This is a genomic window from Streptomyces sp. NBC_01176 (assembly GCF_045039825.1).
Taxonomy (GTDB): domain Bacteria; phylum Actinomycetota; class Actinomycetes; order Streptomycetales; family Streptomycetaceae; genus Streptomyces.
This window is the reverse complement of sequence record NZ_CP108600.1, coordinates 2,751,451-2,807,627: the sequence shown is the minus strand read 5'-3', so window position 1 is coordinate 2,807,627 and position 56,177 is coordinate 2,751,451. Positions and strand designations below refer to the sequence as shown.

The 56,177-nt window shown below is 72.7% G+C and carries 53 protein-coding genes (2 of these 53 only partly in view); 24 read left to right on the top strand and 29 right to left on the bottom strand.

Going from position 1 to position 56,177, the window contains the following annotated elements:
• Together OG199_RS11930 and OG199_RS11925 are read left to right on the top strand one after the other, a co-directional pair.
• Positions 1-756 carry the 3' portion of an SAV2148 family HEPN domain-containing protein gene (locus tag OG199_RS11930; protein WP_266702594.1) on the top strand. 483 nt of this gene lie to the left of the window's left edge, so only the last 756 of its 1,239 coding nucleotides appear in the window; its start codon lies off the left edge, out of view; its stop codon occupies positions 754-756.
• Between the two features lie 105 nt (positions 757-861).
• A complete protein-coding gene (locus OG199_RS11925; RefSeq protein ID WP_356799528.1) occupies positions 862-1,584 on the top strand; it encodes a 3'-5' exonuclease in 723 nt (240 codons plus the stop codon).
• A gap of 245 nt (positions 1,585-1,829) precedes the next feature.
• Here OG199_RS11925 and OG199_RS11920 read toward each other — a convergent pair whose 3' ends face one another.
• Complete coding sequence (locus OG199_RS11920; RefSeq protein WP_405829414.1) at positions 1,830-2,693, bottom strand: phosphotransferase; 864 nt, start codon at positions 2,691-2,693, stop codon at positions 1,830-1,832.
• Positions 2,694-2,925: 232 nt separating this feature from the next.
• Here OG199_RS11920 and OG199_RS11915 point away from each other — a divergent pair, with 232 nt between their 5' ends.
• The 4 genes from OG199_RS11915 to mgt all read left to right on the top strand — a co-directional run bounded on the left by OG199_RS11915 (position 2,926) and on the right by mgt (position 7,250).
• Positions 2,926-3,861: a carbohydrate ABC transporter permease gene (locus OG199_RS11915; RefSeq protein ID WP_405829413.1), complete on the top strand. Its 936-nt coding sequence runs from the start codon at positions 2,926-2,928 to the stop codon at positions 3,859-3,861.
• A complete protein-coding gene (locus OG199_RS11910) occupies positions 3,858-4,691 on the top strand; it encodes a carbohydrate ABC transporter permease (protein WP_401801215.1) in 834 nt (277 codons plus the stop codon). Before OG199_RS11915 ends, OG199_RS11910 begins: the two co-directional genes overlap by 4 nt.
• Positions 4,691-5,971 carry an ABC transporter substrate-binding protein gene (locus tag OG199_RS11905; protein ID WP_405829412.1) on the top strand — a complete coding sequence of 427 codons (1,281 nt, stop codon included), beginning with the start codon at positions 4,691-4,693 and terminating at the stop codon, positions 5,969-5,971. Before OG199_RS11910 ends, OG199_RS11905 begins: the two co-directional genes overlap by 1 nt.
• Positions 5,972-6,050: 79 nt before the next feature.
• Positions 6,051-7,250 (top strand): macrolide-inactivating glycosyltransferase, encoded by a 1,200-nt coding sequence (mgt, locus tag OG199_RS11900; RefSeq protein WP_405829410.1) that lies wholly within the window; start codon positions 6,051-6,053, stop codon positions 7,248-7,250.
• Between the two features lie 111 nt (positions 7,251-7,361).
• Here the strand turns inward: mgt and OG199_RS11895 are convergent, their stop codons facing one another.
• The 3 genes from OG199_RS11895 to OG199_RS11885 form a co-directional block, all read right to left on the bottom strand.
• Positions 7,362-7,772: a VOC family protein gene (locus OG199_RS11895; protein ID WP_401801209.1), complete on the bottom strand. Its 411-nt coding sequence runs from the start codon at positions 7,770-7,772 to the stop codon at positions 7,362-7,364.
• Between the two features lie 47 nt (positions 7,773-7,819).
• Positions 7,820-8,191 (bottom strand): VOC family protein, encoded by a 372-nt coding sequence (locus tag OG199_RS11890; protein ID WP_356799542.1) that lies wholly within the window; start codon positions 8,189-8,191, stop codon positions 7,820-7,822.
• Between the two features lie 185 nt (positions 8,192-8,376).
• Positions 8,377-10,647, bottom strand: coding sequence for an MMPL family transporter (locus tag OG199_RS11885; RefSeq protein ID WP_356799544.1), 2,271 nt, complete (start codon positions 10,645-10,647; stop codon positions 8,377-8,379).
• 252 nt (positions 10,648-10,899) lie between these two features.
• On the opposite strand from OG199_RS11885, the gene OG199_RS11880 reads away from it, so the two are divergent.
• Positions 10,900-11,448, top strand: coding sequence for a DUF1697 domain-containing protein (locus OG199_RS11880; protein WP_356799546.1), 549 nt, complete (start codon positions 10,900-10,902; stop codon positions 11,446-11,448).
• Positions 11,441-11,848: a nuclear transport factor 2 family protein gene (locus OG199_RS11875; RefSeq protein ID WP_356799548.1), complete on the top strand. Its 408-nt coding sequence runs from the start codon at positions 11,441-11,443 to the stop codon at positions 11,846-11,848. The genes OG199_RS11880 and OG199_RS11875 overlap by 8 nt, the downstream gene beginning before the upstream one ends.
• On the opposite strand, the gene OG199_RS11870 is transcribed toward OG199_RS11875, so the two are convergent.
• Together OG199_RS11870 and OG199_RS11865 are read right to left on the bottom strand one after the other, a co-directional pair.
• Positions 11,799-12,683, bottom strand: coding sequence for a transglutaminase domain-containing protein (locus OG199_RS11870; RefSeq protein ID WP_405829408.1), 885 nt, complete (start codon positions 12,681-12,683; stop codon positions 11,799-11,801). The genes OG199_RS11875 and OG199_RS11870 overlap by 50 nt on opposite strands.
• A 33-nt stretch (positions 12,684-12,716) precedes the next feature.
• Positions 12,717-13,547, bottom strand: a complete 831-nt coding sequence (locus tag OG199_RS11865; protein ID WP_405829407.1) for an aldo/keto reductase — start codon at positions 13,545-13,547, stop codon at positions 12,717-12,719.
• A gap of 52 nt (positions 13,548-13,599) precedes the next feature.
• Here OG199_RS11865 and OG199_RS11860 point away from each other — a divergent pair, with 52 nt between their 5' ends.
• Genes OG199_RS11860 through OG199_RS11850 form a run of 3 tightly spaced genes read left to right on the top strand, consistent with a single transcriptional unit; the run spans position 13,600 to position 15,608 of the window.
• Positions 13,600-14,637, top strand: a complete 1,038-nt coding sequence (locus OG199_RS11860) for a ketopantoate reductase family protein (RefSeq protein ID WP_405829406.1) — start codon at positions 13,600-13,602, stop codon at positions 14,635-14,637.
• 10 nt (positions 14,638-14,647) lie between these two features.
• A complete protein-coding gene (locus OG199_RS11855) occupies positions 14,648-14,968 on the top strand; it encodes a hypothetical protein (protein WP_405829404.1) in 321 nt (106 codons plus the stop codon).
• Positions 14,969-14,978: 10 nt separating this feature from the next.
• Positions 14,979-15,608 carry a DsbA family protein gene (locus OG199_RS11850; protein WP_405829402.1) on the top strand — a complete coding sequence of 210 codons (630 nt, stop codon included), beginning with the start codon at positions 14,979-14,981 and terminating at the stop codon, positions 15,606-15,608.
• Between the two features lie 103 nt (positions 15,609-15,711).
• Here the strand turns inward: OG199_RS11850 and OG199_RS11845 are convergent, their stop codons facing one another.
• The 15 genes from OG199_RS11845 to OG199_RS11775 all read right to left on the bottom strand — a co-directional run bounded on the left by OG199_RS11845 (position 15,712) and on the right by OG199_RS11775 (position 30,813).
• Positions 15,712-16,449, bottom strand: coding sequence for a sirohydrochlorin chelatase (locus OG199_RS11845; RefSeq protein ID WP_356799560.1), 738 nt, complete (start codon positions 16,447-16,449; stop codon positions 15,712-15,714).
• A 7-nt stretch (positions 16,450-16,456) separates the two neighbouring features.
• Complete coding sequence (locus OG199_RS11840; protein ID WP_356799562.1) at positions 16,457-17,350, bottom strand: ABC transporter permease; 894 nt, start codon at positions 17,348-17,350, stop codon at positions 16,457-16,459.
• A complete protein-coding gene (locus OG199_RS11835) occupies positions 17,337-18,134 on the bottom strand; it encodes an ABC transporter ATP-binding protein (protein ID WP_356799564.1) in 798 nt (265 codons plus the stop codon). Before OG199_RS11835 ends, OG199_RS11840 begins: the two co-directional genes overlap by 14 nt.
• A 36-nt stretch (positions 18,135-18,170) precedes the next feature.
• The gene (locus tag OG199_RS11830) at positions 18,171-19,283 is read right to left on the bottom strand and encodes an aliphatic sulfonate ABC transporter substrate-binding protein (protein ID WP_401801179.1); all 1,113 of its coding nucleotides are present in this window, start codon (positions 19,281-19,283) and stop codon (positions 18,171-18,173) included.
• Positions 19,284-19,506: 223 nt separating this feature from the next.
• Positions 19,507-20,862 carry a GTP-binding protein gene (locus OG199_RS11825; RefSeq protein WP_356799568.1) on the bottom strand — a complete coding sequence of 452 codons (1,356 nt, stop codon included), beginning with the start codon at positions 20,860-20,862 and terminating at the stop codon, positions 19,507-19,509.
• A 2-nt stretch (positions 20,863-20,864) separates the two neighbouring features.
• Complete coding sequence (gene cysD, locus OG199_RS11820; RefSeq protein WP_356799570.1) at positions 20,865-21,815, bottom strand: sulfate adenylyltransferase subunit CysD; 951 nt, start codon at positions 21,813-21,815, stop codon at positions 20,865-20,867.
• Complete coding sequence (gene cysC / locus OG199_RS11815; protein ID WP_401801175.1) at positions 21,812-22,378, bottom strand: adenylyl-sulfate kinase; 567 nt, start codon at positions 22,376-22,378, stop codon at positions 21,812-21,814. Before cysC ends, cysD begins: the two co-directional genes overlap by 4 nt.
• Before the next feature lie 2 nt (positions 22,379-22,380).
• Positions 22,381-23,100 (bottom strand): phosphoadenylyl-sulfate reductase, encoded by a 720-nt coding sequence (locus OG199_RS11810; protein ID WP_405829397.1) that lies wholly within the window; start codon positions 23,098-23,100, stop codon positions 22,381-22,383.
• Entirely contained in the window at positions 23,097-23,303 is a 207-nt protein-coding gene (locus OG199_RS11805; protein ID WP_356799574.1) for a hypothetical protein, read from the bottom strand. The genes OG199_RS11810 and OG199_RS11805 overlap by 4 nt, the downstream gene beginning before the upstream one ends.
• Entirely contained in the window at positions 23,300-24,994 is a 1,695-nt protein-coding gene (locus OG199_RS11800) for a nitrite/sulfite reductase (RefSeq protein WP_356799576.1), read from the bottom strand. Before OG199_RS11800 ends, OG199_RS11805 begins: the two co-directional genes overlap by 4 nt.
• Before the next feature lie 133 nt (positions 24,995-25,127).
• Entirely contained in the window at positions 25,128-25,211 is an 84-nt protein-coding gene (locus tag OG199_RS11795; protein WP_351952163.1) for a putative leader peptide, read from the bottom strand.
• 160 nt (positions 25,212-25,371) lie between these two features.
• The gene (locus OG199_RS11790; RefSeq protein ID WP_356799578.1) at positions 25,372-25,944 is read right to left on the bottom strand and encodes a GNAT family N-acetyltransferase; all 573 of its coding nucleotides are present in this window, start codon (positions 25,942-25,944) and stop codon (positions 25,372-25,374) included.
• Positions 25,945-26,036: 92 nt separating this feature from the next.
• A complete protein-coding gene (locus OG199_RS11785; RefSeq protein WP_405829395.1) occupies positions 26,037-27,413 on the bottom strand; it encodes a hypothetical protein in 1,377 nt (458 codons plus the stop codon).
• Positions 27,414-27,494: 81 nt separating this feature from the next.
• Positions 27,495-28,880, bottom strand: a complete 1,386-nt coding sequence (locus OG199_RS11780) for a GAF domain-containing protein (protein ID WP_401801166.1) — start codon at positions 28,878-28,880, stop codon at positions 27,495-27,497.
• Between the two features lie 298 nt (positions 28,881-29,178).
• Positions 29,179-30,813 (bottom strand): acyl-CoA dehydrogenase family protein, encoded by a 1,635-nt coding sequence (locus tag OG199_RS11775; RefSeq protein ID WP_356799584.1) that lies wholly within the window; start codon positions 30,811-30,813, stop codon positions 29,179-29,181.
• Positions 30,814-30,830: 17 nt separating this feature from the next.
• On the opposite strand from OG199_RS11775, the gene OG199_RS11770 reads away from it, so the two are divergent.
• Positions 30,831-31,997 carry a YihY/virulence factor BrkB family protein gene (locus OG199_RS11770; RefSeq protein ID WP_356799586.1) on the top strand — a complete coding sequence of 389 codons (1,167 nt, stop codon included), beginning with the start codon at positions 30,831-30,833 and terminating at the stop codon, positions 31,995-31,997.
• Positions 31,998-32,195: 198 nt separating this feature from the next.
• Here OG199_RS11770 and OG199_RS11765 read toward each other — a convergent pair whose 3' ends face one another.
• Entirely contained in the window at positions 32,196-33,056 is an 861-nt protein-coding gene (locus OG199_RS11765; protein ID WP_356799588.1) for an NAD(P)H-binding protein, read from the bottom strand.
• 103 nt (positions 33,057-33,159) lie between these two features.
• On the opposite strand from OG199_RS11765, the gene OG199_RS11760 reads away from it, so the two are divergent.
• Entirely contained in the window at positions 33,160-34,095 is a 936-nt protein-coding gene (locus OG199_RS11760; RefSeq protein WP_401801160.1) for a cupin domain-containing protein, read from the top strand.
• A gap of 10 nt (positions 34,096-34,105) precedes the next feature.
• On the top strand, positions 34,106-34,798 hold the full coding sequence (locus OG199_RS11755; protein WP_405829392.1) for a helix-turn-helix domain-containing protein: 693 nt from the start codon (positions 34,106-34,108) through the stop codon (positions 34,796-34,798).
• Positions 34,799-34,838: 40 nt separating this feature from the next.
• On the opposite strand, the gene OG199_RS11750 is transcribed toward OG199_RS11755, so the two are convergent.
• A complete protein-coding gene (locus tag OG199_RS11750; RefSeq protein ID WP_405829390.1) occupies positions 34,839-35,240 on the bottom strand; it encodes a VOC family protein in 402 nt (133 codons plus the stop codon).
• Positions 35,241-35,329: 89 nt separating this feature from the next.
• On the opposite strand from OG199_RS11750, the gene OG199_RS11745 reads away from it, so the two are divergent.
• A complete protein-coding gene (locus OG199_RS11745; protein WP_356799596.1) occupies positions 35,330-36,034 on the top strand; it encodes a ThuA domain-containing protein in 705 nt (234 codons plus the stop codon).
• 151 nt (positions 36,035-36,185) lie between these two features.
• Positions 36,186-37,808, top strand: coding sequence for a carboxylesterase/lipase family protein (locus tag OG199_RS11740; RefSeq protein WP_405829388.1), 1,623 nt, complete (start codon positions 36,186-36,188; stop codon positions 37,806-37,808).
• 130 nt (positions 37,809-37,938) lie between these two features.
• On the opposite strand, the gene mmuM is transcribed toward OG199_RS11740, so the two are convergent.
• Positions 37,939-38,883, bottom strand: coding sequence for a homocysteine S-methyltransferase (gene mmuM, locus OG199_RS11735; RefSeq protein ID WP_356799600.1), 945 nt, complete (start codon positions 38,881-38,883; stop codon positions 37,939-37,941).
• Positions 38,884-39,005: 122 nt separating this feature from the next.
• On the opposite strand from mmuM, the gene OG199_RS11730 reads away from it, so the two are divergent.
• Together OG199_RS11730 and OG199_RS11725 are read left to right on the top strand one after the other, a co-directional pair.
• The gene (locus OG199_RS11730) at positions 39,006-40,877 is read left to right on the top strand and encodes a DUF2264 domain-containing protein (RefSeq protein ID WP_405829386.1); all 1,872 of its coding nucleotides are present in this window, start codon (positions 39,006-39,008) and stop codon (positions 40,875-40,877) included.
• A gap of 67 nt (positions 40,878-40,944) precedes the next feature.
• Positions 40,945-41,826, top strand: a complete 882-nt coding sequence (locus tag OG199_RS11725) for an isocitrate lyase/phosphoenolpyruvate mutase family protein (RefSeq protein ID WP_405829385.1) — start codon at positions 40,945-40,947, stop codon at positions 41,824-41,826.
• Here OG199_RS11725 and OG199_RS11720 read toward each other — a convergent pair.
• Both OG199_RS11720 and OG199_RS11715 read right to left on the bottom strand, forming a co-directional pair.
• The gene (locus OG199_RS11720; protein WP_405829384.1) at positions 41,823-42,620 is read right to left on the bottom strand and encodes an alpha/beta fold hydrolase; all 798 of its coding nucleotides are present in this window, start codon (positions 42,618-42,620) and stop codon (positions 41,823-41,825) included. The two genes, OG199_RS11725 and OG199_RS11720, sit on opposite strands and share 4 nt — an antisense overlap.
• Before the next feature lie 305 nt (positions 42,621-42,925).
• Positions 42,926-43,636, bottom strand: a complete 711-nt coding sequence (locus tag OG199_RS11715; RefSeq protein ID WP_356799610.1) for a TetR/AcrR family transcriptional regulator — start codon at positions 43,634-43,636, stop codon at positions 42,926-42,928.
• Positions 43,637-43,723: 87 nt separating this feature from the next.
• Between OG199_RS11715 and OG199_RS11710 the strand changes: the two genes are divergently transcribed.
• The gene (locus OG199_RS11710) at positions 43,724-44,587 is read left to right on the top strand and encodes an NAD(P)H-binding protein (RefSeq protein WP_356799612.1); all 864 of its coding nucleotides are present in this window, start codon (positions 43,724-43,726) and stop codon (positions 44,585-44,587) included.
• Positions 44,588-44,650: 63 nt separating this feature from the next.
• Here the strand turns inward: OG199_RS11710 and OG199_RS11705 are convergent, their stop codons facing one another.
• The 3 genes from OG199_RS11705 to OG199_RS11695 all read right to left on the bottom strand — a co-directional run bounded on the left by OG199_RS11705 (position 44,651) and on the right by OG199_RS11695 (position 50,389).
• The gene (locus tag OG199_RS11705; protein ID WP_405829382.1) at positions 44,651-47,563 is read right to left on the bottom strand and encodes a glycoside hydrolase family 2 TIM barrel-domain containing protein; all 2,913 of its coding nucleotides are present in this window, start codon (positions 47,561-47,563) and stop codon (positions 44,651-44,653) included.
• A 183-nt stretch (positions 47,564-47,746) separates the two neighbouring features.
• Complete coding sequence (locus OG199_RS11700) at positions 47,747-48,985, bottom strand: ROK family transcriptional regulator (protein WP_356799616.1); 1,239 nt, start codon at positions 48,983-48,985, stop codon at positions 47,747-47,749.
• Between the two features lie 153 nt (positions 48,986-49,138).
• Positions 49,139-50,389 (bottom strand): FAD-binding protein, encoded by a 1,251-nt coding sequence (locus OG199_RS11695; RefSeq protein WP_405829380.1) that lies wholly within the window; start codon positions 50,387-50,389, stop codon positions 49,139-49,141.
• A gap of 179 nt (positions 50,390-50,568) precedes the next feature.
• Here OG199_RS11695 and OG199_RS11690 point away from each other — a divergent pair, with 179 nt between their 5' ends.
• The 5 genes from OG199_RS11690 to rsgA form a co-directional block, all read left to right on the top strand.
• Positions 50,569-51,576: a hydroxyacid dehydrogenase gene (locus tag OG199_RS11690; RefSeq protein ID WP_405829379.1), complete on the top strand. Its 1,008-nt coding sequence runs from the start codon at positions 50,569-50,571 to the stop codon at positions 51,574-51,576.
• A 145-nt stretch (positions 51,577-51,721) separates the two neighbouring features.
• Positions 51,722-52,384, top strand: a complete 663-nt coding sequence (locus OG199_RS11685; RefSeq protein ID WP_405829377.1) for a pyridoxamine 5'-phosphate oxidase family protein — start codon at positions 51,722-51,724, stop codon at positions 52,382-52,384.
• Between the two features lie 72 nt (positions 52,385-52,456).
• Positions 52,457-53,812 (top strand): radical SAM protein, encoded by a 1,356-nt coding sequence (locus tag OG199_RS11680; protein ID WP_356799624.1) that lies wholly within the window; start codon positions 52,457-52,459, stop codon positions 53,810-53,812.
• Positions 53,813-54,097: 285 nt separating this feature from the next.
• Positions 54,098-55,576 (top strand): cellulose binding domain-containing protein, encoded by a 1,479-nt coding sequence (locus tag OG199_RS11675; RefSeq protein WP_405829375.1) that lies wholly within the window; start codon positions 54,098-54,100, stop codon positions 55,574-55,576.
• Positions 55,577-55,876: 300 nt separating this feature from the next.
• Positions 55,877-56,177, top strand: partial view of a ribosome small subunit-dependent GTPase A gene (gene rsgA, locus OG199_RS11670; RefSeq protein ID WP_401801125.1) — the 5' portion only. 791 nt of this gene lie beyond the right edge of the window; the window shows 301 of its 1,092 coding nt (coding positions 1-301); it begins with the start codon at positions 55,877-55,879; its stop codon lies off the right edge, out of view.

Genomic DNA, 56,177 nt, shown 5'->3' with positions numbered 1-56,177 from the left:
CTGGCCCTGGACGAGCTGGAAGTCACCCGGAACGTGGTCTCGCGCAACCGGGCCCTGTCCGAGGCGGTGCTGGGCCAGGCCGAGCGGGCCGCGGCGAAGCTCCTGGAGATACTCGGCGCCGGCAGCGACACCCCCTCCGCGCGGCGGCTGCCCGTCGACGCCGTCGAGGACCTGGTCGGCGACCGGTACGCGGACGTGGTCGGAGTCCACTCCGACCGGGTGCGGCTGCTGCGGCAGTTCCCCGCGGAGGACCTCTTCGGCGGAGCCCGCCGCCTCGACGCCATCGGGATCGGCCTGAACCTGCTGGTGCAGAACTTCTCCGGGCGGCGACTGGTGCGGCTCGCCGAGTCGGGCTGCCGGGTCAGACTGCTGTTCCTCAACCCGGCCTCCAGCGCGGTCAAACGCCGCGAGCGGGAACTCGGCATCAAGCGCGGCGAGCTGAGCCGGGCCGTCGAGATGAACATCCTGCACATGCGAAGGGTGCGGGCCAGGCTGCGGGACCCGGGCGCGTTCGAGATCCAGGTCTACGACGAGACACCGCGCTTCACGGCCTATCTCGTCGACGGGGACGGCTCCGACGGCATCGCGGTCGTGCAGTCGTATCTGCGTCGCGCGCGCGGCATGGAGGCGCCGGTACTGGTGCTGCGCGGCGGTGGCCGAGTGGTCAAACCGGATGAGATCGGCGAAGAGGGGCTCTTCCCGACATACCGCGAGGAGTTCGAGGTGGCCTGGGCTGATTCGCGGCCGGTGTCCTGAAGTGTCGCTCTCCCCCGGAAGCGGAACGCGGTCCTCGGGTTGTCAGTGGCTCATGCGATCGTGGAGACCACTGGGGGAAAGCACCACGAAGAAGGGGGGCCGCCGATGGGCTGGCACCAGGAGCTGCTGATCGGCTTCGACCTGGAGACGACCGGGACCGATCCGCGCGAGGCGCGCATCGTCACGGGCGCCGTGATCGAGGTCAGAGGCGGGGAACCGCTGGGGCGCCGGGAATGGCTGGCCGATCCGGGCGTACGGATCCCGGCCGACGCGGTGGCGGTGCACGGGATCTCGAACGAGCGGGCGACCGCGGAGGGCCGCCCCGCCGACCAGGTCGCCGACGCGATCGCGAAGGTCCTCGTCGGGTACTGGAAGACGGGCGTCCCGGTCGTCGCGTACAACGCCGCGTTCGACCTGACCCTGCTCTCCGCCGAACTGCGCAGGCACGGACTGCCCTCGCTGCGCGAGCGGCTCGGCGGGAGCGACCCCGCCCCGGTCATCGACCCGTACACCATCGACCGCTCCGTCGACCGCTACCGCCGCGGCAAGCGCAACCTCGAAGCGGTCTGCACGGAGTACGGGGTGGAGCTGCGCGCGGCCCACGACGCCTCGGCCGACGCGCTCGCCGCGGCCCGGCTCGCCGGGGCGATAGCCGGCCGCCACCCGAAGGTCGCGGCTCTCGGCCCGGCGGAGCTGCACCGCCGCCAGATCGAGTGGTACGCCGAGTGGGCGGCGGACTTCCAGAGCTTCCTGCGCCGCAAGGGCGACGCGGACGCGGTGGTCGACGGCACCTGGCCGCTGCGGGACCTGGCCGACGAGCGCGTCTGACACCCCACCCGTACCGACGGGCCCGAGCGAGGACCTGCGGTGCTCAGAACGGGCGTCAGCACAGACACGCCCGACGGCGGGACGGCCGGAGCGGGAACCTGCGGTGCTCGGACGGGTATCAGCTCAGCTCAGGCTGGTAGGCAGGCAGGACGGTCGGAGCGGGAATCCTCGGTGTTCAGCACGGATGCCGGCTCAGCCGGTCGGCACGCCCGAGCACGGACAGGCCCGCGCGTCGGCCCACCGGCTCAGAACGGGTACCAGCGCACCGATTCGTCCCCGTCCCGCAGCGACGCCACCCGCCGCTCGAACTCGGCCAGCGCCTTGGGACTGGACGGCGCGTGCTGGGCCACCCACGCGCAGCTGGCGGTCTCCCGCGCACCCCGCAGCACGGAACAGCCCTCCCACCCGCGCACGTCCCAGCCGTAGACCCGGGTGAAGGAGTCGTACGCGTCGGCGGGCAGCCCGTAGCGGTCCCGGGAGAGTGCCATGACCACCAGATCGTGCTCCCGCAGATCGGCCGAGAAGGTCTCCAGGTCGACCAGGACCGGGCCGTCGGGGCCGACATGGACGTTGCGCGGCAGCGCGTCCCCGTGGATCGGGCCCGGCGGCAGATGCGGGGTGAGTGCGGCAGCGGCGGCCGTGAAGCCGTCGCGCCGGGCGCGCAGAAAGTCCGCGTCCTCCGCCTCGATCGCGTCACCCGCGAGACGCAGCCAGCGCTCCACACCGCCCAGCAGCTCGCGGGGCGGCAGGGCGAAGGAGGGCGACGGCAGCGCGTGGACCACCCGGAGCAGTTCGGCCAGATCGCGCGGCTCGGCCGGGCGCACGGGCGCGGGCAACCGGTGCCACACCGTCACCGGATGACCGTCCACCAACCGCGCCTCGGCCCGCGCCGCCCGCACCGCGGGGACGTCCGCCTCGGCGAGCCAGGCCGCGATGTCCAGCTCCCGCCGGGCACGGTCGAGGAGTTCGGCGTCCCGCCCCACCTTGACCACCAGGTCACCGGCGGCGAACACCGCGTTCTCGCCCAGCGCGAGGAGAGCGGCCTCCCCGGCCGGCCCCGGCAGTACGTCCGCCGCGGCCAGTACGTCCCGCGCCCGTGCCTCGTCCATCCGTCGTCTCCGTCTCCTCGCGCGGTGCCCGCGCGGTCCCCGCGTCCGCGTGGCGCGGTCCGCATCCGGCCCTCGCGCACGGCGTCGCGTTCACGCCATCCGTCGCCAGTCTCGCATTCGCACAGGTCGGGCCGCGTGCACGGTGTCTTGACGGTGCCCGCCGCCTTCACGACCATGACGGGGGCCGCCGGGACGGCCGGATCCGCACGACCCGCCCGAAGGAGCCGTGTCCATGACCTTGGCGAGCGCGACGAGTCGGCCGGCCGGGCACGCGCCCCGCCGGGGCGGGGACGGGCGCCCCCTCGACCACGGGGCCTGGTTCCTGGTACTGCCCGCGCTGATCCCGATCCTGGTGCTCGGCGTCGGGCCGTTGCTGTACGGGATCGCGCTGGCGTTCACCGACTCCCAGTCGGGCCGCACTGCCCCCACCCGGTGGATCGGGGGCCTCAACTTCCAGGACCTGCTGCACGACACCCTGTTCTGGGACTCGTTCAGGATCGGTCTGCTGTGGGCGGTCGGGGTGACCGTGCCGCAGTTCCTCCTCGCGCTCGGACTCGCCCTCCTGCTCCACCAGGAACTCCGCTTCCGGTGGCTCGCCCGCGCCCTGGCGATCGTCCCGTGGGCGATGCCCGAGGTGGTCGTCGGCATCATCTGGCGGCTCGTTTACAACCCGGACGCGGGCGTCCTCAACGAGACGCTGCGCGACGTGGGCCTCGGCGACGGCCGTGACTGGCTCAGCGGCCTCGGCACCGCGCTGCCCGCGGTGATCGTCGTCGGTGTCTGGGCCGGTATGCCTCAGACCACGGTCGCGCTGCTCGCCGGACTGCAGAACACGCCGCGCGAACTCCACGAGGCGGCCGCGATGGACGGCGCGAGTGCCTGGCGCCGCTTCCTGACCGTCACCTGGCCCGCCCTCAGACCGGTCGCGCTCGCCATCACGGCCCTCAACCTGATCTGGAACTTCAACTCCTTCGCCCTGGTCTATGTGCTGACCAACGGCGGCCCCGGCGGCCGTACCCGTCTGCCGATGCTCTTCGCGTACGAAGAGGCCTTCCGCTACGGGCAGTTCGGCTACGCGGCGGCGATGGGCTGTGTGATGGTCGCGGCGGTCTCGGTGGTCCTCGCGATCCGGCTCGCGGTCCGGCTGGGCGGAGGTGAGGACGCGTGAGGACCGGCAAGGGGGCCCGCGCGTTCCAGTACCTCGCCCTGCTGGGCTACCTCGTCTTCCTGGGCTTCCCCTTCCTGTGGCTGATCTCCACCGCGTTCAAACCGGCCCGCGAGCTGGCCGACCTGCACCCCACCTGGATCCCCCGGCACCCCACCCTCGCCAACTTCCGGCAGGCCTTCGACGAGCAGCCCCTGCTGCACGCCGCGCTCAACTCCCTGCTCGCCGCGCTCGGCGCGGCGGTGATCGCCGTCCTGATCGCGACCCCGATGGCCTACGTCATGGCCCGCCGGCGCACCGCGCTCGCGAGGGCCGCCACGGGCTGGGTCGTGGTCAGCCAGGCGTTCCCGTTCGTCCTCGTGATCATTCCGCTGTTCCTGATCCTCAAGGACCTCCACCTGATCGACTCCCGCGCCGGGCTGGTCATGGTGTACGTCGTCTGGGCACTGCCGTTCGCGCTGTGGATGCTGGTGGGCCACGTACGGGCGGTGCCCGCCGAACTGGAGGAGGCCGCGGCGGTCGACGGGGCGGGACGGCTGCGCACGCTGGTCTCCGTCACCGCGCCACTGCTCGCCCCCGGCATCGTGGCGACGGCGCTGTTCGCCTTCGTGAGCGCGTGGAACGAGTTCTTCTTCGCGCTCGTCCTGCTCAAGACACCGCAGAAGCAGACGCTGCCGGTCGTCCTGACGCACTTCATCGGGGCGGAGGGGGTCGCGGACCTCGGCCCGCTCGCTGCGGCGTCCTTCCTCGCGACCCTGCCGTCGCTGGTCGTCTTCGCGGTCATCCAGAAGCGGATCACGGGCGGCATGTTCGCCGGGGCGGTGAAGAGCTGATGCGGACGAGAACGCTCGTGGTCCTGGCCGTCCTCGGCCTGCTGCTCACCTCGTGCACGGACGGCGGGGGCGGACCGAGAGGAGTGATCACCCTCCGTTTCCAGTCCCTCGCCTGGCAGCAGGAGTCCGTCGCCGCCAACAAGGAACTGGTGAAGGAGTGGAACGCGGCCCACCCGGACGTCAAGGTCGAGTACGTGCAGGGGAGTTGGGACAGCGTCCACGATCAGCTGCTCACCTCCTTCGAGGGCGGTGAGGCGCCGGACATCATCCACGACGCCTCTGACGACCTCGCGGACTTCGCCTACGGCGGCTACCTCGCCGATCTGCGCGGTCTGCTGTCCGAGCGGCTCACGTCCGACATCCCGCGGCGGAGCTGGCAGGCGGCGACCTTCGGGAGAGGCGTCTACGGCGTGCCGTTCCTCCAGGAGCCGCGCGTCCTGATCGCCGACGCCGAGCGGCTGAAGAAGTCGGGCGTCCGCATCCCGACCCCCGAAAAGCCGTGGAGTTGGGACGAGTTCCGCACGATCGCGAAGCGGCTGAGCGGCAAGGGCACCTACGGTGTCGCGTGGCCGCTCAAGGAGCCGGTCTCCGCGACGCTCAACCTCTCCCTCTCCGCGGGCGGCCGGCTGTTCCACCGGGACCCGGACGGCAAGGTGACCGTGCGCTTCGGAGCGGCCGACGCCGTGGTGCCGAAGACCGTGCACGACGAGGTGAACGCGGACGGGAGCGCGTCGGGCGCGACGCTCGGCATGGGCGGCTCGGACACGCTGCCCGGGTTCTTCGGCGGCAGGTACGCGATGGTGCCGCTCGGGTTCTCCTACCGCCAGCAGATCGCGCAGCAGGCCCCCAAGGGCTTCCGCTGGCAGGTGCTGCCCGCCCCGGCCGGCGCGGACGGCCTCACCCAGGGGGTGAGTCCGCAGACCCTGTCCGTCGCGGCGGACAGCCCGCACAAGAAGGAGGCCGCCGCGTTCATCGACTTCCTGCTCCGCCCGAAGAACATGGTCCGGCTCGCGCTCGGGGACTGGATGCTGCCCACGGGGACGCAGGCCCTGCGGGACCCCGCCCTGCACACCGCCAAGGACGGCTGGGCGACGGGCACCGCACTCGCCTCGCACCTCCGCCCGGCGCCCGCCCAGTCCGTGCGGGGCTACCCCGAGTGGAAGGACAAGGTCGCGACCCCCGCCTTCCAGGAGTACTACAGCGGGGCGATCGGCCTCGCCGAACTCCGCAGGCGGCTGGTCAGGGACGGCAACCTGGTGCTGGCCCGCTACCAGCGGTGAGCGACCGCCCGGCGCCGGGCGGCAGGGTCGTACGGGATTCAGGTTGCACGAGACGTATCGTCTCGCCTACGGTCGGGGCATGACCGATCGACGCGCCCACATCGCCATGTTCTCCATCGCCGCGCACGGGCACGTGAACCCGAGCATCGAAGTGATCCGGGAGCTCGTGGCCCGCGGGCACCGGGTCACGTACGCCGTGCCGCCCGCCTTCGCCGAACAGGTCGCCGCGACGGGGGCGGAGCCCAGGACGTGGCATTCGACGCTGCCGACCGACGACGACCCGGACGCGTGGGGGACCGAGACGATCGACCACGTCGAACCGTTCCTGACGGACGCCCTGCAGGCCGAGCCGCAGCTCGCGGCGGCCTACGAGGGAGACGAGCCGGACCTCGTGCTGTACGACATCACGGCCTACCCGGCCCGGGTCCTCGCCCACCGCTGGGGTGTCCCGATCGTGCAGCTCTCCCCGAACATGGTCGCCTGGGAGGGGTACGAGGAGGAGGTCGGCAAGGCGGTCTTCGAACCGCTCAAGCGGACACCGCGCGGCCGGGCCTTCTACGAGACCTTCGCCCGCTGGATCGCCGGCCACGGCGTGGACCTGAGCGTCGAGGACTTCATGGGCCGCCCCGACCGCTGCCTCGTCCTCATCCCCCGGGCCCTCCAGCCGAACGCCGACCGTGTCGACGAGGGGCGCTACACCTTCGTCGGCGGCTGCCAGGGCGACCGTGCCGCCCAGGGGGACTGGCAGCGGCCCGCGGGCGCCGAGAAGGTGCTGCTCGTCTCACTGGGCTCCAGCTTCACCAAGCAACCCGGGTTCTACCGCGAGTGCGTGAAGGCCTTCGGGGATCTCCCGGGCTGGCATGTCGTGCTGCAGATCGGCAGGTTCGTCGAGCCCGCCGAACTGGGGGATGTGCCGGGCAACGTGGAAGTGCACCAGTGGGTACCCCAGTTGGCCGTCCTGCGCCAGGCCGACGCCTTCGTCACGCACGCCGGTGCGGGCGGCAGCCAGGAAGGCCTGGCCACCGGCACGCCGATGGTCGCCGTCCCGCAGGCCGTCGACCAGTTCGGTAACGCCGACATGCTCCAGGCGCTCGGAGTCGCCCGCCATGTACCGATGGCGGAGGCGACGGCCGGCACGCTGCGCGAGGCGGTCCTCAGCCTCGTCGCGGACCCCGAGGTGGCGCGCCGGCTGCGGGACATCCGCGAACGGATGGCGAAGGAGGGCGGAACGCCCCGGGCGGCCGACCTCATCGAGGCCGAACTGCCCACGCCCGCCTAGGACGTCGGGGTCCCGCCCGGGTACGCACCGGCATGCGGGGGGACCGGTCCGGGGGCCCCGGCGCCGGGGCCCCCGATCACCCGAGTCGACACCCCCCGCGGGTCGGTGCACCTAGTCGTGCTGGGGCCAGATGGGGCCCTGGTCGGTCCAGACGACGCCCTTGTTGCGGCAGAGGCAGAAGGGGTGGCCGATGGGGTCGGCGTAGACGCGGAAGCCGTAGCCGTCGGGGCCGGCGCAGTCCCGCCGCAGGGTCGCGCCGAGGGCAAGGACGCGGGACTGTTCGGCCTCGATGTCGTCGACTTCGAAGTCGAGGTGGAACTGCTTGGGGTGCTCGCTGTCGGGCCACTGCGGGGCGCGGTAGTCCTCCACCTGGATGAAGGCCAGTTCGATCTCGCCGAACCGGATACCGGCCCAGTTCTCGTCGCTGCTGTCCTTGACCGGGAGCCCCGTCACCTCGGAGTAGAAGCCTGCCAGCTTCATCGTGTCCGGGCAATCGATGATGAAGTCGGTTAGTCGTAGCATCCCGCGATCTTGCCACAGGATCAAAGAGCCGGACTTCGAGACAGGACCTAGCCGATGAGCGTCGTCTTCGGGCGGACCACGCAGAACTCGTTGCCCTCCGGATCGCACAGCACCGTCCACGACTCACCGCCGCTCTGTCCGACCTCCGCCCTGCGTGCGCCGAGCGCGAGGATGCGCTCGATCTCGGCCTCCCGGTCCTCCGCGACGGTCGTCAGATCAAGATGCAGACGGTTCTTGACGACCTTGCGGTCCGTCACCGGCATGAAGCAGATGCCCACCGGCGCGGTCTCGTCCGGTCCGATCACGACCTCCCGCTCCCGTTCGGAAAGGATCCGCCAGCCCAGCACCCCGGCCCAGAACCGGGCCAGGGCGGGCAGGTCATGGGCGTCGATGACGAGGTGATGCAGCGAGACGGGCATGTCGGCCAGTGTGCCCGTCGTCGGCGGGGTCCTGCACGGCGCGGACCGCGCGCCGCCCGACGATCCACCCGGATCACCCGGATCACCCGGATCGCCCTGGCCGCCCGTCCGTTCGGGGCTGCCGCACGCGAAGGGCCCGTCGGTCCCTCCCCGGTGGGGACCGACGGGCCCTGCTCGTGCGGGAGTTACACCCCGGCCCGCTCGTCCTGCCTGGCGGGCGGCGGCGTGGCCTCCGGTGATTCGTCGTGGGTGAGGTCCGGCAGGCGGTTCAGCCACTTGGGCAGGTACCAGTTGCGCTCGCCGAGCAGTGCCATCACGGCCGGCAGCAGCACCCCGCGGATGATCGTCGCGTCGATGAGCACCGCGGCCGCCAGGCCCACGCCCATCTGCTTCATGGACTGCATGGACAGCGTCCCGAAGATCGCGAAGACGGCGACCATGATGACGGCGGCGCTGGTGACGACACCGGCCGTGGTGACCACCCCGTGCCGGATCGCGTCCTTGGTGTCACGCCCCCGCAGCCGCGCCTCACGGATCCGCGAGACCACGAACACGTGGTAGTCCATCGACAGCCCGAAGAGGATCACGAAGAGGAACAGCGGCAGCCAGGTGACGATGGCACCCACACCCTCCGCGCCCACCAGCGAGGCGCCCCAGCCGTGCTGGAAGACCGCGACCAGGATGCCGTAGGCGGCCGCGACCGACAGGAGGTTGAGCACGATCGAGGTGATCGCGATCGTCAGCGAGCGGAACGAGAGGAGCATCAGCAGGAAGGCGAAGACGACCACGAACGCGAAGACCGGGGTCACCGAGCCCACCAACTGGTCGTTGAAGTCGCGTGATCCGGCGACCTGTCCGGTGATCGGCGCCTGCACCCCGTCCACCTTGCCGAGCGTGGCGGGCCGCACCGTGTCGCGCAGCAGCTCCAGGCTCTTCTCCGCCCTGTCCTGGTCGGAGCCGCCCACGAGCGGGACGTAGACGAAGGCGACGTTCCGCGCCGCGTGCACCTTGATGTCGACGGGGCCGCGCGAGGCACCCGAGGCGATCGCCCGGGTACGGAAGTCGGCGAGCGCGGACCGTACGTCGGCGGCGTTGATGTCGTGCGCCTTGACGACCACCTCGGCCGGTTCGGAACCGCCCGGGAAGGCGTCGTTGACCCGGTTGTACGTTCCGACGATGGGCAACGAGTCGCCGAACTCCTTGTCCAGCGTGAGCTGCTGGGTCTTCATGCCGAGGGCGGGGGAGGCGATGGCGAGCAGCACCCCGGCCGCCACGACCAGGGAGAGCCCGGGCCTGGCGAGCACGACCCGCAGCACGGCGCCCCAGAAGCGGCTGCCCTCCTGCCCCGGCCCGCGGTTGCCCCCGCGACCGCCCGTGCCCCGCTTGTCCGGGTGCAGGAACGGGATGCGGCCCTTCTCCACCCGCTCCCCGAGCAGCGACAGCAGCGCGGGCAGCACGGTGACCGAACCGACCATGGCGACGGCCACGACCATCAGCGAGGCCAGCCCCATCGCCTCGAACTCGGCGAGTCCGGTGAAGAGCATGCCGGCCATCGCCACGCAGACCGTGACACCGGAGACGACGATGGCCCGGCCGCTGGTCGCGGCGGCGATCCGCAGCGCGGTCTGGGCGTCCCGGCCGGCCTCGCGCTCCTCACGCTCACGGCGCAGATAGAACAGGCAGTAGTCGACCCCGACGGCCAGACCCACCAGCAGCATCACGGAGTTGGCGGTGTCGCTCATCGGCTGCAGATGGCTGACGATGCCCATCAGGCCCATCGTCGCCATGATCGCGGTGACCGCGAGCGCCACCGGGAGCAGCGCGGCCACCAGCGCGCCGAAGGCGATCAGCAGGATGCCGAGAGCGACGGGCACGGCGGACAGTTCGGCCTTCTGGAAGTCGTCGCCGAACGCGTCGTCGAAGGTCTTCTGCATGCTGGCGCCGCCGATCTCCTCGATCCGCAGCGCCGTGTGCTCCTTCTGCACCCCCTTGACGGCGTCCAGCACCGGCGCGACGCGGTCGCCCGCGGTGTCCGAGTCGCCCCGCATGTCGAACTGCACCAGGGCGCTGCGGCCGTCCTTCGAGATCGTCTTCGTGTCGTACGGCGAGGTCACGTCCGTGACCTCGCCGGTCGCGCCGACGGCCTCGACGACGGCGGAGACGGCGCCGCGGAACTCGGCGTCCGTGGAGGTGACGCTCGCGTCCTTCGCCTGGATCAGGACGCTCTCACTGGAGGGTTCCTTGATCCCGGAGTCCTCGATGATCTTCGCGGCGGTGTGCGTCTCGCCCTTGAGCTGATCGCTCTCGTTGACGTCCACGCGGCCCGCCGCCGAGCCGAGCCCCATCGCCAGTACGACGAACAGCACCCAGATTCCGACGGCGGCCCATCGGTGCCGGGCGCTCCAGCCGCCTGCCCGCGCGGCGATGCCCCGCACCCGTATGTCTCCGTTCGCCATGACGGGCCAGCCCCCCTGTGCGCGGTGACAGCCCCCTGCCGTCACCTTTCGTTATGAAGGTATGGCCCGGACAGAGGCGTCTCCTCGTACTGCCCGGTGAACCGTCCGGTCCCCGGCTCCTCCCCGCGGACCCCGCCGTCTCCGCACTGGGGAGGATATGAGCCCCTTACATACAAGGACGGTTCTCGGGGATCCGGGTCAGGGTGCGGGTGTTGGTGCGGATGCGCCGGACGGCCGTCCTATGGTGAACGGATGACGACGACGTACGCGGCGCTGCTGCGCGGGATCAATGTGGGCGGCAGCAAGAAGGTGCCGATGGCCGAGCTCCGTACCCTCCTGGAGCGGCTCGGCCACGCCGGTGTGGGCACCTATCTCCAGAGCGGCAACGCGGTCTTCTCCACCGACCGGGGCGACGAGGACTCGCTCGCGGCGGAGTTGGCCGACGCCGTCGAGAAGCACTTCGGCTTCACCGTCGACGTGCTGGTCCGCGACCACGCCTACCTGAGGGCCGTCCGGGAGGCGTGTCCGTTCCCGGCCGCCGAACTGGAGGCCAAGCAGGTGCACGTCACCTACTTCTCCGCCCCGGTCGACCCCGGGCGTTTCGCGCCGGTCGACCCGGCGGCCTTCCTGCCGGAGGAGTTCCGGCTCGGCGACCGCGCCCTGTACCTGTACGCCCCCGACGGCCTCGGACGCTCCAAGCTGGGCGAGACCCTGGCCAGGCCCAGGCTCCTCAAGGGCGTCATCGCCACCACCCGTAACTGGAACACCGTCGTCAAACTTGAGGAGCTGACAGGTGCCTGACCACAATCCCGCCGTGGAGGCGGCCATCGAGGGCGAGCTGAGCCTGCTCGACGCGGAGGTCCGCCGCTCGCCGGAGCGGCTGGGAGCACTGCTGCACCCCGGCTTCCGCGAGTTCGGCTCCTCGGGCCGGCTGTGGGACCGCGCCTCGATGCTCGCGCATCTGACCTCGACGACGCGGCCGGGGTCACGGCCCATCACCGCCTCCCGTATGAAGGGCGTCCAGCTGGCACCGGACCTGGTCCACATCACCTTCGACACGGAGGGGGACAACGGGCGTCGGGTGCACCGGAGTTCGCTGTGGTGGCGGACGGCGGACGGTTGGCGGCTGTACTTCCACCAGGGCACCCCGTTCAGCGGGGAGCCCTCGGAGTTCGGCGCGGAGCCCTCGGACGCAGAGTGACCTTCCGTACCCCCTGGTAGGTGGTGTACGAGACGATCTCGTCCGGGACGGTGAGGCGCGGGTCGCGGTATAGGCGCCGCAACTCCCCCTCGGAGCCGGCCGCAGTGACCGCGTCGATCAGGGCGATGTCGTCCTCCGTGAGCGCCGCGTCGTCGAGGATCTCGGGGCCCCAGCCGTCCCAGGGCAGCACTTCGACCCCGTTGCGGGCGGCGACGTCGCGCAGCACGGCCGAGCGCACGAACCACAGGCCGGTGAGCCCGTCGAGATGACTCACCCCGAACCGCCCCGGCGCCGCCCGCCCCGTCCGGCAGGCCCGCCAGGCGTCGCCCGCCACCAGGAACCGGTCCCGCGGTACGTCCAGCGGGTCGAACGGCAGGTCGTACGACGGGTCGAGGACCTGCGCGTCGACGAGCCGGGCGCCACCGTCCGGGTGGCGGTACTCGGTGACCCAGTGGTCGTCGTGGAAGCCCTCCTGGAAGTACGTGGCGAAGCCGCAGCGGACCCGGGCCGGCGTCCCGGTGGCCCGCAGCAGAGATGAGAGCAGCAGGGCGAAGTCCCTGCAGGTCCCGACGAACCGTTCCGCGGGCGCCCGCGGAACGGTCAGCGGGGCGTCCCGGCGTGCCCGCAGCACCCGCAGCAGCTCCGTCACGTACCGTGCCTCGGCGTCCTCGTGCAGCCGCTCCTCGGGGATCACATAACCGAAGCGCTCACCCTCCAGACGGTGAATGATCACATCGCGTACCAGCGACGCCAGCCGGCCGGGGTCTCGCGGAAGCCCGCTGACGTCCAGGCCGCCGGGGTCGCTGTACGCGCTCTGCGTCAGGTCGCAGTCCATGTCCTCAGGCTTCCCCCTGTCCCATGGGCAAGGTCAACCCAGCGCGCGCATGTCCTCGGCGGTCAGTCGCACCGCGGCCGCGTCGAGGTTCTCCTCCAGGTGGACGAGCGACCCCGTGCCCGGCGTCGGGCAGAGCACCGGGGAACGGTGCAGCAGCCAGGCGAGCGCGAGCTGGCCCGGCGTCGCCCCGTGCGCGGCGGCGATCTCCGCGTGGACCCGTCCGACGGTGAGTGAGCCGTTGCCGAGGGGGAACCACGGCAGAAAGGCGATGTCGCGCGCCTCGCACAGTTCCAGCAGCGGCTGCGATCCACGGTCGAGCAGGTTGTAGCGGTTCTGGACCGCGGCGATGTCGGTCAACTCCAGGGCCGCTTCGAGCTGTTGGGCGGTCACGGTGTCGAGTCCGAGGTGTCGGATCTTGCCCTCGGCGCGCAACTCGTCGAGCGCGCCGAGCTGTTCGGCCATCGGCACCTGCGGGTCCAGGCGGTGCAGCTGATACAGGCCGATCGTGTCGAGACGCAGCCGCCGCAGACTCGCCTCGCACATCGCCCGCAGCGTCTCCGGCCGCCCGGACACGTGCCACGCGCTGTCACCGGTACGGACGACGCCGCCCTTGGTGGCGATCAGCAGATCCACGGGGTAGGGCCGGAGGGCCTCGGCGACCAGCTCCTCCGCCACCGACGGGCCGTAGTTGTCGGCGGTGTCGACCAGCGTGACCCCGCGCTCGACGGCCCGCCGCAGGACCGCCACCGCGTCCCGGGCGTCCCCGCGCGGGCCCCAGTAGCCCGGTCCCGTCAGCTGCGCGGTGCCGTAACCGAGCCTTCGTACCGGCAGCTCCCCGCCGAGCGTGAATCGTTGCGCGACCATCCGACGGAGGGTACCCGCGCCGACGCGGGGCGACTGTGCGAGGCTCGTCCCCATGCGTTACGTCATCATCGGAGCGGGAGCCGTCGGCGGGGCCATCGGCGGCCGGCTCGCCGAAGCGGGACACGACGTGGTCCTGGTCGCGCGGGGCGCGCACTACGAGGCGCTGCGCACCGGCGGGCTGCGGCTCATGACCTCGGAGGGCATCCGTACGCACCTGCTGCCCACCGTCGACGGGCCCGCGGCACTCGGCGCCCTGCGTGCCGACGACGTCCTGCTGCTCGCCGTCAAGACGCAGGACAGCGAGGCGGCCCTGGCGGCCTGGGGCCCGGCCCCCGTGGCGGGCGGTGGCACGGCGGCCGAGCGACTGCCCCTGGTCTGCGCGCAGAACGGTGTGGAGAGCCAGCGCCTGGCGCTGCGCAGGTTCCGGCGGGTGTACGGCGTCTGCGTCTGGCTGCCCGCCGGCCTCGTCGAGCCCGGCGCCGTGTCGGCGGCCGGCACCCCCCTCACCGGCATCCTGCACCTCGGCCGGTATCCGCACGGCACGGACGAGACGGCCCGCCGGATCGCCGCCGACCTGGAGAAGTCCCGGTTCGAGGCGCCGGTCGTGCCGGACGTGGGGCGCTGGCAGTACGCCAAGCTGCTCGGCAACCTCGCGAACGCGATCGAGGCGGTCAGCGGCCCGCTCACCAGCGAGGAGGGCCTGGAGCTCGTCGCACGGGTGCGGGCGGAGGGCGAGGCGGCGCTCGCCGCCGCCGGGATCGCGTACGCGAGCGAGGAGGAACAGCAGCGGGTCCGCGGCGACAGGATCCGCCTCCGGCCCTTCGACGGCGCCCCACGGCGCGGGGGTTCCTCCTGGCAGTCCCTCGACCGCGCCACCGGCACCATCGAGGCCGACTACCTCAACGGCGAGATCGCCCTCCTGGGCCGGCTGCACGGCGTGCCGACCCCGCTCAACGACCTGCTCCAGCGACTCGCGAACACCTTCGCGCGCGAACGCAGGGCGGCGGGTTCGATGCCGGTCGCCGAGCTGGTGCGACGGGCCGCGGAGGCTGTCGCGTCCGATCCGGAGGAGCGGCCGCCGCGTCCCTAGCGCGGACGGCGTGGACACGCGTACCGGCCCGACGGCGTCGAGCGTCGTCGAGACGCACGGCGACCTCCGCCGGCAGTACGACGGCGACCTCCGCCGGCAGTACGACGGCGACCTCTGCGGGCAGTACGACGACCTCTGCGGGCAGTACGACGACCTCTGCGGGCAGTACGACGGCGTCGCCGACCCCGTGGCCGTCCTCCCCGCCGACGCGCCCGTCCTCACCCGCGCGCCGGCGGCGAGCGGCCGGGATCCGCGACAGCGGGCCACCGGCGCGGTGGACCACGGAAAGAGCGTCGAATTGGGCCGGGACCGCGCTCCACCGGACGGCTAGCGTTCCCGGCATGACCCATGAACAACCCGTCGGACCACCGGTCCGCGTCGACTTCTACTTCGACCCCGCCTGCCCCTTCGCCTGGATCACCTCCCGCTGGCTGCTGGAGGTCGAGCGCGCCCGCCCGCTCGACCTCCGCTTCCATGTCATGAGCCTTCACCTGCACAACCTCGGCAACGAACTCCCCGACTGGTACCGGAGGTTGGTCGACCGGTCCGTCGGGCCCGTACGGGTCGCGGTGGCCGCCGCCGAGCGGCACGGCGAGAAGGTGCTGCGCGAGCTCTACACGGCACTCGGCACCCGCATCCACGAGCGCGGCGCGGACGACTTCGACACCGTGGTGACCGAGTCCCTCGCCGAGACCGGGCTCCCGGCCGAGCTGGCCGACGCGGCCCACGACCCCTCGTACGACGACGCGGTGCGCCGCAGCCACGACTCGGGCAGGGAACCGGACTCCGACGGATACGTGGGCACACCCACCCTGCACGTCGACGGGACGGTGTGGTTCGGACCGGTGCTGCGCGCCGTTCCGCGGGGACGGCGGGCGGCGGAACTCTTCGACAGTTTCCGCGTCCTGGCCGCCGACCCCGACCTCTTCGAACTCAAGCGGACCAGGACGGGAGGACTGTCGTTCGCCTGAACTCGTAGACGGGGCAGGGCCGTTGTTCTTCCGATGCCACCGCTCCCGCGCCGTCCCCGTATCGCCCACGGGGAGCGGCCACGCGCGCGGCGGTCAGGGACTACTACGCGCCGACCGCGGCCAGCGCCGGCATCCGCGCCTGGTCGTAGCGCTCCAGCAGCACTCGTGCCACCTCCGGCGCCGGGCCCAGCACGTCCGCCAGTACGTCGGCCCCGGCCGCGCCCCGGGCGATCCGGTCCGGCAGGAAGCCCGGAGCCAGGACGTAGGGCGCGACGGCCACCCGGGCACAGCCGAGAGCTCGCAGCTCGCGTACCGCGTCCTCCGTGCGCGGCAGGGAGGCGGAGGCGAACGCGGGCCGCACGGCACACCAGCCGGTGCGCCGCCACTCCCGCGCGATGTCCGCGATCACCGCGATCGCCTCCGGGTCCGTGGACCCCGCCGAGGCCAGTACGACCCCGGTCGAGGACTTGTCGGCGGCGGTCAGCCCCGCCTCGTGCAGACGCCGCTCGAGCGCGTCCGTCAGCAGCGGTGACGGGCCGAGCACCGCCGCCTGGCGGATGCGCAACCGCGCCGGGGCCTGCCGCAGCACCGCCGGGATGTCCGACTTCGCGTGGAAGGCGCGGGTGAGCAGGAGCGGCAGCGCCACCACGTCCCGTACGCCCTCCGCCGCCAGCGACTCCAGCACCCCGTTCACCGACGGGACGTTGAAGTCCAGGAAGCCGGTCTCCACGCGCAGGCCGGGCCGCCGCGCCCGGACCCGCCGGACGAGGGCGTGGACCGTCGCGGCATGGCGCGGGTCGCGGCTGCCGTGCGCGATGACGAGGAGGACCGGGCGGTGCATGAGTGCCTCAGCTCTTCACGAGGAGACCGCGACCGCGCAGCACCCGCCGTTCCAGGGGGCTGAAGACGAGCAGGTCGATCGCGATACCGACGAACAGGATGAGGAAGATGGCGAGGAACACCATCGACATGGAACTGGCGTTGCGGCCGTTCTCCAGCAACTGGCCGAGTCCGACGCCCAGATCGGGCGAGGACGCGATGATCTCGGCGGCCATCAGCGAGCGCCAGGAGAACGCCCAGCCCTGCTTCAGACCCGCCAGATAGCCCGGCAGCGCGGCGGGCATGACGATGTGCCAGGTGCCACGCAGCCCGGTGGCGCCGAGCGTCCGCCCCGCCCGCAGGAACAACGGGGACACCTGGTCGACGCCCGAGACAAGGCCGTTGGCGATCGAGGGGACGGCGCCGAGCAGGATCACGGCGTACATCATCGAGTTGTTCAGGCCCAGCCAGATCACGGCCGGCGGCACCCAGGCCACCGAGGGCAGGGACTGCAGGCCGGACAGGACCGGACCGATCGCGGCGCGTACGAACCGCACCCGGGCCACCAGCAGACCCAGTGGCGTGCCGATCACCAGTGCCAGAAGGAAGCCGAGCAGGCCACGGGAGACACTGGTCCAGACGTAGTCGAGCAGCGTTCCCTGCAGCCACGCGTTCTTCGCCTCGTCCCAGACGGCCGAGGGCGAGGGCAGCTTGCTGGGGTCGGTGACGATGTCGAACGAGACCAGCGACTGCCAGACCACCAGGACCAGCGCGATGGCGACGAGGGGCGGGAGGATCTTCGCGACGAAGGTCTGCCGCACGGAGGCCCGGTCCGGGTGGACTGCGCTCTCCAGGGCGTCGAGGCCCGCCAGGTCGTTGTCCTCCCTGACGGCCGCGTCGTCCTTGGTCTCAGTGCTGGCCATGACGGCGGATCTCCCCACGCAGTTGTTCGGTGATCTCGACGGACAGTTCCGCCACGGCGGTGTCCTCGATGCGGCGCGGCTGCGGAATGTCCACGGTCCACTCGTGCGCGACCCGTCCGGGGCGCGAGGAGAGGAGGACGACACGCTGCGCGAGCCGTACCGCCTCGCGCACGTTGTGCGTGACGAAGAGGACCGACAGCCGCGTCTCCCGCCAGATCCGGGTCAGCTCGTCGTGCAGGACGTCCCGCGTGATGGCGTCGAGCGCCGCGAACGGCTCGTCCATCAGCAGGAGTTGACTGTCCTGGGCGAGCGCGCGGGCCATCGCGACGCGCTGGCGCATGCCGCCGGACAACTCGTGCACCCGCTTGCCGTACGCGCCCTTCAGCCGCACGAGTTCGAGCAGCTCCTCCGCCCTGTCACGGCGCTCGGACTTCGCGACGCCCCGCAGACGCAGGGCGAGCTCGATGTTCTTGCCCGCGGTCAGCCACGGGAAGAGGGCGTGCTCCTGGAACATCAGGGCCGGGCGCCCGTTGGTCGTGATGCTGCCCGCGGTCGGGGCGTCGAGCCCCGCCACCAGATTGAGCAGCGTCGACTTCCCGCACCCCGAGGCCCCCAGGAGGGTGACGAACTCGCCCGGCGCGACATCGAGGGTGATGTCGTCGAGGACGAGCTGGGGCCCCGCCGGTCCGGCGAAGGACTTCGAGACGTGCTCGATCCTGGCGGCGTGGTCGACTGCTTCGGCGCTGTCGACGCCGCCGGCGGTCTTGGCGAAGGTCGTGGCCATGGTCGTCACCTCCTGGGAACTCATCGGGATCCGGGCCTACTTGACGCCGAGACCGGCGTCGTCGACGGTGCTCTGTCCCTCGGCCTTGAGGACCTTGTTCAGCAGGGTGAGGTCGTAGATGCCCGTGAGGGTGGGCTTCTCCAGCAGACCGGCCTTCACCGCGTGGTCCGCCTCGGTGTCGAGGGTGGACGCCAGCGGGTCATCGGTGACCTGGATGGACTTCCAGGCCGGGTCGAGGACATCGGCCGGCAGCGCCTTGCCGGAGTCGGCCTCCAGCTGCTTGTTCGCCGCCGCCTTGGCCTCGTCCGGGTTGGCGTTGATCCACTTGTTGGTGTCGACCGAGGCCTTCAGCACGGCCTCGACGGCCTTCGGGTGCTCCTTGAGGAACTTCTGCGACACGATGATGTTCGTGATCACGAACTTCTTGTCGGGCCACAGATCCCGCTCGTCGAGCAGCACCTTGCCGCCCTCGGCGACCAGCTTCGACGCGGTCGGCTCCGGCACCCAGGCGCCGTCGATGGAGCCGGACTTGAAGGCGTCCGGGGTGATCTTGTTGTCCGTGCGGACGACCGAGACGTCGCCCTTGCCGCTCTGCGGGTCGACCTTCCAGCCCTGCTCCGCGGCCCAGTTGAGGAACGCGACGTCCTGCGTGTTGCCGAGCTGCGGGGTCGCGATCTTCTTGCCCTTGACGTCCTTCAGGGATTTGATCTTCTTCGGGTCGACCACGAGCTTCACGCCGCCGGACGCCGAACCGCCGATGATGCGCAGGTTCTTCCCGGCGGACTTGGTGTAGCCGTTGATGGCCGGCGAGGGACCGATCCAGCCGATGTCGATCGAGCCCGAGTTCAGCGCCTCGATCTCGGAGGGACCGGCGTTGAAGATCTGGTACTTGGCCTGCGTGGCGCCGAGCTCCTTCTGGAAGTAGCCCTTCTGGTTCGCCACGAGCGCGGTCGCGTGCGTCAGGTTGCCGAAGTAGCCGATCTTCACGGAGTCGAGGCCGTCGATCTTCTTGGACCCGGCGGCGACCTTCGCCTTCGAGCTGTCGTCCTTGGACTCGGAGCCGTAGCTGCACGCGGCGACGGCGAGCAGCGGGAGTGCGACGGCGGCGGCTATGCCACGGCGTGCGAGGGTGGAGCGGATGGCAGGCACGGGAGGCTTTCCTCTCGTTGGCCCGGCGGTCACGGATTCAGTTCGTGGCCGGGAGGTCGGCAGGTCTTCGGACGCTCAGGCTGTGGGGGGACGGGGCGCGCAGGCAGTGCGCGTACGTCACTTCGCACATCGCGCCACCCCGCCCTGCCCGCTGCCGAGGGCGCCGCTGCCGACGCGGCCGCCCTCCTTGGCGAACGTGGAGTAGAAGTCGGTGGAGGTCATGTCAGAAGTCCCACCCGTCGTCGTCGCCCTCGTCCTTGACCGGCTGCGGCGCGGCGAAGGACTCGCCGACCATGCCCGCGGTGAGCGTGGTGCCGTCCGAGGGGTCGATCAGGATGAACGCGCCGGTGCGCCGGGAGTCCGCGTACGAGTCGAGCGGAAGCGGCTCGGCGGTACGGATCTTGACGCGGCCGATGTCGTTGGCGACGAGCCGGCCCGGGTGCGGATGCAGCGAGAGGTCGTCCAGCGTCAGCCGGGACGGGATGTCCTTGACGATCGCCTTGACCGTGCGGGTGCCGTGCTTGAGCAGGACCCGGTGGCCGACCGTGAGCGGCTGGTCCGCCACGTGGCACACGGTCGCCTCGACGTCCTGCGTGGTCGGCGGCGCGTCCTTGCTCGGTACGAGCAGGTCACCGCGCGAGATGTCGATGTCGTCCGTCAGCAGCAGGGTCACCGACTGCGGGGTCCACGCGATGTCGACCGGCGTGCCCAGCAGATCGATTCCGGCGACCTTCGAGGTGCGCCCGGAGGGCAGCACGGTCACGCTCTCCCCGACGCGGAAGGTACCGGCCGCGATCTGACCGGCGTACCCCCGGTAGTCGGGGTGCTCGGCGCTCTGCGGGCGGATCACGTACTGCACGGGCAGCCGTGCGTGGCAGTGCGCCAGGTCGTGGCTGACCGGGACCGTCTCCAGGTGCTCCAGGACCGTCGGGCCGCCGTACCAGTCCATGTTCGCGGACGGTTCCACCACGTTGTCACCGGCGAGCGCCGAGATCGGGATCGCGGTGATCTCCGGAACGCCCAGCTCGGAGGCGTACGCCGTGAACTCCTCGGCGATCGCCGCGAAGACGGACTCCTGGTAGCCGACGAGGTCCATCTTGTTGACGGCGAGGACGACGTGCGGGACGCGCAGGAGCGCGGCGACGGCGGCATGGCGCCGGGTCTGCTCGATGACGCCGTTGCGGGCGTCGACCAGGACGACGGCCAGGTCGGCGGTCGAGGCGCCGGTGACCATGTTCCGGGTGTACTGCACATGGCCCGGGGTGTCGGCCAGGATGAACCGGCGGCGCGCGGTGGCGAAGTACCGGTAGGCGACGTCGATCGTGATGCCCTGCTCCCGCTCGGCGCGCAGGCCGTCGGTGAGCAGCGCGAGGTCGGGGGCGTCCTGGCCGCGGTCGGCCGATACCCGCTCCACGGCCTCCAGTTGGTCCGTCAGAATCGACTTGGAGTCGTGCAGCAGACGGCCCACGAGGGTGGACTTGCCGTCGTCGACGGAGCCCGCGGTGGCGAAGCGCAGCAGCGTGGTCGCCGACAACTGCTCGACCGACAACGGCTCGGTGGGTTCGGTGGCGCTCGTCATGACTAGAAGTACCCCTCGCGCTTGCGGTCTTCCATCGCCGCTTCGGACATCTTGTCGTCGGCGCGGGTGGCGCCCCGCTCGGTGAGCCGGGAGGCGGCGATCTCGGCGATCACGGCGTCCAGCGTGGTCGCGTCGGAGTCGACGGCGCCCGTGCAGGACATGTCGCCGACGGTGCGGTAGCGGACCTGCCGCTTCTCGACCGTCTCGCTCTCCTTCGGGCCGCCCCACTCGCCGGCGGTCAGCCACATGCCGGCGCGCTGGAACACCTCGCGCTCGTGCGCGAAGTAGATCTCGGGGAGTTCGATGTGCTCGCGGGCGATGTACTGCCAGACGTCCAGCTCGGTCCAGTTGGAGAGGGGGAAGACGCGGACGTGTTCGCCGGGTGCGTGGCGGCCGTTGTAGAGCTGCCACAGCTCGGGGCGCTGGCGGCGCGGGTCCCACTGGGAGAACTCGTCGCGCAGGGAGAAGACGCGTTCCTTGGCGCGGGCCTTCTCCTCGTCGCGGCGTCCGCCGCCGAACACGGCGTCGAAGCGCTCCGCCTGGATCTTCTCGGTCAGCGGCACGGTCTGCAGGGGGTTGCGGGTGCCGTCCGGACGCTCCTTGAGGACCCCGCGGTCGATGTAGTCCTGTACGGAGGCGACGTGCAGGCGCAGGCCGTGGGCGGCCACCGTGCGGTCGCGGTACTCCAGGACCTCCGGGAAGTTGTGTCCGGTGTCGACGTGCAGCAGGGAGAAGGGGACGGGCGCGGGGGCGAAGGCCTTCAGCGCCAGGTGCAGCATGACGATGGAGTCCTTGCCGCCGGAGAAGAGGACCACCGGCCGCTCGAACTCGCCCGCGACCTCGCGGAAGATGTGCACCGCCTCGGACTCCAGCGCGTCCAGGTGGGACAGCGCGTACGGGCCGGCGTCCTCCGAGTCCCCGGCCGCCTCGGACACAGTGGCTGCGGTCGTCATGCGAGACCCCTCTCGGTGAGCAGCGCATGCAGCGCGGCCGCGGACTCCTGCACGGACTGGGTGTGCGACTCGATGCGCAGATCGGGCGACTCGGGCTCCTCGTAGGGGTCGTCGACGCCGGTCAGCCCCGAGATCTCGCCCGCGGCCTGCTTGGCGTACAGCCCCTTCACATCACGTACCGAGCAGACGTCGACCGGGGTCGCCACATGGACCTCCAGATACGTGGTGCCACCGGCCCGGTGCCGCCCCCGTACCGCCTCACGGCTGTCCGCGTAGGGCGCGATCACCGGCACCAGCGCCTTGACGCCGTTGCGCGAGAGGAGTTCGGCGAGGAAACCGATGCGCCGCACGTTGGTGTCGCGGTCGGCGCGCGAGAAGCCGAGGCCCGACGAGAGGAACTCGCGGATCTCGTCCCCGTCGAGCACCTCGACGCGGTGGCCCTCCTCGCGCAACCGGCCGGCCAGCTCGTACGCGATGGTGGTCTTGCCGGCACTCGGCAGACCCGTGAGCCAGATCGTGGCTCCGGTCACTTGGTTCTCCTGGTTCTCCGCGATCTCGGTCATGGTCAGCCGTGCAGCCCGCATTCGGTCTTGGAACGTCCCGCCCAGCGGCCGGCGCGCGCGTCCTCGCCCTCCAGAACGCGGCGGGTGCAGGGGGCGCAGCCGACGGAGGCGTAACCGTCCGTCAGCAGCGGGTTGGTGAGCACGCCGTGCTCGGCCACGTAGGCGTCCACGTCGTCCTGCGTCCAGCGGGCGATCGGTGAGATCTTGACCTTCCGCCGCTTCTCGTCCCAGCCCACGACCGGGGTGTTCGCCCGGGTCGGGGACTCGTCCCGGCGCAGCCCCGTGGCCCAGGCGTCGTACGACGTCAGGCCCTCCTCGAGGGGCTTGACCTTGCGCAGGGCGCAGCACAGGTCCGGGTCGCGGTCGTGCAGCGCGGGCCCGTACTCGGCGTCCTGCTCGGCGACCGTCTGCCGGGGGGTGAGGGTGATGACGTTGACGTCCATCACCGCCTCGACCGCGTCCCGGGTGCCGATGGTCTCGGGGAAGTGGTAGCCGGTGTCGAGGAAGACCACGTCGACCGGACCGCCGGCGGGCCGGGCACGGGAGGCGAGATGGGCGACGACCGCGTCCTCCATGGAGGAGGTCACGCAGAACCTCCTGCCGAAGGTGTCCACCGCCCACTGGAGGATCTCCAGGGCCGACGCGTCCTCGAGGTCGCGCCCGGCCCGTTCGGCGATGCTCCTCAAGTCCTCGGTGCCGCGCTCTTCCTGAACGGTCGTCATATCTCGTCCCCTCCGCCTTCGTCGCGCCGGACGTTCCCCTTCTGAGAGGCGCGGTTCACGCCTTGGGCCAGCAGCCCGAGGAACTTCAGCTGGAAGGCTCGGTTGCACGCCGCGCATTCCCACGCGCCGTGCCCCTGTTCGCTGGGGCGCAGGTCCTCGTCCCCGCAGTACGGGCAGTAGAACGGTGCGGCGCGCTCGCTCATGACAGGTCCTCCTCGGAGGCCCGGGAAGCCCAGGTGGCGAAGCGCTCGCCGTCCGCGCGCTGCGCCTGGAAGCGCTTGAGGACCCGCTCGACGTAGTCGGGCAGTTCGTCCGAGGTGACCTTGAGGCCGCGGACCTTGCGGCCGAAGCCGGCCTCCAGGCCGAGCGCGCCGCCCAGGTGCACCTGGAAGCCCTCGACCTGCTCGCCCCGGTCGTCGAGGACGAGCTGGCCCTTGAGACCGATGTCCGCGACCTGGATACGCGCGCAGGCGTTCGGGCAGCCGTTGACGTTGATGGTGATCGGCTCTTCGAACTCGGGGAGACGGCGTTCGAGCTCGTCGATCAGGGAGGCACCGCGTGCCTTGGTCTCGACGATCGCGAGCTTGCAGTACTCGATACCGGTGCAGGCCATCGTGCCGCGCCGGAAGGGCGACGGCCGGACGGTCAGGCCGAGGGCTTCGAGCCCCTCCACCAGTGAGTCGACCCGGCTCTCCTCGACATCGAGCACGATCATCTTCTGCTCGACCGTGGTGCGCAGCCGGCCCGAGCCGTGGGCCCCCGCCAGCTCGGCGATCTTGGTGAGGGTGGTGCCGTCCACCCGGCCGACGCGCGGGGCGAAGCCGACGTAGAAGTTGCCGTCCTGCTGCCGGTGCACCCCGACATGGTCGCGCCAGCGGGCGACGGGCTGCTCGGGCGCGGGGCCGTCGACCAGCTTGCGCTCCAGGTACTCGTCCTCCAGGATCTGGCGGAACTTCTCCACGCCCCAGTCGGCGACCAGGAACTTCAGGCGGGCGCGGGTGCGCAGCCGGCGGTAGCCGTAGTCGCGGAAGATCGAGATGACGCCCTCGTAGACGTCCGGGACCTCGTCCAGCGGGACCCAGGCGCCGAGGCGCTGTCCGATCTTCGGGTTGGTGGAGAGGCCGCCGCCGACCCAGAGGTCGAAGCCGGGGCCGTGCTCGGGGTGGTTCACGCCGACGAACGCGATGTCGTTGATCTCGTGCGCCACGTCCAGCAGCGGTGAGCCGGAGATCGCGGACTTGAACTTGCGGGGCAGGTTCGAGAAGTCCTTGTTCCCGATGATCCGGCGGTGGATCTCGTCGATCGCGGGGGTGCCGTCGATGATCTCGTCCTCGGCGATCCCGGCGACGGGCGAGCCGAGGATGACGCGCGGGGTGTCACCGCAGGCCTCGGTCGTGGACAGGCCCACGGCCTCCAGACGGTTCCAGATCTCCGGGACGTCCTCGATGCGGATCCAGTGGTACTGCACGTTCTGCCGGTCGGTGAGGTCGGCGGTGCCGCGCGCGAACTCCTGCGAGATCTCGCCGATGACGCGCAGCTGGTCGGTGGTGAGCCGGCCGCCGTCGATACGGACGCGCAGCATGAAGTACTTGTCGTCCAGTTCCTCCGGCTCGAGGATCGCGGTCTTGCCGCCGTCGATCCCGGGCTTGCGCTGGGTGTACAGCCCCCACCAGCGCATCCGTCCGCGGAGGTCGTTGGGGTCGATCGAGTCGAAGCCCCGCTTGGAGTAGATCGTCTCAATGCGTGTCCGCACGTTGAGACCGTCGTCGTCCTTCTTGAACTGTTCGTTCCCGTTGAGCGGGGTGAAGTGACCCACGGCCCACTGCCCCTCACCGCGGTGACGGCTCACCTTGCGGCGGGGCGCGGCGTCGGGATTCTGCGGGGTGGCGGCCATGGTTGATACGTCCTTCGGGACTGCGGGACAGGAAGGAGGGCGCTCTCGAGCGCGCACATGGGCACGTACGGAAGTACGCGCGCGCCATTGCGTGGAGAGAGGCGAAGGGGGAATGCCGGCTCGGCCGGGGCTGTCAGCTCAGCGGACAGATGGCGCTGGACATGCGGCCGAGGTCGACGTGCCGCCGACTCACCAAGGCAATTCCAGTTCCAGACATGACGGAAGCGTGTCACGGGCATCTCGGGGGAGTCCACCGTCATCCATCATGTGGACAACCTTGTCCCGACCGATGAGACACGGGTGGTATCGGTCACTCGGTCGGCCCCCCGGCGGCGGGTCAGGCCGTGCGCGCTCCGGGCCAGGGGGCCGGTGGCGGGTCAGGCCGTGCGCGCTCCGGGCCAGGGGCCGGGGGCGGCCATGTCCGGCTTCTCCTCGACCTCGGTGTCGAAGAGCTTGAACCCGCGCCGCAGGTAGTTGTCCATGGCGTGCTCCCCGTCCTGGCTGCAGGTGTGCAGCCAGACCCGCTTGGTCTCGGCCCGCCCCGGCACCCGCTCTGCCAGGTCCCAGGCCCGCGCGACCCCGTGCGAGAGGAGGTGACCGCCGATGCGCCGGCCGCGGAAGGCGGGGAGCAGGCCGAAGTAGACGATCTCCACGACGCCGTCGTCCTGCGGTTCCAGCTCGACATAGCCCGCCGGCGTCCCCCGGTCGTAGGCAACCCAGGTCTCCACGCCCGGCCGGTCCAGGAACCGCTCCCACTCCGCGTACGTCCAGCCCAGCCGGTCGGTCCAGCGGACGTCGGCGCCGACCGAGGCGTACAGGAAGCGGCTGAACTCGGGCGAGGGGACCTCGGCGCGCACGATCCGGACGTCCCCGTCGGGCGCGACCGCGGGGAGCAGGTCGGTCGGGGCCGTCTGCTCCAGGGACCAGGTGGTCACGGTGATGTTGCTCATGAGGTCAGGGAACCACGGCCGCTCGGCCCCCTCCAAAAGGCGGACCCCGCCGCCCCCGCTCGGGGACCCGGCGGAGGTCGCCCGGCGCGGCCCTAGCCCAGCGAGCCGTCCACCGACCTCAGCGGCACCGCGTAGAGCGTCCGCTCCGGCGTCGTGTCCGCGCCCGCGCCGCTCAGGGTCCACAGCTCGCCGGTCTCCTGCCAGTAGGACAGGGAGGCGGTGTGCTGTCCCCAGCAGGCGTACGACTGGTCGCCGCTGCACCGCACGGCCTCGGCGCCGTTTCCGCTCTGCCGCCACAGGGTGCCGTGCCGGCCGCCGCTGTCGGGGGTGTGGCCGACGTACCAGTCGGCCCTGCGCGCCCCGGCGGGGGTGTGCGACAGGACGCCGGACAGGCCGGTGGCCTTGGTCGTATAGGCCTCCGTGGCGTCGACCCGGCCCCGGGAGTCGCTGCGGAGCAGGCCCTCGCGGCCCGCGACGGCGCTGTACGGATACCGCCAGATCCGGGTGCGCTCGCCGTCGCCCACCCGGGACGCCTCCGTGGCGATCAGGCTGTCCGGCGTCGACGTGCGGTCCAGCGAGAGCGAACCGAAGCAGGGGACCCTCCCGCCGGCGGACCCGCAGGTGCCGCCCGCCGGGCTGTACGAGCCGACGGCGGGCAGCACGTACTGGTAGCCGTGCGCGGAGTAGCCGCCCCTCACCCTGCCGACCGCGCCGCTGTTCACGCCGGCCTTGAGGATGTGGTGCAGGTCGAAGACGAGCAGCGCGTCGTCACGGCCCGCGCCGCCTCGCCCGGTGACGATCAGCTTGCTCTGGTACCAGACCATGCCGCTCATCCGGGAGCGGACCGCGTCGAAGTCCCTGCCGCCGTCGCGCGGGGCGACGAGCAGCACCCAGCGGTAGGTGAGAGCCCGCGGGTCGGTCGCGTCGATGAGGGCGATCCGGGCCAGGCCCCGGTCCCCGGCCGTCGTGCCCGCCGCCCGGTCGTCGTGCGTCCAGCCCGCCATGATGACGCGCTGCCCGCCCCACCGGCCGTCGTCGTCGGCGTCGCCGGAGGTGGTGACGGAGCCGGGCCGCCACTGCCGGGTGCGGGCGTCGTCCCCGCCCCAGCAGTACGCCCGCGTGGCGACGGGTTCGAGGGGCAGCGCGTCCCGCTCGGCGCCGGAGCACTCCGCCCGGTCGCGCATCACGTGGTCGGTGTCCGCCAGGACGCCCGAGACACCGACGTTCCCGCCCATGCTCCTGGTGAGCGTGGCGAGGGTGTCGCCGGCGACCAGGTTCTCGTACAGCCGGAAGCCGCCGGTCGCCGCCGCGGAGCTGAGCGGGGTCAGCGACCCGGGGCTGTTGCTGCCGGTGGCCTGGGAGGTGCTGATCAGCGTGGCGGCCGCGGTGAGCGCCAGGGCGGTTCCGGCCAGGGTGGCGCGCAGCGCCTGTCCCCTCCGTTGTCGGCGGTGCCTGCCGCGCTGCTTCATGCGTCCTCCCGAGGAAGGCCAACTGCCCCTCATGATCAGTACGTTGACGGAGGGACGGGTGGGGTGGCCTGTGAGGGGATGCTACGGCAGGGAGCGGCGTACCTGGTCGAGGACCCCGGAAGACGGTCCCGAAATACGCTCCTTGTGGTTCACGGGGGACACGGCGGCCGCCGGTGCGGTACAAGGGGGTCCCGCGGCGCGCGCCCTGCGCACCGCCGGTGCCGTCGAGTGGGCGAGCAGGTCCCGGGGATCCTCAGGGAGGGTCAACTCCACCTCGGTGTCGTCGCAGAAACGATACGGCCGGTGCTCCAGGAAGGCCCCGAGGTACCGTCGTACCCGCGACATCTCGGCCCGTACGGTCACCGTGCGGCCGGAGTCGCCGAACAGGTCGTCGGCGAGGCCCGCGGCGCTGCGGCCGGCCGGACGGGCCGCCAGCAGATAGAGCAGTTCGGCGTGCCGGGGGGTCAGCTCCTGGCACCACGTCCCCGCGTCCGAGGCGACCGTCACCGACCAGCGGCGCGGATGCGCCAGGTCCAGCACGATCCGCGCGGGCCGCCGGGGCGCCGGTTCGTCGGCGGCCCGGACCAGCCAGCCGCCGGGCAGCGGTTCCACCACGCACGCCCCGAGCGTCGGCAGCCAACCGCGCCCGGCGCTCGGCTCCTTGGGCAGCGCGAGCCGGTTCGTGTACGGCATGCCGGTGACCGCGGCGGTCCAGCCGTCCCGGTCGACGGCCACCGCGCGCCCCCCGAGCCGGGCCAGCACCGGAGCCGCCACGGCGCGCAGCCGCTCCAGAGAGGCCAGGTGCAGCTCGCGCAGCCGCGCCTCGGCGAGCTTGGCCACCGAGCCGACCAGCGCCAGCGTGGCCGGGTGCAGGGTGTCCAGCGGTCCGCTCACGTCCACCACGCCGAGCAGACTGCCGTCGCGCGGGTCGGTGACCGGAGCGCCGGCGCACGTCCACGAGTGATGGGTGCGTACGAAGTGCTCGGCGGAGAACACCTGTACGGGCTGGCGGGTGATCAGCGGGGTGCCCACGCCGTTGGTGCCGACGACGCTCTCACGCCAGTCCGCGCCGAGCTCGAAACCGAACCCGTCGGCCTTGCGCAGCACCGACGCGCAACCCTCGCGCCACAGCACCCGGCCCTCCTGGTCCGCGACCACCGCGATGTGGTGGGCCGCGTCCGCGACCGAGAGCAGCGCCTCGCGCAGCACCGGCAGCACATGCCGCAGCTGCGAGGTCTGTCGCCGCCGCTCCACCTCGTCGCGGACGAGCAGCCCCGTCCGGACGTCGTGGTCGGGGTCGACGCCGCCGCGCAGCATGCGCTCCCAGGACTGTCCGATCACCGGGCGCGGCGCGATACGGGCCGGATGTCCGGCCAGCGTGGCCTCGCGCACCTCGCCCAGCACACGGGCGGCCTGCGCGGCGTCCAGGGCGGCGAGCCGTGTCACGTCGATCGGCGGGTACGCCACTGTTCCTCCCCGGGCGGACTGCGCACGGTGGCGGACAAGCGGACGCTCGGCGCTTTGTGGCCGAGAGAGCTCCGCCCCGTACTGACTGCGGTTCTCATAGTGCCGCCCGGCGGCGACGGAGGGACCCGGTCCGGACATACTCCGCAGGAAAGTTGCAACCCTCTGCAACCCTGGCGAACAGCCGTACGGGGTCCGAAACTTGAGCAACGCCGCCCGTGCGGCGTTCGTGCTCCTCGCGACGGGGCCAGAGAGCGGGGGTGGTGCCGTGTCGGCGCAGCACCACCCCCGCGCCGCCGGTTCAGGACACCGGGCGGGCCCGCTCCACCACCGTGGCCAGATCCAGACTGTGCGGCAGGGTGCCGAAGGCCGAGCCCCAGTCGCCGCCCAGGCGTGAGGCGCAGAACGCGTCGGCGACCTCCGGGGGCGCGTACCGGACGAGCAGCGACCCCTGGAGCACCAGGGCGATGCGCTCCACCAGTCGGCGGGCACGGGCCTCGATGCCGTCCAGATCGGCGAGTTCGGCCAGCAGGTTCTTGATCGCGCCGTCCAGCCGGTGGTCGGCGCCGCGGGCCAGGCCCACCTCGCGCAGGAACGCGTTCAGCGCCTGCGGTTCGCGCTGGAGCGCGCGCAGCAGGTCGAGGGCCTGTACGTTGCCCGCGCCCTCCCAGATGGAGTTGAGCGGCGACTCGCGCAGCAGCCTCGGCATGCCGGACTCCTCCACGTACCCGTTGCCGCCCAGGCACTCCAGCGCCTCCACCGCCACCGGCGTGCACCGCTTGGTCACCCAGTACTTGGCGGCCGGCACCGCGAGCCGCAGGAACGCCCGCTCCTCCTCGCCGCCGTCGTCGTACGCGGCCGCCAGCCGCATCGCCAGCGTCGTGGCCGCCTCCGACTCCAGCGCCAGGTCGGCCAGTACGTTGCGCATCAGCGGCTTGTCGATCAGCTTCCCGCCGAAGGCCTCCCGGTGGGCGCTGTGGTGCACGGCCTGCGCGACGGCCTGCCGCATCAGCGAGGCGGCGCCGAGCACACAGTCGAGCCGGGTCGCCGAGACCATCTCGATGATGGTGCGCACCCCGCGGCCCTCGTCGCCGACCCGGCGCGCCCAGGTCCCGTCGAACTCGACCTCGCTGGACGCGTTCGACTTGTTGCCGAGCTTGTCCTTGAGCCGCTGGATGCGGAACACGTTGCGGGTCCCGTCCTCCAGGACCCGCGGCACCAGGAAGCACGTCAGGCCGCCCGGGGCCTGCGCCAGCACCAGGAAGCCGTCCGACATGGGCGCCGAGCAGAACCACTTGTGCCCGGTCAGTTCGTAGGTCCCGTCCTCGGCCAGCGGCCGCGCCTCCGTGGTGTTGGCACGTACGTCGCTGCCGCCCTGCTTCTCCGTCATGCCCATGCCGAAGAGCACGCCGGCCTTCTGGGCGGCGGGCCGCAGCCCCTGGTCGTAGACGGTGGAGGTGAGGCGCGGCTCCCACTCGGCGGCGAGCGCGGGGTCGGTGCGCAGCGCGGGCACCGCCGCGTGGGTCATCGACAGCGGGCAGCCGTTGCCCGCCTCGGCCTGCGTCCAGACGATGAACCCGGCCGCCCGCCTCAGGTGTCCGCCGGGGCGCGACCAGGCGGCTGTCAGCCCGGCCGAGACGCCCTTGCCGAGGAGCCGGTGCCAGGAGGGATGAAACTCGACCTCGTCGATCCGGTTGCCGTAGCGGTCGTGGGTGCGCAGCTTCGGCGGGTTCTCGTTGGCGAGCACCCCCCACTCCTGCACCTGCGCGGAGCCGGTGGTGCGGCCGAGCGTCGTCAGCTCGTCCCGCGCCTCGTCGAGAAGCTGTGGATCCAGGTGCCGCTCGACCGCCTCCACGAGGGCCCGGTCGGCGGCAAAGACGTCATATCCGACCAGGGGCGGAGCCTGGTTGGTCACGGTGTGGGTGCTGGCTGCCATACCGATACCGTAAGGATGTGCACCAGGCAAAAGAAACACCTGAACGGCCTCCCTCGGGCCGCTTCCACCGCGCTCGCGCGCTGTACAGGAACGTGTCGAAGCGCAGGACCGCCTGGCTGCTGCTCAAGGACACCGTCAACTCCTGCATGGAGTACCGGATCCTGGGGCTGGCGGCCGAGTCCGCCTTCTTCACGCTGCTGTCCGTGCCGCCCCTGCTGCTCAGCCTGATCGGGCTGCTCGGTTACGTGGACGACTGGACCGGCGCGCACTCGATCGCGAGCCTGGAGTCCAACATCCTGGAGGCGTCCCGCACGGTCCTGACCGACAAGGGCGTGCACCAGATCGCCGAACCGATCCTCCACGACGTGATGAAGGGCGGCCGCCCCGACGTCATCTCCATCGGCTTCCTGTTCGCCCTGTGGTCGGGCTCGCGCGCGGTGAACGTCTTCGTCGACACCATCACCGTGATGTACGGCCTCGACGGCACCCGCGGGATCGTGAAGACCAGGATGATGTCGTTCCTGCTCTTCGTCGTGGCGCTGCTGATCGGCTCGATCGCCCTGCCGCTGATGGTCGCGGGCCCGGACGCGGTGGTGCAGATCGTGCCGTGGTCGGCGACGCTCGTGCAGGTGCTGTACTGGCCCGTCGTCATCGTGCTCTCGGTCGTCTTCCTCACCACGCTGTACCACGTCTCGGTGCCGGTGCGCTCGCCCTGGGTCGAGGACGTGCCGGGCGCCCTGGTCGCCCTGGCCATGTGGGTCCTCGGCAGCTTCCTGCTCCGGATCTACCTGACCAGCACGGTCGAGGGCCCGACGATCTACGGTTCGCTGGCCGCGCCCGTCGCCGTCCTTCTCTGGATCGGCGTGTCCGCGTTCGCGGTGCTGGTCGGCGCCGCGGTCAACGCGGCGATCGACCGGGTCTGGCCGGCCGCCGCCACGGCCGCGGCCCGCGCCGCCAACGAACGGCTGCGCCACGAGCAGGCCGCCGAGTACGTGGCCCGCGCCGCCGCCTCCCTCGCCGCCGAGCCCGACCCCGACGACCCGGACATGCCCTCGGAGTTCCCCGAGCGCTGGTCGCGTTTCCTGCCTCCAGAGGATCTGACGTCCCGGCTCCGGGGCCATGTGAAGAGCACGCATCAACCCCCCAAGAACCACGACGGCGAGGACGGGCCGCCGGCCGAGTGACGTCGCCCCCGTGAGCGGCCCGGCCCCCGCCGGTGACCTCGCCGCCGGCCGATCGACCTCGTCCCCGTCCGATCTCCCCGTCCGACCTCGTCCCCGTCCGACCTCGTCCGAGGCCGACCGACCTCGCCCCGCCCGACCTCGCCCCGCCCGACCGACCTCGGCCTCCGCTCCCGCCGCCGGCGCGGGCTCCCGGCGGCCTCAGGCCTTCCACACTCCGGCCGCCGCGGCCTCCCGGGCGAAGTCGGTGAAGTCGCGCGGCTCGCGGCCCAGGACCTGCCGCACACCGTCGGACAGATGGGCGTTGCGGCCGTCGAGCAGGCTCGCGAAGAGCCCGACGAGGAACTCGGCCTCCTCGGGCGGCACCCCGAAACCGGCCAGGCTGTCCCCGTACTCCCGCGCCGTCACCGGGACGTAGACCAGATCACCGCCGGTCGCGCGGGCGATCTCCGCGACCGCCTCGCGGAAGGTCAGCAGCCTGGGCCCCGAGACCTCGAGATCCCGGCCCACGTACCGGTCGCCCGCCGTCAGCGCGGCCACCACGACGTCCGCGATGTCCCGCACGTCGACGAACGGCTCGCGCACCTCGCCGGCCGGGAACACCAGCTCGCCGTGGCGGAGCCCGTCCACCAGCGGGCCCTCGCTGAAGTTCTGCGCGAACCAGGCGGCCCGGACGACCGTCCAGTCCGCGCCCGACGCCCTGAGCGCCTCCTCGGCCGGGCGGGCCTGCTCCTCGCCCCGCGACGACAGCAGCACCAGCCGCCGTACACCGAGCCCGACCGCCTCCCGCGCCAGGGCGCCGACCGCCCCGGCCGCGTCGGGCGAGCCGATATCGGTGGGGAAGGCGAGATACGCCGCGTCGGCGCCCCGCAGGACGTCCGTCCACGTCGACCGGTCCGTCCAGTCGAAACCGCGGGCGCGGGAGACCGCCCGCACCGTGAGCCCGGCCGCCCGCGCGGCCTCCGCCACCCGGCGGCCGGTACGCCCCGAGGCGCCCGTCACCACCACCGTCGTGTCCCGCGTGCTCCGGATGTCCTGATCATGTGCCGTGTGGTCCGTCATGCCGCCAGTCAAGCGCCGCGCGCCCCGGGGTCCCATCGCTGAAGGGCTCATTCCCATAAGCGGACGTCCACGACGGCGCGCCGGGGCCGTCTACCCTGACGCCATGGACGCACTCGCCCGTCTGCTGGAGGGCCCGCGGGCACGCGGCGCCTTCATGATCCGGGCGGCCTTCGACCCGCCCTGGTGCCTGCGTGTCGAGGACCGCGCCCCCCTGACGATCATGCTCGTGGTCCGCGGCCGGGCCTGGATCACACCGAGCGAGGGCGAGCGGCTCCTGCTGGGCGCGGGCGACCTCGCCATCGCCCGCGGCCCGGACCCGTACACCTGTGCGGACGACCCCGGAACCGAGCCGCAGGCGGTGATCCTGCCGGGCGGGGAGTGCAGCTATCCCGACGGGCGCTCGCTCCAGGGCCACTGGGACCTCGGTGTGCGCAGCTGGGGCGACCGCACCGACGGCTCCACGGTGCTGCTGATCGGGACCTACATGATGCGGGGCGAGATCAGCGGCAGGCTGCTCGACGCGCTGCCGCCCGTGCTCTCCCTCACCCGCGACGTGTGGGACTGCCCGTTCACGCCGATCCTCGCCGAGGAGATGGCGCGCGACGAGCCGGGCCAGGAGGTCGTCCTCGACCGGCTGCTCGACCTGCTGATGATCGCCGCACTGCGGGCCTGGTTCGCGCGTCCGCAGGGCGCGGCCCCGGCCTGGTACCGGGCGCTCGCGGACCCCGTCGTCGGACGGGTGCTGCGGCTTCTCCAGGACGACCCGGCGCACCCCTGGACGGTGGCGACGCTCGCCGCGAAGGCCGGGGTCTCGCGGGCCGCGCTGGCCCGGCGCTTCGGCGAACTCGTGGGCGAGCCCCCGATGACGTACCTCACCGGCTGGCGTCTCGCGCTGGCCGCCGACCGGCTGCGCGAGACGGACGACACCCTCGAGTCGATCGCCCGCCGGGTCGGGTACGGCAGCGGGTTCGCCCTGTCCAGCGCCTTCAAACGGGTGTACGGGATCAGCCCGCAGGAGCACCGGACCCGGGCGGCGTAGCCTGGCATCCGTGTACGTGGAACGTGCGTCCCGGTTGCCCGGCGCGGTCGTGTGGAGCCGCGTCGTGCCCACGCCCGCCGAGGATGTACGGTCCGTGCTCCCGGACGGCTGCATGGACCTGCTGTGGACCGAGGGCCGGCTGCTCGTCGCCGGTCCCGACACCCGCGCGTACGTTCCCGGCGGCGCACCCGCCGACTGGGCGGGGGTCCGGTTCTTCCCCGGTACGGCGCCCTCCCTCCTCGGAGTCCCCGCGGACGAACTCCGCGACCTGCGGGTGGACCTGGCCGACCTGTGGCCCGCCGCCGAGGTACGGCGTCTGACCGCGCGGATCGACGCGGCGGCCGACCCCGTCGCCGCGCTCGAAGAGGTGGCGCTGGACCGGGCGGCGGGCGCCGGGCCCCCCGATCCGCTGCTGCGGGAGATCGTGGCCGCTCTGGACGCCGGGCGGTCCGCGGCGGCCACGGCCGTCCGGCTGGGCCTGAGCACACGCCAGTTGCACCGACGCTCCCTGACGGCCTTCGGCTACGGACCCAGGACGCTGACCCGGGTCCTGAGACTGCAACGAGCCCTGGCCCTCGCGTGGGACGGCGTCCCCTTCGCGGAGGTCGCCGCCCGCTCCGGCTTCGCCGACCAGCCGCATCTGGCCCGGGACGTCAAGGAGTTGGCGGGCATGCCGCTGGGCGAACTGCTCGCGCGCTCCTGAGAGCCCGGGAACGCGCGAACGCTGCCCGCCGCACCACGCCCTAGTTCTCCGGGAGCCGTGCGAACAGGTCCACGCCGTTGCCGTCCGGGTCGTGCACGACCGCGTACCGCATGCCCCAGACGGCGTCCCAGGGCTTGAGCTCACCGTGGTGGCCGGCGCCCACCAGATCCTCGTACACGGAGTCGACCTCCGCCGGGCTGTCGCAGAGGAAGGCGAGCGACGTCCGGCCGCCCCCGGAGGCCGCCGGACACCATCCCGGGTGGAACGACCGGATCGTCTCCTCGGTGTCGATCGCCAGCCGCAGACCGCCGGGCAGTCCGGCCTCGACGTGCGGCTGGTCCTCGGCCCCCTCGGGGAAGACGAGACCGAGGCGGCGGTAGAAGGCGAGCGTGGCGGCCATGTCGGAGGTGACCAGGCCGATCAGATCGAATCGTGGAGTCATGAGGTCACGGTAGGCGGGCGGCGGGGGGCGGGTCTTGAAGGAATCGGACGGTCCGGGACGCCGGGTCGCGGCGCAATAGGCTCACCGCCATGGTTCACCGCGTGCTCGTCCACACCCGCACCACCGCCTACCGTCACGACTCCATCCCGGCCGCCGTGGCCGCCGTACGCTCCCTCGGCGACGCACACGGGTTCGACGTCGTCGCCACCGAGGACCCCGGCCTCTTCGAACGACCGCTCGACGCGTACGCCGCAGTGGTCTTCCTCTCCACCAGCGGCGACGTGCTGACACCGGCGGGCCGGACCCGGCTCGCGGCGTACGTCGAGGGCGGCGGCGGGTTCGTCGGTGTGCACGCGGCCGCCTGCACCGAGTACGACTGGCCGTACTACGGCGAACTGCTCGGCGCGCGCTTCGACCGTCACCCCGACCTCCAGCCGGGCCGGGCCCTCGTCGGGGACCGCGCGCATCCGGCGACCCGACACCTGCCGCCGGTCTGGGAGTTCACCGACGAGTGGTACGACTTCCGCCCCGGGCCGGACGGTTCGGCACGCGTGCTCGTCCACGCCGACGAATCCTCCTACGAGGGAGGCGGCATGGGCGGCGACCACCCGCTGGTGTGGTGCCGTGAGCAGGGAGCGGGCCGGGTCTTCTACACCGCGCTCGGCCACACCGCGCAGGCCTACGACGACCCCGACTTCCGTACGCACCTGCTCGGCGGCATCACCTGGGCCGCCCGCGGCCCGGCCGATCCGGTCCGGCCGGGGTCCGGCCGGCCGGACCCCGACGCGTGCTGACGCGTGCCGACGCGTGCTGGGGATGCCGCGCCGTGTGCGCCGTCCGGGGACCTCGGGACGCACGCCGGACGGAGGCCTCCACGGGAACGGCCCGAAGTGATGTGATGCTCTGCCGGGAAGGGTGCGCGAGCGGCGAGGAGCTGGTGGCCGGATGACGGCGGACGCGGTACGGCAGACGGATCCGGTGGTCACCACCCCGTACGGAGCGGTGCGCGGCAGGTACGAGAACGGGATCGCCGTCTTCCGCGGCATCCCGTACGCGGCTCCGCCGTTCGGCCCGCGCCGCTTCCGGCCACCCGTACCCCCCGAGCGCTGGGACGGGGTGCGCGACGCGGGAGCCTTCGGACCCACACCGCCCAAACCGCCGTACTCGGAGGCGTTCGCACGGCTGCTCGCCGACCCCGTCGTGCCCGGCGACGACTGCCTCAACCTGAACGTGTGGACACCGGAACCGGGCCCCGGTGCCCGGCTCCCCGTGCTGGTGTGGATCCACGGTGGGGCGCTGACCCGTGGTTCGTCGGCCGTGCCCGTCTACGACGGCCGCGCCTTCGCCCGCGACGGAGTCGTCCTGGTCTCCCTCAACTACCGCCTCGGAGTGGAGGGTTACGGCCTCTTCCCGGACCGGCCGGCCAACCCCGGCCTGCGCGACCAGCTCGCCGCCCTGGAGTGGGTGCGCGCGTCGATCGCGGGCTTCGGCGGCGACCCCGACCGGGTGACCGTCTTCGGGGAGTCGGCGGGCGCCATCAGCATCGGGGCGCTGCTGGCCGCGCCGCGTGCCCGGGGGCTCTTCCACCGGGCCGTCCTGCAGAGCGGGCCGCCGGAGACGACCGACCGGGACAAGGTGCGCCGGATGGTCCGCAGGATGGCCGCCCGGCTGAAGGTCCCGGCGACGGCCGAGGCGCTCGCCGCCGTCGACCGCGGCCTGCTGCTGCGCACCCAGGGCGAGGTGAGCCGGCTCAGCAGCCCCGTGCTGGGCGGGCCCTCGTTCGGCATCGTCGTCGACGGCGACCTGGTCCCGCGCGACCCGCTGGAAGCCCTCCTGGAGGGCGCCGCCCCCGGCGTCGACCTGCTGCTCGGCTGGACCAGCGAGGAGTACCGGCTCTGGCTGGTCCCCGGCGGCCTGCTGGAACGCGTCGACCGGCTCGGTGCCGTCGCCCTCGCCGGTGCCATGGCCCGCTGCCGCTGCGGCCACGAGGTGCCGCGCGGCTACCGCGCGATCCACCCGGCGGCGAGCACCGGCGAGCTCGTCGGCCAGATGGTCACCGACCACCTCCTGAGGGTCCCGCTGCACCGGCTCGCGGACGCCCGCCGCGGACACTCCCGGTCGTACGTCTTCGAGTTCGCCTGGCCCTCGAACGTGCCCCGGCTCGGCGCCTGCCACGCCCTGGAGCTCGGCTTCGTCTTCGACACCGCCGAGGTGCCGGAGGCGACGATGCTCGCCGGCGAGGGCGCCCCGCAGGAGCTCGCCGACGCGATGCACGCGGCCTGGGTGCGGTTCGCGGTCGAGGGCGACCCCGGCTGGCAGGCCTGGGACACCACCCATCCGGTGCGGGTGTTCGGCGCGGGGGAACCGCACACCGTCCAAGGCCCACGCGACCGTGAACTCGCCCTGTGGACAGCCGAGTTGAACAAGCCCGCGAGTGCTCGCGGTCCGTTCGGCGGTCCGGAGTCCACACCGGCGTCGCGCCCGCGCGCCGGTTCGCCCGCACGGGCTGTCGCGCCGCTGTCGGCCGTACGCCGTTTCCGTCGCTCCGGCGGCACCCCCCGGCCCTGACGCCGGCCACGCCCGGGTCCGGGGAAGAGGTCCTGCCGCCCGGGTGACGGAGTCGCCCGCGCGGTCCTTCACGAGCGGCCGGCGGACACGGGGGACCCCCCTCATCCGCCCGGAGCCCGTGGTGCGGGCGTCACCGTCCGGACGCCAGCGACTCCCTGATCCTGGTGATCGCCGCGGGGCCGACCCGGCAGCAACCGCCGATCAGCCGGGCCCCGCCCCGCCGCCAGCCGGTCACCTGCTCGGCGGTGAACGTCGGGTGTCCGCTCCACGCACGGGCCCCCGCGTCCCACACCTCACCGCTGTTGGGATAGACCACGACCGGTTTGCCGGTCACCCGCGCCGCCGTCGCGACCGCGCCGTCCGCGTCCTCGGGCGCGCAGCAGTTCACGCCGACCGCGATGATCTCGTCCGCGTCGGCGGCCAGGGCGAAGGCCTCCTCCAGCGGCTGCCCGGCCCGGGTCCGGTCACCGGCGACGCTGTACGACAGCCACGCCGGTACCCCGAGCCCGCGCACCGCCCGCAGCAGCGCCCGGGCCTCGTCGGTGTCCGGCACGGTCTCCAGGGCCAGCACGTCGGGCGCGGCGGCGGCCAGCACCTCCAGGCGCGGGCGGTGGAAGCGCTCCAGCTCGGCCACGCTCAGCCCGTACCGGCCCCGGTACTCCGAGCCGTCCGCGAGCATCGCCCCGTACGGGCCGGCCGACGCGGCCACCCACAGGGGCCTCGTGACACCCTTCGCCCGCGCCCGACGGGCCGCCTCGCGCGCCGATCCGACGCTGAGACGCAGCAGCCCGGCCGCCCGGTCGTGCGGGATGCCGCGCCTCGCGAAGCCCTCGAAGGTGGCCTGGTAGCTGGAGGTGATCGCCACGTCCGCGCCCGCCTCGAAGTAGGCGAGATGGGCCCCGGTGATCGCCTCCGGCCGCTCGGCGAGCAGCCGCGCCGACCACAGCTCGTCGCTCAGATCGTGTCCGGCGGACTCGAGCTGGTTGGACATCCCGCCGTCCAGGACGACCGTTCCCGACGCGAGCGCGTCGGCGAGGGCGGGGGGTCGGTCGCTGCGGGAGGCGTCACTGGTCATGTCACGACGCTAGCCGATACGCGGGGCGGCCCCGCAGGCCCCGTTGACCTCCCCGTACCCCGCCTCTACCTTTTCGGGGTTCCCGCGGAACGGATCCCACGGCACAGAAAGGAAGTCCGCCGATGCCGCCCCTTTCACCGCCGTCGTTCCTCGCACTCCCCGAGGACCGCGCCCTCAGCCCCTACACCGGCTGCACGCGAGCCCACTGGGAGGCGGCCGCCGACTCCCTGCTCGCGGCGGTCGCCCCGTACGCCACCGCCGACGGCGCGCTCTACCATCTGCCCGCAGACCGCACGAGCTGGTCCGGCAGGCTCTCCGACGGACTGGAGGGCTACGCCCGCACCCTGCTCCTGGCCGCCTTCCGCCGCGACGAGAAGGTCCTGGAACGTTACGCGGACGGCCTCGCCGCCGGAACGGCCGGCGTCTGGCCGCGGGTCCGCGACCGCAGTCAGCCGCTCGTCGAGGCCGCGTCCGTCGCCCTGGCCCTGCGGCTGACCCGGCCGTTGCTGTGGGACCGTCTGGACGACGCCGTGCGGCAGCGCGCGGCGGGATGGCTCGGCGACGCGCTGACCGCCGAACCCTGGCCCTGCAACTGGGAGTTGTTCCCGGTGACGGTGGGCGGGTTCCTCGCGGAGATCGGTCACGAGCCGGAGGCCGCGCACGCCGCGATCGACCGCGGCCTGGACCGCATCGAGCAGTGGTACCTCGGCGACGGCTGGTACAGCGACGGTCCCGGCCGCGCCTTCGACTACTACAACGGCTGGGCGATGCATCTGTATCCGGTGCTGCACGCCCGGCTGGCCGGCGACGAACGGCTGCTCGACCTGTACGGCGGCCGGCTGGCGCGTCATCTCGAGGACTACGCCCGGCTGTTCGGAACCGACGGTGCCCCGGTGCACCAGGGCCGCTCCCTGACCTACCGGTTCGCGACCGCCGCGCCGCTGTGGCTGGGCGCCCTGACGGGACGTACGCCCCTCGCGCCGGGAGAGACCCGGCGCCTGGCGTCCGGCGCCCTGCGCCACTTCCTCGACCGGGGCGCGCTCGACGGCCGGGGGCTGCTCACCCTGGGCTGGCACGGCCCCGACGCGTCGGTCCTGCAGGGCTATTCGGGCCCCGCGTCCCCGTACTGGGCGAGCAAGGGGTTCGTGGGCCTGCTCCTGCCGCCCGACCACGAGGTGTGGACGGCCCGCGAGGAGCCCGGCCCGACGGACCGCTCCGACGCGGTCACCTCCGTCGGCCCGCCCAACTGGCTGCTCCAGACGACCGCTTCGGACGGCCTGGTCCGTCTCCACAACCACGGCAGCGAGGACGTCCGCTACGACCCGTACTACACGCGGCTCGCCTACTCCACGGTGACGCGGCCCTCGGCGCCGACCGACGCCGGCGACGCGAACGTCTCCGGCGACCCGAACGTCTCCGGCGACCCGAACGTCGCCGGTGGCGCGACCGTTTCCGGCGATCCGAGCGGCGACGGTGCACCGATCGGCGACGGCGCCTTCTGCGACAACAGTGTGATCGTCGGCGGTGACCCGAGCCGTACGCACATCGAGCCGCTGGGTACCGGGAGCGGCTGGGTGGCGTCCCGGCACACGACCGGGGACGGCGCCCGGGTCACCAGCCTCGTCCTCGCGCACGGCGCGGTCGAGGTGCGGGCGCACCTGGTGGCGGGAGCGGCTCCCGGAACACCGGTATGCGTGACGGGCTGGCCGCACGGTTTCGCGGCGCGGTCCGAACTCCTCTCCCTGCACGGCCTTCTGGACGGGGCCGGTGCGGTGGGGGCCGGGGCGGTGGGGGACGGAGCGACTCTCTTCGTCGCTCTCGCCCGCCTCACCGCCGAAGCGGATCCCCGGCCCCTCGCCGAGCTGGTGTCCGTGACGGTGGAAGGGACGTACGACCTGAGCGTGAGCTGGACCTCCGGTCCGTCGGCGCGGTTCCGCTTCAGCGCCGCGGACGGGCGCTCCGCGGCGTCGTCGTGGTCGGTGGCGCCCCGGTGACCACCCCTTCGCGCCGGCGCACACGGTTCGGCCGGCGCCGAAGGGTCGTGCCGTTAGCGTGGGGGACATGAACGCCGACCAGGAGCGCCCGTCCCGTCCCTCGGCCCCGCACACCGAGGGACCGGCACATTCCACCGCGGGCATCCGGCGCCCCACCTCCCGCGCGAGCCGCTTCGCCGCGCTCCACCACGCCGACGCCCCGCTGCTGCTGCCCAACGCCTGGGACCACGCCTCCGCGGCCCTCCTCGCCGCGGAGGGCTTCGAGGCGATCGGCACGACGAGCCTCGGTGTGGCGGCCGCCGCCGGGCTGCCGGACGGTGCCGCGGCGACCCGGGACCTGACGGTGCGGCTGGCCCGGCGGCTCGGCGCGGGCCCGTATCTGCTGTCCGTGGACGCCGAGGACGGCTTCGGACAGGACCCCGACGAGGTGGCCGGGCTGGCCCGCGAACTGGCCGCCGCGGGGGCCGTCGGTGTCAACCTCGAGGACGGGCTCGGTCCCGCCGACTCGCACGCGGCGAAGATCGCGGCGGTCAGGGCAGCCGTCCCCGACCTCTTCGTCAACGCCCGCACCGACACCCACTGGCTCGGCGACGGCACGGACGAACGGGAGACGCTCCGTCGGCTCGATCTCTACCAACAGGCGGGCGCCGACTGCATGTTCGTCCCCGGCCTGACCGATCCCACCCGGATCTCCGCTCTCGTGAAGAGCCTCGACGTGCCGCTCAACCTCCTCTACTCGCCCTCCGGGCCGTCCGTCGCGCACCTCGCCGACCTCGGCGTCCGCAGGGTCAGTCTCGGCTCGTTCCTCTACCGGCGGGCGCTGGGCGCGGTCCTCGACGCCGTGGGGGACATCCGGGCCGGCCGGCCCGCCCGGGGCACGGCGCCGACGTACGACGAGGTGCAGGCGTTCAGCCGGAGAGGTCCCGACCGGCCCGGTGCGAACGGCTAGACATCCCCGGCCGTCCCGGTGAAGAGGGCCGTGAGCCGGTCCGCGAACGGGACGGGGTGCTCGATGACACCGATGTGCCCGCCGGGGAACTCGGCGAAGCCGCCGCCGCTGAACTCGGCGAGCAAGGCGGCCGTCCGGTACGGGAGTTGGCCCCGTGAGTCGTGTCCGGCACCGAGGGTGAGCCGGGCGGACCGGGTCTTCAGCGCGGCCAGGTCCGGGGTGTGGGAAGTGAACGGCCCCAGCACACGGGTGAGGAAGACGCCCATCGGGGTGTCCGGGCCCACCTCGGGCACCGACGCGGGCGGGCCGTCCCACCCCCGGCCCACAAGTCCGGCCTGGAGACGGGCCATCGCGGCGCCGAGGCCCTGGGTGCGGCCGACCTCGTCCACCTCGGCGATCATCGCCCGCTGTGCCACGGCGTCGGGCAGCACGGCCAGGCTGGGCGGCTCGTGGGCGACCACGTGCCGCAGCCGCCGCGGATGCCGGGCCAGCAGGTCGAGGGCGACGATGCCGCCGGAGCTGCTGCCGAAGACGTACGCGCTCTCGCCGTCGGGCAGCAGCGAGTCGAGGAGGCGGTGGGCGTGGTCGCTCCACACCTCCACACGCTGCTCGCCGACCGGGCCGTCGAGCGGGCCGAGGGACAGCCCGAGCGGGTCGAACGTCACCACGGTGAACCGTTCGGCGAGGCGCTCGGTGGCGCCCTCCAGCCCCATGGGGTGACCGGCCCCGCCCGGGACGACCAGCAGTACGGGCCCGCTGCCGCGCACGTCGTGGTGAGATCGGCGATCAGGCATGGAAGTCGTCCTCCGTGGTGTCGCGGGGATCGGGCTCGGACAGCCCGTATGCGCCGAGCATGCCGTAGAGGGTGCCGACCGTGCGGCGGAGGGTGCCGACCGTGCGGCGGAGGGTGCCGACCGTGCGGCGGAGGGTGCCGACCGTGCGGCGGAGGGTGCCGACCGTGCGGCGGAGGTGGCGGGCCCGCGGCGAGGGCGGGCTCGAGCGGGCTGCGGGCGGCCGCGTACCGGCCGGCGACCGTTTCGTGCTGGACGCGGGCAGCTAGGTCCCCGGCGCCGGACTCCGGCCGCTCCTGGGTTCGGGCTCAGTCGGCCGCGTCGGCGATGCGGTCGAGCCAGGCCTCCATGAGGCCGCGTTCCGGGGCGGTCAGGGCGTCGGTCCGGGGGAGTACGGCGCGCAGGGTGACGGCGGCCGTGACGGGGCCCGGGGCCGCCGTGGCGGGAGCGTCCGTGGTGATCGCCGCGATGACGGCCTCGCGGGCGGTGCGGGACAGCTCCGGGTCGCGGCGGTCCTCGGGGGTGGCGATGAGCGTCAGGGTCGTGCCGGAGCCGGCCGCGTGGACGAGGGCGGCGGCGCGGTCCTCGGGGATGCCCAGCCGGCCCGCCTCGGCGACGCGCCGGATGAGCCGGGCCAGCACCGCGAAGGCGGCGACGGAGGCGGGCGAGGACGTGCCGGGGCGGTAGCGGCCGTACATCAGCGTGTACAGCGCCGGGTTGGACAGCCCGAGGCCCACGTGCAGGTCCCAGCCGGCGCGCAGGTCCTCGACCGGATCGTCGGTGGGTTCCCGCGCGGTCTTGCTGGTCAGGTATGCCGTGAAGCCGTGCGCCACGACGGCGTCGAGCAGGCCCTCCTTGTCGCCGAAGAGCCGGTAGATGGTCGGCGGCTGCACCCCGGCCGCCGCGCTCACCGCCCGGGTCGAGACCGCCTCGGGCCCGCCCTCGGTCAGCAGCCGGGTGGCGGCGCCGACGATGCGTTCGCGGTGTCCGTCCGGGGGCGTGACGTCGACGTTCTCCATGTTTCCGACGATAACAGAATCGCGTTAGCACTCATCGGATTCCAGTGATACGGTCACCTTGTTATCAGTGGAAACATGGAGGTCGTCATGATCATCGTCACCGGGGCCGGCGGCGCACTCGGCCGAGCGGTCGTCGAACAGCTGCTGGAGCGCGTGCCCGCCCAGCGCATCGGCGTCAGCGTGCGCGACCCGGAGCGGGCGCGCGGCTTCCTGGACCGGGGCGTACGCGTCCGCCGCGGCGACTTCGCCGACCCCGCGAGCCTGGCCCACGCCTTCGAGGGCGCCGCAAAGGTCCTCGTCGTGTCGACGGACGCCACCGGCGAGACGGCCGTCCACCACCACCGCACGGCCGTCGAGGCCGCGGTGGCGGCCGGCGCCGAGCACGTCCTCTACACGAGCCACATGGGCGCGAACCCCTCCTCACCCTTCCCGCCGATGCCCGACCACGCCGCCACCGAGGCTGCCCTGCGGGACTGCGGAGTCGCCTTCACCGCGCTGCGCAACGGCTTCTACGCCACGTCGGCCGTGATGCTGCTCGGCGCGGCGGCGCGGACGGGCGAGCTGGTCGTGCCGGAGGACGGACCGGTCGCCTGGACCGCCCACGCCGACCTCGCCGAGGCGGCGGCGCTCGCGCTCACCGGGGAGGACCTCGACGGGGTGACGCCCGCGCTCACCGGCTCCGAGGCCCTCGACATGGCCGGTGTCGCGGCGATCGCCTCGCGGCTGACGGGTCGCCCGGTCCGCCGGATCGTCGTCTCCGACGCCGACTACCGCGCGGGCCTGATCGCCCACGGGCTCCCCGAGCCGACGGCCGACCTGCTCGTGGGCCTGTTCGCCGCGAGCCGTCAGGGCGGGTTCGCGCCCGCCGACCCCACGCTCGGCCGTCTGCTCGGGCGGCCCACGACCTCCCTGGCCGACGTCCTGAAGCCGGCGCTCGCAGGGACCCGCTGACGTCGGCCCGGTCCGCGTGCGCGGGGGCTCGCCCCGACCGCCCCCGCGGTCCGCGTGCGGGGGTCAGCCGGGTGTCCGCGAGAAGAAGAAGGTGAATTCCGCCGGGACGGCCCGCAGTTGGTACCGGGGCAGGACACCGGGGCCGCACGACTGGGAGCCGATGCCCTGCTGGCCGTGGTCGAGGTTGACCCACACCGTGTCGCCCGCCGACAGATCCGTGAGGTGCCCGGCGGCGTCGAGCTGCTCCGACGTCCAGCGGCGCGCCGTGAACCAGAACTCAGGCTCGCCGTCGACCCGCAGTCCGCCGATCTCCGCCCAACGGACGTCGGCGCGGGCGCCGTTCTCCTGCGGACGGACGTACGGCGTCTGGAGCCCGTCGACCGTGGACTCCCAACGCGCCACGAGCGAAGCCGACCTGGTGTCCGGGTAGCCCTCGCCGGGGCCGCCGCCGAACCACCTCACCCGGTCGGCCGTGCCCGCGAGCCCCAGCCGGATCCCGAGCCGGGGCAGCGGCAGTGTCCAGTCGCCCTCCGGGGCCACGGACACCGTCAGCCGCAGCCGGGTCCCGTCGGACGTCCACCGGTACGCCGTACGCAGGGCCACGTCCGCGGCCGCGGGCGCCACCCGGGTCCGTACGGTCAGCGCGTCGTCGGCGGGCTCCACCGCCTCCAGACGGTGCCGCATCCGGTGCAGGCCCAGCTTCCGCCAGAGCGGGCCGAGGCGCGGATCCGCCTGCCAGGCGGCACCGTCGTCGTTGTCGGTCGGCGCACGCCACACGTCCAGACGCAGTCCGTCGACCCCGACCCCGCCGATCGAACGCACCGCACCCGTACGGGAGTCGAAGACGGCCGGGCCGAGGGTGATCAGGCCGTCGCCGCGCACCGGGCCCGCACCGGCGGCCGGGGCGATCGGGGCGCGCGCGGCGACCGGAACCTGGGTCCAGGCCACCTCGTGGTCCTTCGGCCCCCACGCGGTGTCCGCCGCCAGCAGCGCCCGTACCGTCCATCCCGTCTCGGCGCCCCCGCCCCCGCCGCCGTCGGGCCGCTCCGGCAGCTGCACCACGGCCGACTCGCCCGGGGCCAGGGCGGGCACCGCCAGCCGGCCCGCCCCGACGGTCTCGCCGTCGACCTGGAACGACCACACGAAGGCGAGCGCGGAGAGGTCCGCGAAGTCCTGGGCGTTGGTGATCCGTACGGTCCCGTCCGCGCCGCGGCCGTCGATCCGGACCGGCTCGATCACCTTCTTGTACTCGACCAGTCCGGGCGAGGGCGTCCGGTCCGGGAAGAGGAGCCCGTCGCAGACGAAGTTCCCGTCGTGCAGTTCCTCGCCGAAGTCGCCGCCGTACGCGAACCCGTACCGCTCGTCCTTGACGCCGTGGTCGATCCACTCCCAGACGAAGCCGCCCTGGAGGCGTTCGTGGGAGGTGAACAGGCGCTGGTAGTCGGCCATCCCGCCGGGGCCGTTGCCCATGGCGTGGCCGTACTCGCAGAGAACGAAGGGAAGTCCACGCCGCTCGCGCGGGCCGCCGTCCTCGCCCCGGCCGATCCGCTCGACCTCGTCGTGGACGGTGTACATCCGCGAGTACACGTCCGTGTCACGGCAGTCGTGGTCGCCCTCGTAGTGGATGAGCCGCGAGCGGTCCCGGCCGCGGATCCACTCGGCCATCGCGGTGAGCCCGCGCCCGGTGCCCGCCTCGTTACCGAGCGACCAGACGACGACGGAGGGGTGGTTCTTGTCCCGCTCGACCATGCGGGCCGCGCGGTCCAGCAGGGCCGGGGTCCAGCGGTCGTCGTCCACCGGGTTGCCGCGCCAGGCCTGTGCGGCGAAACCGTGGGTCTCCAGGTCGCACTCGTCGATCACCCACAGGCCCAACTCGTCGCACAGGTCGAGGAAGGCGGGGTGCGGTGGGTAGTGCGAGGTGCGCACGGCGTTGATGTTGTGCCGCTTCATGAGCAGCACGTCCGCGCGCATGGTCTCCAGGTCCAGGGCCCGGCCCCGCTCCGGGTGCCATTCGTGCCGGTTGACGCCCTTGAAGAGGACCGCCCTGCCGTTGACCCTGATCAGGCCGTCCTCCAGGGCCACCGTGCGGAAGCCGATCCGCAGCGGGACGCGCTCGCCCGGGGTCGCCAGGACCCCGTCGTACAACCGCGGTGTCTCGGCGGTCCACGGCTGGACCGGCACGGTCGCGGACTCGCCCGTCGCGACATCGACGCCGAGGGCGGCCACGGTGACCCGTCCGTCCACGTCGGAGTCGACGCGCAGGGTCCCGGCGCCCGTGGCGTGGTCGTACGAGGCGTGCACGAAGAAGTCGAGCACCGCGCCCGCCGGACGGTGCAGCAGCGTGACGTCGCGGAAGACGCCGGGCAGCCACCACTGGTCCTGGTCCTCCAGGTACGAGCCCGCCGACCACTGGTGGACCCGGACGGCCAGCACATTGCCCTCGGGTTTCAGCAGATGGCCCACCGCGAACTCGTGCGGCAGCCGTGAGCCCTTGAACTCCCCGACGTCGGTGCCGTTCAGCCAGACCCGGGCGCAGGACTCGACTCCGTCGAAGCGCAGCACCGCCCCGCCGTCGGAGGGCCAGTCGGACGGCAGGTCGAAGGTGTGCAGATGGTCACCGGTCGGGTTCTCGGTCGGCACATGCGGCGGGTCGACCGGGAACGGGTAGCGGTGGTTGGTGTAGATCGGCGCGCCGTGTCCCTGCAGCACCCAGTGACCGGGCACCAACACCCGGTCCCAGTCTCCGGCGTCGTAGCCCTCCGCCGCGAAGGAGTCGTCCTGCGCGTCGGCGGTGGGGGACAGACGGAAGCGCCAACTGCCGTTCAGGGAAAGGGACCTGGCGTCCGAGGACGCGTACCGGGCACGCGGCGGGAGTGCTGCGCCGCCGGGTGAGACGTCCTCGACGTAGTGGATGGCGGACAGAGGTTCCTCCGGGCCGGGGGCGGCCGGGAGCCTGGGCGAGGTGCGGAAGGACATGAGTCTCCTGGTTCAGCCCTGGACGCCGGTCCGCGCGAGCCCCGCGCCGGCCGGTGCCGAGAGCGGAGGCACACCCGGATGACACGGACGGCGCGGGATGTCGCGGACACCAGGGGCAGGACGGTCGGGGGGGGTGCGGCGGGAGCCTCCCTTCCGGCGTCATGAGGGTGATGCGGGGCGGCCTTACGCGGGGGCGGAGCGGCGCACGGCGGTCCTGCCGTGCACGGGTCTGAGTCCCACCGCGTCGAGGGCCCCTTCCAGGGCGAAGGTGGCGGCGCCCAGACAGACCGGGTCGCCGGGAACGGGGGAGAGGACGATCCCGGTGGCGGCCAGCGGCCGCTTCAGGGCGTGCCGGGCGACGGCCGCACGCACCTCGCGCAGCAGCGGCTCACCGAGTGCGGCGGCGACCCAGCTGCTGAGCACCACGACCTCCGGGTTCAGCAGGTTGACGAGGACCGCGATGCCCGCGCCGAGGTAACGGGCCGTCTCCCGGACGACCTCGACGGCCACCGGATCGCCGGCGGCGACCGCGCGCGCGAGCGCGTCGATCGTGGCGGTCTGGTCCCCGGGACGCAGCAGCGGACTGTCCGGGCTCGCCTCCCGCAGGTTGAGCATGATGCCGGGCGCCCCGACGTACGTCTCCACGCAGCCGTGATTGCCGCAGTGACAGGGCCGCCCGTCCAGGACCAGCGTCGTATGACCCCACTCGCCCGCGCTGTTGCTGACCCCGCGGTGCAGCCCGCCGCCGAGCGCGAGTCCGGCACCGACCCCGGTCCCGAGATTGACCACGACCGCGTCCCCGCGCCCCCGGGCCGCGCCGAACCACAACTCCGCTACCGTGCAGGCGCGCAGGGGATTGTCGAGGTGGAGCGGGTACGCGAGGTGCTCGGAGAGCAGGTCGAGCAGCGGTACGTCGTGCCAGTCCCAGTTCGGGGCGTACTCGGCGATCCCGGTGTCACGGTCCACCTGACCCGGCACGCTCACCCCGACGCCGAGGACGCGCGCGCCCCCGGGGCCGGCCTGGGCGACCACCGCGTCCACGGCCGTGACGACATGCCCGACGATCCGCTCGGGGCGGCTCTCGCCAGGGCGCATGTCCTCGGCGGCGCGGGCGAGCACGTTCAGCGCGAGGTCGAACATCTCCACGCGGACGTAGGTCTCCGCGATGTCGACGCCGATCAGCGCGCCCCCCGACGCGTCCACCGCCACCAGGCCCCGCGGGCGGCCCCCCGCGGAGTCCTCGAACCCGACCTCGGTCAGCATCCCGAGGTCGAGCAGCTCGCCGACGAGCGTGGCGACCGTGGCGAGACTGAGCCCGGTGGCGGTCGCCACCTCCTGGCGGGAGGTGGGGGACTCGGCGATGATCTGGCGCAGCACCTCGTAGCGGTTCGCGGTGCGGATGTCGCGTGACGTGCGCTTCACGGGCCTTGCCACCTCGGTCCTCCGAACCACGAGCGGGGTCCCGGGCGGTCGTCGCCGACGCGTGGCGTGCGGTGCGGACCGGGGCCCGGGACGGGACCCGCGGGCCCCGGCGCGGGGCAAGGCTACGGCCGGGGAAGGACGTTCGGCAAGGGGTTAGGAAAGGGGGTGGAGAAAGTCCGAGACGAAGCCGTTGGCGAACTTGCCCGTCGGGTCCGTCGCACCGGCCAGCTCCCGGAAGTCGTCCAGTCGCGGATAGCGCTCGCGCAGCACGTCCGACGGCACGGTGAACACCTTGCCCCAGTGCGGCCGCGGATCGAACGGCTCCAGCGCCGCCTCGACCCGCCGTACCACCGGCAGCACGGCCTCGGTGTCCTCGACCCAGGTGAAGTGCAGGGCCACGGTGTCCCGACCGTAGGCGGGGCTCAGCCACTGCCGGTCGGCGGCGACCGTGCGCACCTCGCAGATCTGCAGCAGCGGGGCGACGTTCCCGCGGATCGCGTCGAGTGCGCGCAGCGCGTCCGCCGCGTCCGGGCGCGGCAGCAGGTACTCGGACTGCAGCTCGGATCCGCTGCTGGGGGTGAACTCCGCCCGGAAGTGCGGGAGTCGCTCGTGCCACGGCCCCGGCACGCCGAACTGCACGGTGCAGTTCCCGGCGGGCATGCCCGGCACCGGGTGCATCGCCTCGGTGGCCGGCGTCCCCCACGGGAAGTCAGGCAGCGGCTGGTCGGTGCGCCGCTTGAGCCATGCCTGCCGGAAGCCCGGCCGTCCCCAGTCGGTGAACAGGCTCACGCTGTACGCCGTCGCCGCCACCGTCTCGAAGTCCAGCCCGTCCTCGGGGAGTTCGGTGAACACATGCTGGCTCACCTCGAAGTCCGGCTCCAGGTCGAGGGTGAGCGCGGTGACGACGCCGAGCGCGCCGAGCGAGGTCACCGCCCCGTCGAAGCCCGCGTCCCCGCGGCCGATCGTCAGGGCCGAACCGTCGGCCGTGATCAGCTCCACCTCGCGGACGGCCGAGGCGAGCGACCCGTTGGCGGTGCCCGAGCCGTGGGTGCCGGTCGCCACGGACCCCGCCACCGAGATGTGCGGCAGCGAGGCCATGTTGTGCAGGGCGAGCCCGTGCTCGTGGACCCGGCGCGCCAGCTCCGCGTACCGGACGCCGCCCGCGACCCGGACCGTACGGGCCGTCGTGTCGACGTCCACGACCGGGGGCAGCGCGGACAGCGAGAGCAGGACGCCGTCTCGGCCCGGGTCGGCGATCTCGTTGAAGGAGTGCCCGCTGCCCAGCACCCGCACCCGGGCGCTCTTCGCGACCAGGGCGGCGAGCGCGTCGAGCGACTGCGGCCGGTGCAGTTCCTCGGTCGTGTACGTGATGTTGCCGGCCCAGTTGGTCAGGGGCTTGGTCATCCCTGTGGTCCTTCCCCGGGAAGTCGCCGTTCGTGGCCGTGCGGTGCGCGGCGGCCACTGCTGGAAACTACCTCGTCGCCCCGGGCGTCCCACCGGCCCGTCCATTGACCCTCTCATGGGGCGCCGCCTAACGTAGAGAACGCTTTCCCCCGAGGTCGCCGAGCCGGAAGGCCGACTCCTTGTCCGAGCGTCCCGTCGCGCTGTTCGCCATGACCGCGGAGAACGTGCCGCGGATCTTCCCGCCCGGCGTGCTGGCCCGGCTGCGGGACCTCGTCGACATCGATCCCGCCCTGGTCGCCGAGGACTTCACCCGGCCCGCCGTCCGCGAGGCGCTGGCCACGACCGAGATCCTGATCAGCGGCTGGGGATGCCCGCCGCTGGACGCGGCCGCGCTGGAAGCGGCGCCGGAACTGCGTGCGGTGCTGCATGCCGCGGGCTCCGTGAAGGGATTCGTGACGCCCGCGGTGTGGGAGCGGGGGCTCGTCGTGTCGTCGGCTGCCGGGGCCAACGCGCTGCCCGTCGCCGAGTACACGCTCGCCATGATCCTGCTCGCGGGCAAGGACGTCTTCACCCACCGGGACCGCCTGCGTGCCGAACGGGTCTTCCCCCATCAGGGGGTCCTCCCCGGTATCGGCAACCTCGGCCGCCGCGTCGGCGTCATCGGGGCCTCGCGCACCGGGCGCCGCCTCATCGAACTGCTGCGGCCCTTCGATCTGCGGGTGAGCCTGGCCGACCCGTACGTGGACGAGGCCGGGGCCGCCGCGCTCGGGGTCGCACTGGTGCCGCTCGCCGCTCTGCTCGGCGGCAGCGACATCGTCAGCGTGCACGCACCGCAGACCGCCGAGACCCGGCATCTGATCGGACGCCGCGAACTCGGCCTGATGCCCGACGGATCGGTGCTCATCAACACCGCGCGTGGCTCCCTCGTCGACCACGACGCGCTGGCCGACGAGCTGCGGACGGGGCGGATCGCGGCGATTCTCGACGTGACCGAGCCCGAGCCGCTCCCGGCGGACTCCCCGCTGTACGACCTTCCGAACGCCTTCGTCACCCCGCACCTCGCGGGCTCCCAGGGCAACGAACTCGCCCGGCTCGGCCTGGTGGTGGTCGGAGAGGCCGAGCGACTGGTCTCCGGCCGGGCACCGGAGTTCCGGGTGGACGAACGGGAGCTCGGGAGGATGGCGTGACGGGGCGTGGCGTCGGTGAGGTGTCCTCCCCGCGGGCGCCGGGACTGGCCGCAGGTCGCGACGAATTCCGTCGACGATGACGTCATGTGCTGCTGATTCAGTCGATCAATAGCTGAATGTGTGCGCTATCGGTAGCATTCACCTCATGGTCCACGATCCGCTCCCCGAGACCGACCTCACCCGCCACCGCCGTCTGCGCCAGCAGGGCTCCCTGGACAGGGGCGAGCTCCACGCCATCCTGGACGCGGGGTTCGTCTGCCACCTGGGAGTGGTCGTCGAGGGCAGGCCGGTGGTCGTACCGACGGTCTACGGGCGGGACGAGGAGTCTTTGTACGTGCACGGGTCGGTCGCCAGCCGGAGCCTGGCGGCGGGAGCGCCGGTCTGCGTGACCGTCACGCACGTCGACGGGCTCGTCCTGGCGCGATCGGTGTTCGAGCACGGGGTGAACTACCGGAGCGCCATGATCCATGGCGTACCGCGGAAGGTGACCGACCCGGCGGAGAAGACCGAAGGACTGCGCCGGCTCACCGAGCACGCCACGCCGGGCCAGTGGGCCTACGCCCGCCGCCCCAGCCGCAGGGAACTGGCCGCGACCACCCTCCTCGCCCTCTCTCTGGAAGAGGCCTCCGTGAAGATCCGTACGGGCGCCCCGGATGACGGGGACGGGCCGGACGCGGCACTGGGGCTCTGGGCCGGGACGCTGCCGCTCACTGCGGTGTGGGGCGCACCCGAGCCCGACCCCCTGCTGCCGCCCGAACTCGTCCCGCCCGCGCACATCGCGCGACGCGAGGGGACCCGGCACGGCTGACGCGCAGGCAGGGGCATACCGTGAGGAGTCGAGCCACAGGGCTCGGCACGAGCCGGGAGCGAGGAGAACGGGATGGGCGGCAGCCGCACCGCGCTGGTCGAGGATCTGATGGAGCGGTTCCCGCACGTACCACGGGAAGCCGTCTTCAAGGAGGACCTGCTCCGCGGGGGTGTGGCCTTCGACGCCTCGGCGCTGAGCGACACCACCAACGAGGCGGCCGGCGACGTCAAGCCGAAGTCGTACTTCATCTTCTCCTTCGACCACGGCACCCTGCCCGAGCTCGGCGAGGCGGCCCTGCGGCGTCCGCCCGAGGAGATCATCCTCACCGGCGGCCCGTACGACCTGCGGCGGACGGTCGTGTCCGTGCGCGTCAACCCCTCCTCGCCGTACCGGGTGGCCGCCGACGAGGACGGGATGCTCGGGCTGTACCTCGACGGGAAGCGGATCTCCGACGTCGGCGTGCCGCCGATGCCCGAGTACTACCGGCACACCCTCTCCAACGGGAAGTCCGTGATGGAGGTGGCACCCACCATCCAGTGGGGCTACCTGATCTACCTCACCGTCTTCCGCGTCTGCCAGTACTTCGGTGCCAAGGAGGAGTGCCAGTACTGCGACATCAACCACAACTGGCGCCAGCACAAGGCGGCCGGACGCCCCTACACCGGCGTGAAGGACGTGGAGGAGGTCCTGGAGGCGCTGGAGATCATCGACCGGTACGACACCACCAAGGCGTCGACCGCGTACACCCTCACCGGCGGCGCCATCACCTCGCAGGTCGCCGGCCGCGACGAGGCCGACTTCTACGGGCACTACGCCAAGGCCATCGAGGAGCGCTTCCCGGGGCGGTGGATCGGCAAGGTCGTCGCGCAGGCGCTGCCGCGGGACGACGTGCAGCGGTTCAAGGACTACGGGGTGCAGATCTACCACCCCAACTACGAGGTGTGGGACCGCCGCCTCTTCGAGCTCTACTGCCCGGGCAAGGAGCGCTACGTCGGCCGCGACGAGTGGCACCGGCGGATCCTCGACTCGGCGGAGATCTTCGGCGCGCGCAACGTCATCCCCAACTTCGTGGCGGGCGTGGAGATGGCCGAGCCGTTCGGCTTCACCACCGTCGACGAGGCCATCGCCTCGACCACCGAGGGCCTGCGCTTCTTCATGTCGCACGGCATCACCCCCCGCTTCACCACCTGGTGCCCGGAGCCGACCACCCCCCTGGGCAAGGCCAACCCGCAGGGTGCGCCGCTGGAGTACCACATCCGCCTCCTGGAGGCGTACCGCTCCACGATGGACGACTTCGGGCTGTCCTCGCCGCCCGGATACGGGCCGCCCGGCCCCGGCAACGCGGTCTTCTCGGTCAGCTCCTTCATGGACAGCCTTCCGGCGCGGGAACCCGCGGGCGCGGACGCGAGCGGGCCCGCCGCTCCGTGAAAGCCGCCTGAGACCGAGACTTCCCGGCCTCCCTCCCGCACCGCGGGAGGGAGGCCTTCGTCGGTGCCACGCGCGGTGCCGCGAGCGGTGCCCACGCGCGGTGCCTTGAGCGGTGCCGCAACCGCGTGCCGCATGAATTGAATGCCTCGCTTGTCAGTTGTGTGGGAACCGTGAAAGGCTCGGTCGCTGTCGTTGAGATGGCTACCAACTCTCCCGTGCGGAAGACGAGTTGGTCTTTGCGTTCTTTGACGTAGCACATGGAAGCAGTTGATGCAGGAGCCCCCCATGCCCGACCTGCCGACCCCCCAGGACGCCGCCGAGGCCGCGCTGCTCTCGGAGTGCTGGGACGCGGTCCTGTCGTACGCCGATCTGTGCACGTCCGGTTCGGCCGCGGCCACGCAGCTGGCAACCGAGGCCTTCACGCACGGCATCACCGAACTGCGCGCCGCCACCGCGGCATCGAAGAGCACCGGCACCGGGCGCAGGGTGCTCAGGCTGCCCCGCATTCCGCTGCTGCTGACCTCGGTCCGGGCCGCGGCCGCCGCCTGGGAGGCGGGCGGCCTGGGCCACCGGCTCGACCCCGACCTGCGGCTGTGGCTCAACTCCGAGAAGGCCGCGCGCTACACCGGGCCGCCGCTGCACCGCCCCGTCGCGCTGCGCGGCCTTCAGGACATGCAGGAGCCGGACGCCGCCCTGCTCTGGCTGGCCGAGGTCGAATCGCTGCCACTGCCCGCCGTGGCCCGGCGCCTCGGCCTGGACCCGTCGGCCGTGGCCACCGAACTCGCCCAGGTGCGGGCGCTGTTCCGGGACCGTTGCCATCGCAACCACCTCGACACCCCGATGGACGCGGGCTGCCGCAGCTACGCACGGCTCCTGGACGCGGTCACCCGCTCGCCCGGCGCCGAGACCCCCGGTGACCTCTCAGGGCACCTCGCGCGCTGCGTGCGGTGCGCGGAGGCGGCCGCCTGTCTGCGGCTGCACGGCGGCGGGCTGCCCGCGGCGATCTCGGGCGGCGTGATCGGCTGGGGCGGCCTCGCGTATCTGGAACGGCGGCGCCGCGCCGCGGAGGCGGGGCTGACCGGCGGCCGTACGGACGCGGCCGTGGACACGGGCCTGGCCGAGGGCGGCTCGGTCCGGCCCCGGATCGGCCGGACCGGGATCCTGGTGGCCGCCGTCGTCGTGTCGGCGCTGGCGCTCACGGTCTCCCTGATGCCCTTCGGCGGCTCCCACGACGGGGCCGCGCCCACGAGCGGCGCTTCGGGCGAGCGGCAGCCGGTGGCGGAGCCCCTGCCTTCCGCCCCGGCGGTCGCGTCGGGTCCGCCCGCCACCGCCACCGCGGCCTCGACGACACGGCCGGAGGTCAGCTCCGACCCGGAGGCCCAGGGGGAGTCCTCCGAGCCCGCGAACAAGTCGGAGCGACCGGCGGACGTCACCAGGAGTGCGCCGGCGGACTGCGAGGTGAAGTACGAGATCGTCAACGAGTGGCCGGACGGCTTCCAGGCCACCGTCACCGTCACCTCCACCGAGGCCCTCAGCAGCTGGCGGGTCGGCTGGACCTTCGACGACGGCCAGCGCGTCGGCCAGATGTGGGACGGCACCGTCACCCAGGACGACGCCAGGGTCACGGCCACCGCCGCCGACTACAACAGCTCCGTCGCCGCGAACGGCACCGTCGCCTTCGGTTTCCTCGGCTCGTGGAGCGGCACCAACTCGGCCCCGCACGACTTCACTCTCAACAACGACAGCTGCGACGAAGGAAGTTGAGGCGTCGGCCGCCTTCCGTCGGATGTGCCGGGCCGCTCCCGCTGGCCGCTCCCGCGCGGGAGCGGAAAACCGGTGGCGCCGAGTACCGGCTCTCTATACGCTGAAGATCGCTTCACACGGTGGCCGTCGGCCACCGCTGCCGGCTGAGCGATGAAGGAGGTGTGACCGATGGCTGTCACTGAGATGGGCACTGCCCGCATCCAGACGTTCATCAAGTCCACTTCCGTGGCCGCCGGCTGACCTTCCACCTTCTTCGCGCCCGAGTGCGCGTGCCGGGGCCGCCCTTGTGAAGGGTTTCCCTTGACTTCCTCCGTTTCTCCCGCAGCACACCCTCTCCAGTCGTACGGCTGGGACGACGCCTGGGCGGACGAGTTCGCCCCCTACGACGCCGAAGGGCTGCTGGCCGGCCGGGTCGTCCGCGTCGACCGCGGGCAGTGCGACGTGGTCACCGCCGACGGCGTCCTGCGCGCGGACACCGCGTTCGTGACCCCGCACGATCCGTTGCGGGTCGTGTGCACCGGCGACTGGGTCGCCGTCGAACCCGCGGGCAACCCGCGCTACGTACGCACCTGTCTGCCGCGCCGCACCGCCTTCGTGCGCT

Bases quoted from the DNA above. Each gene is read 5' to 3' on its own strand.
- OG199_RS11825 (WP_356799568.1), bottom strand. From the start codon at position 20,862: ATGACGAGCGCCACCGAACCCACCGAGCCGTTGTCGGTCGAGCAGTTG.
- OG199_RS11795 (WP_351952163.1), bottom strand. From the start codon at position 25,211: ATGTCTGGAACTGGAATTGCCTTGGTGAGTCGGCGGCACGTCGACCTC.
- OG199_RS11850 (WP_405829402.1), top strand. From the start codon at position 14,979: ATGACCCATGAACAACCCGTCGGACCACCGGTCCGCGTCGACTTCTAC.
- OG199_RS11920 (WP_405829414.1), bottom strand. From the start codon at position 2,693: ATGGACGAGGCACGGGCGCGGGACGTACTGGCCGCGGCGGACGTACTG.
- OG199_RS11715 (WP_356799610.1), bottom strand. From the start codon at position 43,636: ATGGAGAACGTCGACGTCACGCCCCCGGACGGACACCGCGAACGCATC.
- OG199_RS11740 (WP_405829388.1), top strand. From the start codon at position 36,186: ATGACGGCGGACGCGGTACGGCAGACGGATCCGGTGGTCACCACCCCG.
- OG199_RS11785 (WP_405829395.1), bottom strand. From the start codon at position 27,413: ATGAAGCAGCGCGGCAGGCACCGCCGACAACGGAGGGGACAGGCGCTG.
- mgt (WP_405829410.1), top strand. From the start codon at position 6,051: ATGACCGATCGACGCGCCCACATCGCCATGTTCTCCATCGCCGCGCAC.
- OG199_RS11800 (WP_356799576.1), bottom strand. From the start codon at position 24,994: ATGGCCGCCACCCCGCAGAATCCCGACGCCGCGCCCCGCCGCAAGGTG.
- OG199_RS11775 (WP_356799584.1), bottom strand. From the start codon at position 30,813: ATGGCAGCCAGCACCCACACCGTGACCAACCAGGCTCCGCCCCTGGTC.
- OG199_RS11835 (WP_356799564.1), bottom strand. From the start codon at position 18,134: ATGGCCACGACCTTCGCCAAGACCGCCGGCGGCGTCGACAGCGCCGAA.
- OG199_RS11720 (WP_405829384.1), bottom strand. From the start codon at position 42,620: ATGCCTGATCGCCGATCTCACCACGACGTGCGCGGCAGCGGGCCCGTA.
- OG199_RS11685 (WP_405829377.1), top strand. From the start codon at position 51,722: ATGGTCCACGATCCGCTCCCCGAGACCGACCTCACCCGCCACCGCCGT.
- OG199_RS11915 (WP_405829413.1), top strand. From the start codon at position 2,926: ATGACCTTGGCGAGCGCGACGAGTCGGCCGGCCGGGCACGCGCCCCGC.
- OG199_RS11845 (WP_356799560.1), bottom strand. From the start codon at position 16,449: ATGCACCGCCCGGTCCTCCTCGTCATCGCGCACGGCAGCCGCGACCCG.
- OG199_RS11840 (WP_356799562.1), bottom strand. From the start codon at position 17,350: ATGGCCAGCACTGAGACCAAGGACGACGCGGCCGTCAGGGAGGACAAC.
- OG199_RS11760 (WP_401801160.1), top strand. From the start codon at position 33,160: ATGGACGCACTCGCCCGTCTGCTGGAGGGCCCGCGGGCACGCGGCGCC.
- OG199_RS11730 (WP_405829386.1), top strand. From the start codon at position 39,006: ATGCCGCCCCTTTCACCGCCGTCGTTCCTCGCACTCCCCGAGGACCGC.
- OG199_RS11705 (WP_405829382.1), bottom strand. From the start codon at position 47,563: ATGTCCTTCCGCACCTCGCCCAGGCTCCCGGCCGCCCCCGGCCCGGAG.
- OG199_RS11680 (WP_356799624.1), top strand. From the start codon at position 52,457: ATGGGCGGCAGCCGCACCGCGCTGGTCGAGGATCTGATGGAGCGGTTC.
- OG199_RS11695 (WP_405829380.1), bottom strand. From the start codon at position 50,389: ATGACCAAGCCCCTGACCAACTGGGCCGGCAACATCACGTACACGACC.
- OG199_RS11725 (WP_405829385.1), top strand. From the start codon at position 40,945: ATGAACGCCGACCAGGAGCGCCCGTCCCGTCCCTCGGCCCCGCACACC.
- OG199_RS11710 (WP_356799612.1), top strand. From the start codon at position 43,724: ATGATCATCGTCACCGGGGCCGGCGGCGCACTCGGCCGAGCGGTCGTC.
- OG199_RS11905 (WP_405829412.1), top strand. From the start codon at position 4,691: ATGCGGACGAGAACGCTCGTGGTCCTGGCCGTCCTCGGCCTGCTGCTC.
- OG199_RS11880 (WP_356799546.1), top strand. From the start codon at position 10,900: ATGACGACGACGTACGCGGCGCTGCTGCGCGGGATCAATGTGGGCGGC.
- mmuM (WP_356799600.1), bottom strand. From the start codon at position 38,883: ATGACCAGTGACGCCTCCCGCAGCGACCGACCCCCCGCCCTCGCCGAC.
- cysD (WP_356799570.1), bottom strand. From the start codon at position 21,815: ATGACGACCGCAGCCACTGTGTCCGAGGCGGCCGGGGACTCGGAGGAC.
- OG199_RS11860 (WP_405829406.1), top strand. From the start codon at position 13,600: ATGCGTTACGTCATCATCGGAGCGGGAGCCGTCGGCGGGGCCATCGGC.
- OG199_RS11805 (WP_356799574.1), bottom strand. From the start codon at position 23,303: ATGAGCGAGCGCGCCGCACCGTTCTACTGCCCGTACTGCGGGGACGAG.
- OG199_RS11885 (WP_356799544.1), bottom strand. From the start codon at position 10,647: ATGGCGAACGGAGACATACGGGTGCGGGGCATCGCCGCGCGGGCAGGC.
- OG199_RS11925 (WP_356799528.1), top strand. From the start codon at position 862: ATGGGCTGGCACCAGGAGCTGCTGATCGGCTTCGACCTGGAGACGACC.
- OG199_RS11865 (WP_405829407.1), bottom strand. From the start codon at position 13,547: ATGGTCGCGCAACGATTCACGCTCGGCGGGGAGCTGCCGGTACGAAGG.
- OG199_RS11870 (WP_405829408.1), bottom strand. From the start codon at position 12,683: ATGGACTGCGACCTGACGCAGAGCGCGTACAGCGACCCCGGCGGCCTG.
- OG199_RS11790 (WP_356799578.1), bottom strand. From the start codon at position 25,944: ATGAGCAACATCACCGTGACCACCTGGTCCCTGGAGCAGACGGCCCCG.
- OG199_RS11750 (WP_405829390.1), bottom strand. From the start codon at position 35,240: ATGACTCCACGATTCGATCTGATCGGCCTGGTCACCTCCGACATGGCC.
- OG199_RS11810 (WP_405829397.1), bottom strand. From the start codon at position 23,100: ATGACGACCGTTCAGGAAGAGCGCGGCACCGAGGACTTGAGGAGCATC.
- OG199_RS11895 (WP_401801209.1), bottom strand. From the start codon at position 7,772: ATGCTACGACTAACCGACTTCATCATCGATTGCCCGGACACGATGAAG.
- OG199_RS11765 (WP_356799588.1), bottom strand. From the start codon at position 33,056: ATGACGGACCACACGGCACATGATCAGGACATCCGGAGCACGCGGGAC.
- OG199_RS11675 (WP_405829375.1), top strand. From the start codon at position 54,098: ATGCCCGACCTGCCGACCCCCCAGGACGCCGCCGAGGCCGCGCTGCTC.
- OG199_RS11745 (WP_356799596.1), top strand. From the start codon at position 35,330: ATGGTTCACCGCGTGCTCGTCCACACCCGCACCACCGCCTACCGTCAC.
- OG199_RS11890 (WP_356799542.1), bottom strand. From the start codon at position 8,191: ATGCCCGTCTCGCTGCATCACCTCGTCATCGACGCCCATGACCTGCCC.
- cysC (WP_401801175.1), bottom strand. From the start codon at position 22,378: ATGACCGAGATCGCGGAGAACCAGGAGAACCAAGTGACCGGAGCCACG.